Raw genomic sequence first — 46,605 nt, 5'->3', positions numbered from 1 at the left:
CGGTGTGTGCCAGCGCCCACCCGTTGCGTGCCAGACCTGAGAGGTCGACGTCGCGCTCGGCGATCCGGCGCAACTGGCTCTGCATCCCGTCCTCGTTCGCGGCCGGGACGAAGGTGCTGACGGTGGTGATCTGCTGCATGTTCTTCCTCTTCCTCATCGTTTTTTTGCCGTGATTCTCAATCAGATTTGTCAAGCCAGCGGGGGTGGTCTGGCTCGCCTGTTCTTCGTTCTCTCCCAGCGTTTTTTTGCCTGGAAGGCACGTAGTGCCGAGCAGGGTCGGAGGTGGGAGCGCAACCCGGAGGGAGGCGGAGGAGAGGTTGTCGGCGCGATGGGAGGGAGCGCAGCGACCGCGTGTCGAGAACCTCGGAGGAGCCGGCCGCGCAGCGGCTTGCGTGGACGCCGGAGGCCCGTACGCTGCCGAAGGCTTCCAGGCAAAATGCGCGCAGCGCACAGCACCGCGTCGACCGGAGGTCGGCGTCCATGTCGGTGCCCGCATCCGAGATCGTCTGCGCACCAGGAACGTGCTGCTCGATCGGGCCGCACGTGCTGCCTTTGTATGCAGTGCGTACCGCTGAGAAGCCGCATATCTCCGCGGAGTAGGCCGGTTCCGCCGCGCCACGGGTGCGAGCATGACCGTAGGAGGCCGGGATGCGTGACGCGGTGATGGTCGTCGAAGACGACGTCGAGATGGGCGAGCTCATCAAGCGGGGTCTTACCGGCGACGGCTACGACGTCGCCCTGTTCTCGAACGGGGTCGACGCGCTGAACGCGGCGCGCGACGCGGACTACGCCGCCGCAGTTCTCGACGTGATGCTCCCCGGAATGAGCGGCTTCGAAATCTGCCGGCACCTGCGCGCGACCGGCGCCACGCTCCCGGTGATCATGCTCACCGCCCGCGACGCCCTGCAGGACCGCGTGTTCGGCCTCGACGCAGGCGCCGACGACTACCTCGCCAAGCCGTTCCACTTCGAGGAGCTCTCCGCTCGCCTACGAGCCATGATTCGCAGAGAGCACCTCACGAACCGGGCACCGGTCGTGCTGGGAAATCTGCGCGTCGACCCCTACGCGCACGCCGCGACGGTCGACGGCGCCGTCCTGCCTCTGAGCCCCAAGGAGTTCGGCGTCCTCCGCGCGCTCGCGGCGCGCGCCGGGGACTTCGTGCCGCGGGAGGAGATCCTGCTCGAGGTGTGGGGGTCGGCGGAGTTCGTGGACCACAACATCGCGGAGCAGTACATCAGCTACCTCCGCCGCAAGCTGGCCGCGGCCGGGGCGTCGGTCGAGATCCTCACCCGACGGGGTGCGGGCTATCGCCTCGGGGTGACGCCGTGAGCTGGCGGTCCCTGTCGATCCGGGTGCGGATCACGGTGTCGAGCCTGCTGGTCGCGATGCTGTTCTTCGGGATCGTCGCGGTCGTCGTGCGCGAGCAGCTCGATCACATCCTCGATGCCTCCACGATCGAGCTGGTCCGCTCGGGAGCGTCGCAGGCGCTGATCGAGGAGAGCCGCGACACCGCCGAGGCCGTCGTCGGCGGCGTCAGCACGACGCTCCTGATCGCCCTCGCGATCCTGTTCGTCGCGTTCGCTGTGACGTCCTGGGTCCTGGTCGGCCTCGCGCTGCGCCCCGTCGGCAGGATGCGCGCGATCGCCGACCGGCTGCGCCAGGGACGCTCCACCGAGCTGCTCCCGGTCGGGCCCGCCCGCGACGAGCTCTCCGACCTCGCCTCGACCCTGAACGCGCTGATCGCGGACCTGCGGGAGTCGGCGGACGGGGAGCGGCGGCTCGTCGCCGACGCGAGCCACGAGCTGCGCACCCCGCTCGCCGCGCTGCGCACCCGGCTCGAGCTCGCTGAGCGGGTCCGCGACGATCCGGCGGCTCTCTACGCCGATGTCGTCGACGCGCGCCGCTCGATCGACCGCCTGCAGTCCCTGACGGACGGGCTGCTGATCCTGTCGAGGATCGACGCGGGCATCGCTACCGGCGACGCCTCCTCGGCGGCTCTGCGGGAGGAGGTAGCCGACAGCGTCGACCGCGCCCGGATGCTCGCCCGCGAGCGGGACCTCGCGATCGACTTCGTCGCCCCCGCCTCGATCGTCGCCGCCCGGTACCCGATCTCCCCGACCGATTTCGGCCGGATCCTGGACAACCTGCTCGCGAACGCCGTCACTGCGACGCCCGACGGCGGCAGCGTCAGCGCGACCCTCGTCGAGCGCGCCGAAGAGATCGTCCTCTCCGTCGACGACGACGGCCCGGGCGTTCCTGACGCGTTCCTCGCGGTCGCGACTGACCGTTTCACCCGCCCGGATGCCGCCCGCTCCCGCGACGGCGGCGCCGGCCTCGGGCTCGCGATCGTCGCCGGTCTCAGCCGCGCCGCCGGCGGCGAGCTCCGACTCCGCAACCTCGCCCCCCACGGCCTCGGTGTCGACGTCCGCATCCCCGCGACGCAGCCCCACCCGACCTCTCGCAAGGAGAACCGATGATCGACCCCCAATCCCTCCTCGACGGCGCCGGCCCCTGGGCGATCGCCCTGGTCTGCCTGATCGCCTTCGTCGAGACGGGCCTGCTGATCGGGTTCTTCCTCCCCGGTGACACCCTCCTCTTCTTCACCGGTGTCTTCGTCGCGACCGGCGTGATCTCCCTGCCGGTGCCGCTGGTGATCCTGATGGTCGCCGCCGCCGCGTTCCTGGGCGACCAGCTCGGGTTCGTCATCGGCCGCGCGAGCGGGCCGCGGATCTTCGAGCGCAAGGACAGCGGGCTCTTCAGCCGCTCGAGCGTCGCCCGCACCCAGTCGTTCTTCGACCGGTTCGGCGGCTGGGCGGTCACCATCGCCCGCTTCGTGCCGGTCGTGCGCACCTTCGCCCCCGTCGCCGCGGGCGTCGGGAAGATGCACTACGGCCACTTCGTCGGCTTCAACGCACTCGGCGCCGCCGTCTGGTCCACCGGCGTGATCCTCCTCGGCTTCTTCCTCGGGCAGATCCCCGGCGTCGCGGACTTCGTGGGGAAGTACATCGACATCGTCCTCGTCGGCATCGTCGTTCTCAGCCTCGCCGGCATCGCCCTCACCTACTGGCGGCAGAAGAACCGCGCCGGACGCGACGCCTGAGCCCAGCGCTCAGGGGGTCGCCGTGACGGCCGCGCGCGGTCGGCGGAGCGCGATCACCGCGACCAGCAGCAGGAACACCGCGAGGGCCGCGAGCGTGACCGGGCCGGTGCCCAGGCCCAGGCCCTTCTGGGCGACGGGATCCGCGAGCCAGTCGCAGACCGAGGCGCCGAGCGGTCGCGTGACGACGTAGGCGGCCCAGAACGCGAGGACCGCGTTCCGCCCCGTGAACCGGTGTGCGAGAGCGGGGATCGCGATGATCGCCGCGAACAGGACGGCGGAGGGCAGGTAGCCGAAGCCGAGGGTCGACGCGGTCAGGTCGCCCGCTGCGGTGCCGAGTGCGAACGTCCCCGAGACGGCGAGCCAGTAGAACGCGGCCCGGCGCGGCGTCGTGATCGAGTGGATCGACAGCGTCCGCTCCACCCGCCACCACACGGGGAAGACCGCCGCGAGAGCCACCGCGAACCCGAAGGTGGAGACGAGGTACGGGACACCGGCGACCACGTGCAGCACGTCGGCGGCCATCGTGCCGAAGACACTCACCATCAGCACCGCCAGCCAGTACACCCAGGGGACGTACCGGCGGGCTGCGAACTGCAGCGCCAGCGCGGCGAGGAACGCGAGCCCGGTCACTCCGACAACGATCACCGGGTCGAACGCGGTCGCGAGGAAGTCCGACGCCGTCTCGCCCATCCCCGTCGTCAGCACCTTGAGGACCCAGAACAGCGCCGTCGCCTCGGGCACCGTCGAGGCGGCGTAGCGGCCGGCGAGGAGGCGGGAGCGGATCCGAGGGAGCGGACGGCGGCGCTGATCGGTGAGATGCGTCATGCCGCCATGGTCGGGCAGTCTGCGGCACCCGGGGCTGGGGGCTTCGCCGGGTCCGTTGAACAAGCGCACAGCGACCCGCTCACCGGCAGCGCTGCCCGCTGCCTTCCGCCGTCATCTGGTCGGACGGTGCCCGGAGAAGCGCCGCCAACGGAACGACGGTGATGCAGCACGTTCGGTGTGCAGCCTGACCGCGAGCGGCGCCCAGACGATCAACGCCACCCCGGCGCCCAGGAGCAGCCCGCCGACGGTGTCGGAGATCCAGTGCGCACCGAGGTAGGTGCGGCTGAGCATCATCGCCACCGTGTAAAGGGCTCCGGCGATGCGGACCCACCACAGCGGGAAGACGATCGCGAGGACCATCGCGGTCGTGGCGGCGTTCGCGCTGTGGCCGGAGGGGAACGAGCCGAAGTCGGCGTTCACGAGGATCTCCAGCGGCCGCGGACGACCGACAGCGTTCTTGAGGATCTGCACCAGCAGCCCGCTCAGCGGCGCGGCGATCGCGAAGTACGTCGCCGCCCACCGACCCCGCCAGACCAGCAGCCCCACGAACACGACGAGCGGAATCACGATCGTGCCGACGATCCCGCCGCCGAGGCTGTTCATCACCAGCGACGGCACCAACCAGAACGTCGACCGGTGCTCGATGATCTCGTTCATCCACGCGGTGTCGAACCCGAACGGCTTGTCGTGCTCCCGGTAGAAGATCAGCGCGGCCAGAAGTCACGTGAGCAGCACCGCGAGGCCCGCCGAGATCAGCGGCCAGCGTCGCGCCGCCCGATAGGCGATCGCACCATCGGCCGGGGGTCCGCTGTTCGGCATCAGTGCCGTCCTCCTCGCTCGGCGCGCAGCACGCCGGAGGAGTCCACGCTACGAATGCGCGGGCTCCGGGTGCGGAGGATTCCCCCGCATCCGTTGTGAAAGCACAGAACCTGAGCCCATCGGCTCGGTACCGACCTGGTCGAACCGCGGAGCTTCGGGTCGTTGTGAGCAAACACAACGCAGCACGGCGCATCCCGAGCCGCCGCCCACGTCCCGGCTGGGACTCTGCGGGCATGGACATCTCAACGACGGCAGCACCGTCCCGCGGCCGGCGGCTGCTCAGCAAGGTCCCCGAGGTCACGATCTGGTTCTGGATAATCAAGATCCTCTGCACCACGGTCGGTGAGAGCTTCGCCGACTGGATCAACATGGTCCTCGGCGTCGGCCTCATCGCGACGGCTGTGATCTTCATCATCGTCACCGCGGTCGTGCTCGCCGTGCAGATGCGGCTGCGACGCTACGTGCCCGCCGCGTACTGGCTGACTGTCGTGGTGATGAGCGTCACCGGCACCCTGCTCACCGACATCCTCACCGACCAGCTCGGAGTGCCTCTCTGGGCCAGCTCCCTCGTCTTCTCGCTGCTGCTCGTGATCGTGTTCGGCGTCTGGTATTCGGAGGAGCGCACCCTCTCGATCCACAGCATCGACACCACCCCGCGGGAGGCGTTCTATTGGGTCACCGTCCTGGTCACCTTCGCGCTCGGCACCGCCCTCGGCGACTGGACTCTCGAGCTCACCGGCTGGGGCCCTGGCGTCTCGATCCTCCTGCCCCTCGCCCTGATCGCCATCGTCACGGGCCTCTGGCGCTACGGAGCGAACCCCGTCCTCGCGTTCTGGATCGCCTACATCCTCACTCGCCCCCTCGGCGCCAACATCGGCGACTGGCTCGGCCTCTCCCCCGACGAGCAGGGCCTCGGGCTCGGCACCTTCGTCACCAGCATCGTCTTCCTGCTCGCGATCCTCGCAACGGTCGTGTACCTCTCCCTCAGCAAGGCCGACGTCGACAAGGGCGCGGCCGAGCACCACACCCCGCCCGTCGCTCGGGAGCGACGCTCGCTCGTCGCGTTCGCGGTCCTCGCCGTCGCTGTCGTCGGTCTGCTCGCCTTCACGAACAGCCAGCCGCACACCACTCCGGCACCGGAAGGCGCAGCCCCGGCCTGCGATGCGTCGGGAACGCTGTCCGCAGCTGACGCGAAGGCATCCGTTCAGACCGACTTCCCCTCCGCCGACGTGCAGAACTTCCAGACGATCACCGCCGACACCCTCGCCCTCGTCACCAGCGGCGATCAGGCCGGCGCGAAAGCCCGCGCCACCGACCTCGAGACCGCCTGGGACGACGCGGAGCCCGCACTGAGCGCCGCGAACTGCCAGACGTGGACCTACGTCGACCAGCAGATCGACCCCGTTCTCTCCTCCGTCCGCGCCGGCAGCCCCGACCCGGCCGCCGAGACGACGAGCATCCGGACACTGCTGACCACCCTGACCGGGAAGTAGAGAGGTCGGAGCGAGAGACCTCCTCTTCCACGAACCGCCCCCGGTGCCCCGCTTCCCTCCCTGGGACGCTGGGACGCCGGGGGCGTTCTGCGTCCAGCCGGTCGACGCCCTTCCGCCTCGGACACCGAAGTGTCGAGGCCGGCTCTATCCCGTTACCCCGACGACGACCGGACGAGGAGCACTCCGGCGCAGTAGCTGCGCACCGAAGAGCGTCCCGACCACGACGAGGTACCCGAGCCAGGCGGCGAAGCGGGCGGCGCTGGGATCGGGCGCGACGTTGAAGATTCCTGCCAGGACGACCCCGTACCAGCTCGTCGGCGGGATGAGCGACGACATGTCGAACAGCGCATTCCCCTCTCCGGGGATGAGGCCGGCCTCCTGGAAATCGTGCACGGCGTAGCCGAGCACGCCCGCCGCGACGATCACCAGGAACCATCCAGTCCATGCGAAGAAGCGGCCCAGATCGATCCGGACGAAGCCGAGCGACAGGACGACGGCGAGGACCGCCGCCGTGAGCATACCGAGGACCGCGCCCCACGCCGCGGCTCCAGCGTCTTGATTCGAGGACACGGCCGCCCACAGGAAGAGTGCCGTCTCGACGCCCTCGCGCGCGACGCTCACGAAGCCGAGGACCGCGACCCCGAGAGCACCGCCCGCGATCGCTACTCGTCCCTCGAGATCGCCCTTCAGGGTGCGGGCGTTGCGCGCCATCCAGAAGATCATCCATGTCACCAAAGCCACCGACAGGACCGACAGCGTCCCACCGAGGATCTCCTTCGCCTGAAAACTGAGACCGTACGGACCCCACGTCAGCGCCGCGCCAACTCCGAGCGAGACGGCGATCGCGAAAGCGACGCCGAGCCACAATGCAGGGATCAGGTGCCGGCGGCCGGTTTTCGTCAGCGCGGCGATCAGGATGCCGGCAACGATGCCCGCTTCGAGGCCCTCCCGAAGAGCGATCAGATAATTCGAAAGCACGCAGCATCACCTTTCACCGGAAGTTTGGTGAGGCTTACCTTAGAAATTGACGCTGCCATTGAAGCTGGCTCGCCGCCGTGAACCGCTGTACATCCACACAACGGCTTTCGACCTGTTTTCGCCTCGAATTCCTTGCATCTCACCGATGTTCGCGTCGGTTTCGTGCATCGACGGCATAGCGCACCGCGCGTCGTTGCGGCGTCAGCGTGGAGAACCACCCGGCGCGACGACCGGGGGCTTGAGCGGAGGCAAGGCCCGCAGCTTCAGTGATGCGGAACCGGAGGGGTCTGTGGGTGGAGGGCTGTAACGGGTCTGGTCACGGAACATCGCCCAGATCACGTTGATTCGTCGCCGAGCGAGAGCGATCAGTGCTTGCTTGTGAGACTTGCCTTCCTGTCGCTTGCGTTCGTAGAACGAGCGAGAGACTGGGCAGTTTCTCGAGGCTATGAATGCCGCCTGGAAGCAGGCGTTCAGCAGACGTCGGTCGTAGCGGCGGGGCCGGTGGTGGTTGCCGGAGATCTTCCCGGAGTCACGAGGCACAGGAGCGAGGCCCGCGAAGCTGGCCAGGCGGTCGGGCGTCTCGAACGCGGCGAGGTCGGCGCCGGTCGCGGCGAGGAAGTCTGCTGCAAGCCTTCGGCCGAATCCAGGAGTCGAAACCAAGAGCTCCGCAGAAGGACTGCCCTGAAGCACGGCATCCATTTCCGCCTCGAGGTCGGCCAGCTCGTCCCGGATGCGCAGCAGGTCGTGCGCAGACCGGCTCACCAGCCGAGCCGCAGCCGCCTCCCCAGTCACGGTCGAGGTCTGCTCGCGCGCGGCATCGACCGCGACTTTGGCCACCGCCGTGGACTTCCAGCAGCCCTGCCCCTTCAACCATGCCGCCAACCTGCTCTCCCCCATCCGCCGGATCGCTCCAGGCGTCGCGTACCGGGTGAGCAGTACCAGCGGTCCCCTGGTCGTCGCGTAGTTGAATGCTCCCTCCAGCGACGGGAAGTAGTGGACCAGGATGGCGCGCAGCCGGTTCACGGCGCGGGTGCGGTCGGAATAGGATCCCCCGAAACCCTTCTATGAGTCAGAGTCAATTCAGGCGTAGCAGCGCCTGTCGCTGGCCGGACTAGCTCAAATTGTCCGGGCGCCCCGTAGCCGCCCATCGGGAGGCATTGGCCTGGTGGCGGTAGAGCGTCGCGCGACTCCACCCGACGAGCCGCGCGGCGTCCTCGGGGCAGTGCGGCCGCGAGCTCGCCCGTCGGCGGCGATCAACAGGCGACTCCGACACGATCCAGCACTCGGCACGCGCCGCACTGGAGCTGGTCGATGCTCCCCCTCGATTCCGGTTCCATCGGGACGTCGGCATCGTGCGCGCAGATCCCAAGACGCTGCGCCGCCTTCGTCGCTGGGCAAAGTAGGCCAAACCACTCGCACCAGCAGCAACAGCCCGTGGGACTCCCTTGAGCCGTACTCGCCTGGCCACGCCCATCCACGTTGACCAAAAAGAAAGAGGAGCGCTCGTGACTGACGACATCAGCTTGCTCTACGACGCCGAGACGGCTGACCGCGCCCTGCGAGCTTTCGTGGAGAAGATGGTCGGCTTCACGGGACTCGACATGTGGACCTTGTTCTGCAGTATGGAGCGCGACTCGAACGTCGAGGGCGTCCCCGACGACGTAGCGCTGTGGACCGACTGGATGTTCGAGCTGTGGACCGCGAGCGGCTTCACATACGACGCACCCGCAGCAGAATTCGTGAGCTTCGCGGCCCCACCGAGACGACAGGACGTCACGAACTCCTACTACCCCGTCACTGTGCAGGTTGGCGTCAGCGTGTACCCAGTCAAGATGATGCTCGGCACCGACTCGCTCTGGCCAGCCGAGGCGTCGTCTCGCTCCCGCCCCGGAGGGCGGACCGAGGGAGAGCACTTCGACCTCATCGTCCGAAATCTGCACCTCCTCCTGACCCGGAACCCCGACCTCGAGGACAAGCGCTCGATGCTCGGCCTCCTGTCCTCCTGGGACGTCCCCGGTGCCAGCACGCACCGCGGACCTACCCGGGTGAGGTAAGCCACTGGTGGGGAGTTCGGTTACGGGTCTCCCGACCCGGCCGCCGTGCTTACCCACAGACCTCTGGGGTGACACCAGCCCTCGGAACTGACCGGTTGACGATCGTGCACCGGACGGATTCGCTAGTGGTCCTCGCTCGCCGGTCCTTCTGTGTCAGCGAGGAAGGTGGCGGCGAGTCGAAGGACCTTCTGGCGGTATCGCTCGCCGGCTCCGATGCCTCGTGCGTCGAGCTCGTCATCGACCTCGACAAGGGGCTGCGCAGCTGCCGGTCCTTCGTGGCCAATGCGGTCGTGCACCCAGGAGGAGAAGGAGCGGAGATCCCAGTCCCCGTCGAGCAACCGGAGGCATGCGACGCGCAGCGCGAGAAGCGGGATCTCTTCCCCGTCCCGATCTAGCGGTCGCGCGCCCGCCTCGATGAGTGCCGCGAAGCTGAGGTCGAAGACGTCGGCGGGAGTGGCGCTGGAGTAGAGAGACGCGAGTGCGACGAGGGACACGCCGTCACTCCCCGCTGCGAGAAGATCTGCCGCCAGAGCGATCACATCTCTGGGCTGGACCAGCCCGAAGAAGAGAGCGGCTGTCGCTTCGCGCAGGGTCGCGATCGAAGAGGCGTCACGGTCTTCTTTTGCGACCCGAATCCGGCCTCCTCCGACCAATTGATCACTGCGGCCCTGCCCTGCCGCCGCCGCAGCGGCATCAGCGCGACTCAACACATCGATCGGAACCGGTCGGTGACAAATCGGTCCGCTACTGAACCCATGCTCGAGCTCGTAGACGCACTCCGAGCACACGGGGCTGCCGACCAGGCCGGCGTCCGCGAGGTGCTCCACCCAGGGGTGCGAGCACTCACCACAAACCTCAGCGAGCAGAACCCGGAACCGGGCGCGGCGCGAACGGCGAGCGTCAGCTCGCCGGCGCCACTGCGAGAGGCCGACCATCACGTGAGCGTAGCGAGCGCGCCACCAAGCAATCGCGCGCTTCGCCTCATCCGCATCGCCTCTGGCGTCCCGTTTGGGGATTCCCATACGGACGGTAACTAAGGATCTATCCGGCGGTGATCAGCTCGCCGGGCGCACCGAGAGACGCGAGGTCGACATCGCCCTGTGACGTCAGGAGCTCTCCGCTGATCCCGTCGTAGACGGCGGTGAAGACGTCCACCCGATGGAGGTCGAAGCCATAGGGCACGTCTGTTCTCTCCGCGGGCGCGTGCACGGTCAGCGCCCAGACCGGCTCGTCCTGTGCGACCCAGTAGTGGTCCGCGAGAGCGGGGTCATAAGCGGCGAGCTCCTCGTACGTGGTTCCGACCGCGTAGATCGGGTACTGCTTCTTCTCCTCCGCACTGAGCGTCGAGAGCTGGACTCCGGTGCCGTTGGCCAGGTCGAGCGCCGGGTTCGTCAGCTGCTGGACGTCGATGATCGGCCCCTCAGAGGCGGCGGTGGCGATGGGGGTGCCCGGTGGGCCCTCCGTCGGGACGGTGGGTGTCAGGGACTCCGTCATCTCTGTTGGTTCGGCAGGCGTCTCGGTGGAGATGGGGGTCGTGCTGGCGGTGGCGTCGATGGTGACGGGGCCGGAGCGGATGCGCATCGTCGTGGAGGTCTGGGTAAGGCTGACGTCCTCGGCGCCCAGCACGTCCATGAGCCACTGCTCTCGTTCGTCGGCGGCGTCGAGGCAGCCGACGTACGTCGTCGCGGGGCCTCCGGTGACCACCCATACGGAGGTCTGCAGGCCGGCGGACTGGAGGTCGTAGGTGAGCGTGTTGCAGGGACCGTCGACGCTGAGCTGCGACCGGCCGTCGGTGCCGGTGATGCGAAGGCTGACGGGGTGATCGAGCAGCCATCCGCCTGATCCTTGATCGCCGATGACAGCGGTGGTCTCGTAGACGGGCTTGGTCGCGTCTTCGGCGCTGAGCAGTTCACCCGGCAGCTGCGCCGTCGACGGCGACCCGGGGCTGCTGGCGCTCGTCGCGCATCCACTGGCGAGGAGCGCCGCGGAGAGGCAGAGGGTACTGAGGGCGAGGGTTCTCGTGCGTCTGAAGGTCACTGGTCGACTCCGGTCCGGGTCGTGGGCGGGTTGGTGCAGTCGACTTTGGTGGTCAGGTTCGTGAAGATGACGATTCGGGCGCCCTCCTCGCACACCTGAGTTCCTGCTAGGGAGAACAGGGCGGCGTCCGTTCCGTCTCCGTTGGTGCCCGCGAGCGCAGCGCACGCCGCGGCGAGCGACGCAGTGGAGTGTTCTGCGGGTGTCTGGATCTCGCCCGACAGGGCAACGCCCTGTCCGTCCGGTTCCCAGCAGGTGACGGGCGCTGCGACCGGAGTGCCGCGCTCGGTCGTCACCGCCGTGAGGACTGCCGCGCTGAGGACGGCGCCGGCGATGCCGGCGAGCGTCACCGCCGCGGCCTGGCCGAGACGTCGGCGGCGGCGGATGCGGTGCGCGAGGCGTGCGCTGATGCGCTCGAGCTGCTCGTCGCTCAGGTCAGGATCGTCCATGGTCTTCTGTCCGTTCCGTCAGGGTTCTCGCCAGTGATGTCCGCACCCGCGAGAGGCGGTTGCGGACAGTCCCGTGGGACAGGCCGAGGGAGCGAGCGGCATCGCTGTAGCTGAGGTCGTCCTCGATGCACGCCGTCCAGATCGCCCGGTCCGTCGCGCTCATCTGCTCGACCAGACGCCGCACGTCGAGCAGCCGGTCGCTCGTCTCCGCGTCGACGCCGCGAGAGGCGGTGTCGTCGGAGAGGGGCAGGTGGCGTCGGCGCTGCTCGCGGCGGTTGGTCGAGAAGCTGAGGTTGCGTACCGTGACCAGCAGCCAGGGCAGCACCGACTCCCCCACGATGCGCACGCCCGAGCGGCGCTGCCAGAGCAGGAAGAAGCTCTCCTGCACGACGTCCTCGGCATGACCGGCGTCCGCGAGGAAGCTTCCCGCGGCCCGGTAGACCGCGCGGCCGTGCATCCGGAAGAGAGCATCCAGCGCCGAAGGGTCACCGCCGCGAAGACGATTTACCAGCGTCACCTCAGCAGCACCGACCATCCGACATCACCCCCTCAGTAGTGAATGCCCTCAGAGCACGGTTTCGTCTCAAACTTCACGAACGAACATCGCCGGTCCCGCAATGCGTCTGTGAACGAACGCCTTGCGGACGCTCTCGGTCGCGAGCCGGTAGCTCCTCGTGGTGAGAGCCGCATCACGCCTACTCTTCTCCCGTGGGCGGACTCGAGCTGGGCAGCCGTCGAGGCCGTTTCTCGCCCATTGAGGGGAGACGCCGTGGGTGAAGGTCTGGACAGTTGGGATCCGAGCGGGCTCTCGCCGGACCGGCAGACGCCACCCCGCCAACGACGGTCGGTGAGACTGTCGATCGCGCTGGGCGCTCTAGCCGTAGTGGCGGCCGCGGTTCTGTGGGTAGGTGATCTGCTGTTCGGAGTGCATGGCCCTTCCCACTACGTCAGCATCACCAACGACACCGGAGCCTCACTCACCTGGTCCTGCTCCTGGTCCGATCTTCACCTCGCCGCCGGGGAGACGGGTCAGCTGCGCATCCTCGACCAGCCCGACCAGGACTACGGCTGCGTCCCACAAGCAGCGACCCCCTTCGTAGCGGCGGCGCACAACAACGACATCTGCCCGTCACTGAACTCCATGACCGAGGGAAGGCAGTTCACGGCAACCGACTTCGCGAAGACATACCGCTGCCCGTAGCTGATGCGCGCTTGCGGCGTCGTTCCGAGCTGGCTCGACAGCTGTTCGGGATCATCGCGTCGGGCGGGCGCACCGAGAGCAGCTGTCGGCACGTCCCCCTCGGTCCGGAGGACGGCTAGACCGGCGTCGTACACGGGAGCGCAGAGAACGGCTGCAGCCGCGATCGTCGCTCCCGCGACGACGAAAGGGCGTCCGCGCTCTCTGGGCTCATCCACGAGCCCGGCCACGAGCAATGCGCTGTGGCCCCTGAGGGAACCGCGGCCACTCCATCCGGTCGCCCCAACCTCACGAGAAAGGGAGGAGCGGGGATGACGGCGGATGACCTGCTCTCCCTCAACCCGTTCCGCTTCCCTTCGGACGAGATTCTGCGTGTCGGTGAAGTGTCGCTGCGCGATGACCTCCCTGCGGGGCGCTCGCAGCCGCCTCTGTTGTTCCGGTTCTTGATCGATCCCGTGAAGTGCAGTGCATGATGTCCCGATGACCGTTGGAGAGCCCCCGCGACCGAGTGCAGCGACGCCCGTCGTTCTCGCCTTGGTCTTCGGCGGTCTCGCAGCCGTCATGGGAGCGGTTGCCTCCATCTACATGTGGGACCCGAGCGAGACGTGCCGGACCCGCGGCGGAGGCAGCCTGACCGGAGAGGGGTTCCTCTGGAACCCGCTGTGCTCGGACGGTTCGACCGTTCAGCCGACATGGATGACGTTGACGACTGCTGCGGCGTTGATCGTGGCTGTGACATGCGTCGTCCTCGCGGCCATCCGACGAGCTGAACGCGACGGACAGGAAACGGCGTCGTCCGACGTTCTGCACGACTTCTCGCGCCAGACCCTGCCGGAGGACAACCGGCTCCGCAAGCTGGGCGACGAATGGTGAGAGACGGCGGCTCCCAGGGGTTCTATCGTCCCGCCGTCGCGATGCGGCGTGCGTCGGTCCAAGGCGTTTAGGTGATCGCTCGACGATCCCCATACGGGACGCGCACAAGGCGCTCGGGTTCGCGAGACTGAACTGATGTCGGGGTTGCTGGTCATCGATCTCGTGTCGCGCGTGATCAGAGCCCGCTGCGGCCGAGCCGCGGCGCACGAGAGGTGACGCGCCCGACGTCGGGAATCAGCACGCCTCATGATCCACGGCGACGGAGGACAGGACATCAACCGGCCGATCTGCGGCGTCGGCTCAGTGCCCAGACGAGCGCGCCCGCGAGGAGCACCGCGCAGGTCAGCCCGGCGACGTGCAGGACGAGCGAGAGCGTCCCGTTCTCGGGGAGCAGAAAGCCGTAGGGCACCCACCCGTCGGTCGCTCCGCGGACGAGCACGACGACGACCCAGACGATCGGGTAGGGCAGGACCACCCACAGCCGGCGCCAGGAGAGCGGTCCGCGGTCGGCGACGACGATCCAGTCGAGGAGGACGAGCGCGGGGAGCACCACGTGCAGGACGGCGCTGACCCAGGGCGGAGCCGTCCCGGTACCGGGTACGAGGGTGTTGTAGATCACGGCGACGACGATCGAGTAGGCCGTCGCCGCGCCGCGGACGTAGCTCAGCCACACCGGCGTCGGACGGCGGGCGAGCGCGACCGATCCGGCGACGATGAGCACCGCGCTCGCGAGGAGGCTGGTCTGGTTCGTGAAGTAGCCGAAGTAGTCGAACGGATTCGGGTCGCCGGCCGCGATGCTCAGCGCGTAGGTGTGGAGGATCACCGCGACCGCGGCTGCACCGACGGCGATGCGCTCTACACCCACGAAAGGGCGGGTCAGTGCCGGGGAACTCATCGGGTCAGCCTAGGAGCCGTCGGGCTTCCTGATGACCCGCAGCAGACCGGCTGACAGCGGTCAGCCCGCCGGCACCGTCCGCATCTCCTCGCCCACCGAGGTGTGCAGATCGCCGCTTCGACTGGGGCTCTGCACCATCGATGACTCTGTCCGAGTGCGAATGACGGGGGTCCGTGTCACCCTGACTGCATGGGTTAACTCCCGGCCGGCGCTGGGCTCTGCCTCTCCCCTTCGTCTCTTCCCAGCCGGTGCAGCACTGACGGGATCGGGCAGGCTCGCCTGGCTAGCGCTACCGAGGGGTGGGTGCTTGCATGGCCCTCATGTCGACCCCATTCACGCCTCAGCCCTCCTCGCCCCGCGCGGAACCGCACGACAGCGCGATTTCAGGGCGGCTGAACTGGTTGCGAGCGGGCGTGCTCGGCGCGAACGACGGCATCGTCTCGGTCGCCGCTCTCGTCGTGGGTGTCGCCGGAGCGACGACCGCCACGGCACCGATCCTGACGGCGGGCGTCGCAGGGGTCGTCGGCGGTGCGATCTCGATGGCGCTCGGCGAGTACGTGTCGGTGAGCAGCCAGAGCGACAGCCAGCGCGCACTGATCGCGAAGGAGCGGGTCGAGCTGGCCGAGGATCCCGACGGGGAGCTCGAAGAACTCGCCTGGCTCTATCGAGCGCGTGGCCTGACCCCGGAGACAGCGCATCAGGTCGCCCGCGAGCTGACCGAGAACGACGCTCTGACCGCACATCTGGAAGCGGAGCTCGGATTGAACGAGGAAGCGGTCGCCAGCCCGCTCGCCGCCGCCGGCGCCTCGGCGCTGGCGTTCCTCCTGGGAGCCGTGCTGCCGCTGCTGGCGATCCTGCTCCCTCCGCCGGACTGGAGGGTTCCGGTGACCTTCGCCGTGGTGCTGATCGCCCTCGCCGCGACCGGATACATCAGCGCACGGGTCGGCGGCAGCCCGGCTCTGCGCCCGATGATCCGCATCGTCGTCGGCGGCGCTCTGGCCCTCGCGGCGACGTTCCTGATCGGCCTGCTGCTCGGCACGTCCGGCGCAGTCTGATGTCCCGGATCCTCGTCGTCGAGGACGACCCGCAGATGGGTGCCCTCGTCGAGCGGGGACTGCGGGAGGACGGCTACGACGTGCAGCTCGTCGACAACGGCGTCGACGCGCTGATCGCCTTCACCGCGGGAGACGTCGATGTCGCCGTCGTCGACGTGATGCTGCCAGGGATGACCGGGTTCGAGGTCTGCCGACGGATGCGGGAGTCGGGCAGCACCGTCCCGGTCGTGCTGATCACGGCGCGGGACGCCGTCGAGGACCGGATCTTCGGGCTGGACTCGGGCGCCGACGACTATGTCACCAAGCCGTTCCACTTCGGCGAGCTGAGCGCCCGGATCCGCGCACAGATCCGGCGCCGAGCCAGCGGCCCGCAGCCAGTGGTCCAGATCGGAGCGCTGCGCCTGGATGCCCTGTCCGTGCGCGCGACGGTCCGAGAGCGTCCCTTCGCGCTGAGTGTCAAGGAGCTCACGCTGCTGCGCTTCTTCGCCGTGCATCTCGATGAGGTACTGACCCGGACGGAGATCCTCGCCGAAGTGTGGGGGTCTACGGAGACGTTCGAGCCGACCCTCGTGGATCAGTACGTCAGCTACCTCCGCAAGAAGCTCGCCCTCGCCGACACAGGCCTCCGGATCACGACCGTCCGCGGCGCCGGATACCGGCTGGAGCGCGCCGAGTGAGGCTGCTGCGCTCCCTGTCGATCCGCTCCCGGATCACCCTCGGCAGCCTCCTCGTCGCGCTGATCGGGGTCGGCGTGATCACCCTCGTGCTGCACGGGCAGTTCCGCAGCATCGTCGTCGCGTCCGAGGTGACCCTCGCCGAGGGCGACCTCGCCCCGTATCTCGCCGATCTGGGATCGGACCCGACCGAGACCCCCGACCCTCCGGCCGAGGGGATCCTGATCTTCGCGCGCGCTCCCGGCGGAGCGGTCCCCGTCGATACGATGCCGCACGACGTCCACGAGGTTCTGGAGCGCAGCACCGGCAGCGACGGCACCTCGACGGTGATGACCGACGAGGACGTCCGGTTCACGATCGTCTCCCGGACCCTGGACACGAGTGCGGGCACGTGGGAGCTGTGGGCGGCTCGCAGCGGCGCCGGCAGCGACCTGACCGTCGCGGCCCTGGACCGGACGCTGCTCGTCAGCGCCGCGGCCCTCGTGATCCTGTCCGCCCTCGCCGCATGGCTGCTCACCGGCGCCGCCCTGCGTCCGGTCGAGCGGATGCGCCGCACCGCCGCGTCGCTCGGCGACCGGCACGGCGGCGAGCTTCCCGTAGGCCCGGCGACTGATGAGCTGTCGGATCTGGCGGAGACGTTGAACGCGTTCATCGCTCGGACGCGGGACACCGCCGATCGGGAGCGGCAGATGGTGTCCGCGGCAAGCCACGAGATCCGCACGCCGCTGGCAGTCGTCATCACCCAGCTCGAACTCGCGCACCGGCACTTCGGCGACGCGGACGCCCTCGAAGAAGAGATTCGCGCCGCCGAGGGGTCCCTCGCCCGCCTGTCCCGCCTGGCGACGAACCTCCTGGAGCTCTCCCGGCTGGACGCCGCCCCGCCCGTCACCGCGCGCGCGACGGCGAGCGAGCTGGAGACCGAGCTGATGGACTCCGTCGACCGGCTGAGGACGATCACCGGCGGCACCGGCCCCGACATCGAGCTCGATACCGCGATCGAGCGCGCCGACGCGCCCTACCCGCTCTCGGTGAGCGCGTTCTCGCGGATCCTCGACAATCTCGGCGCGAATGCGATCGCCGCAACACCTCCTGCCGGACGCATCACCCTCCTCCTCGAGCAGCACGATTCCACCCTCGAGCTGAGCGTCCGGGACACTGGGCACGGCATCCCGGAGGAGTTCGTGCCGCACGCGTTCGAACGCTTCTCTCGACCCGACGAGGCGCGCACCAGCCGCGACGGCGGCAGCGGGCTCGGGCTCGCCCTCGTCGCAGCTCTCGTTGACACCGCGGACGGATCGGTCACCATCGAGAACTGTCGACCCGCCGGAGTGAGGGTGACGGTCGTGCTGCCCGAGCGGTGACATGTGAGACCTCGAACACGAATCGGGCTCCGGCGGGGAATCGGCACGCATCCCTCATAGTCGACACCAAGACTCCCCCGCGACGGTAGGAGCGCGCCCCCGGAAACCCGAGGTCGGCGCATGCGACACCGACCGGAGGGCGCCGCCGTGAGCACCACGATCCGACCGACCAACGCACCCGCACCCCACGCGCCGACCACGCTGCGGCGGTCGCAGGCCGACCGCGAGCGATCCCTGCGTCGGCGCCTGCGTTCCGCGGACGCGCTCGTCACCGCCAGCTGGGTCTCGGTCGCCCTCGCCATCGCGCTCTACCTCGCAGCCGGCGGGCCCGCGGAGGCCACCGATATCGCCGGAGCTCTCACGGCCGCAGGGATCGTCGCCGGCCTCGTCGGCACCGACCTGATCCTGGTCATGCTCGTCCTCGCCGCCCGGATCCCCTGGATCGATCGCACCTTCGGCCAGGACACCGCGATGGCGCTGCACCGTCGCCTCGGCAAGCCCGCCCTGTCTCTGATCCTCGGGCACGGTGCCCTGCTCACCGTCGGCTACGCCCTCACCGACGGGCTGACGCTGTGGAACGAGACACTCGCTCTGTACTCCGGCGCCGACATGCTCCTGGCGCTGCTCGGCAGCACCCTGCTGGTGCTCGTCGTCGTCACCTCCCTCGTCGCCGTGCGCCGCCGCTTCGCGTACGAGGCGTGGCACGCGATCCACCTCCTCAGCTACGCGGCGGTCCTCGTCGCCGTCCCCCACCAGCTCTCCGCCGGCCAGGTCCTCGCCGGGAGCACCCCGCAGCGCGTCTACTGGCTCGCCCTCTACGTCCTGGCGTTCGGAGCGATCGCCAGGTTCCGGTTCGCGGTGCCCGTACTCGCCACCCTGCGGCACCGGATCCAGGTCGAGGCCGTCGAGACGATCGCCCCCGGCGTCTTCTCCATCCACCTCTCCGGCCGCGACCTCTCCCGCCTCGGCGTGATCGGCGGGCAGTACGCGATCTGGCGGTTCTGGAGCCACGGCACCTGGTGGCACGCCCACCCGATCTCCTTCTCCGCCGTCCCGACCGACACTCGCGCGCGGATCACCGTCCGCGCACTCGGAGCCGGGACCGACCGGCTCGCACGACTGCGCTCCGGGACTGCGGTCTCGATCGAGGGCCCTTACGGGATCTTCACCGACGTCGCCCGCACCGCCCCGCGCCTCGCGATCATCGCCGCCGGCATCGGCATCACCCCCGCTCGAGCGCTCCTCGAGCACGGCGGCCTGCGCCCCGGCGAGGCCACCGTCCTGCTGCGCGCCACCGACGACTCCCAGACCTACCTCTGGGACGAGACACAGACACTGGTCCGCAGCAGCCACGGCGCACTGTTCGGGATGATCGGCCGGCGGCCCGCAGGGCTCGCGACGTGGATGTCCGCCGAGTCCGTCGCCCGCGGTGTGACGCTCGCCTCGGCGCTGCCGGGCCTGCTCGACTCCGACCTGTTCGTCTGCGGTCCCACCGCCTGGGCCGACCTCGTCGTCCGCGACGCGCGAGCGGCAGGCCTGCCCGACCGGCAGATCCACGTGGAGAGGTTCGACTGGTGAGAACACGAGCAGCAGTCGCCAGCGTCCTCGCCTCCCTCGCCGTCCTCGTCGGCGGCTGGCAGATGGGATCAGCCGGCGCCACCGGTTCCCCGCTCGCCACCGGGACGAGCGCCACCACAGCCACGGAAGGAGCGGCTCCCGCGGTGACCACGCCGACCCCGGCCGGCGCCCCCGCCTCGACGACGCCCTCCGCCGGCGCGCCCACCGACCCGTCGGCCGGTACGAGCTCGACGGCCACTGCGAGCCCGTCCGCCTCGGCCGACGGCACGTGGACCGGCTCATCTGTTCCGACTCGCTTCGGCGCTGTGCAGGTCGCGATCACCGTCGCCGGCGGGCAGATCACCGACGTCACGGCCGTGCACCTCACGGACAAGGACGGCCGGTCCGTGTCGATCTCGCACCGGGCCGCGCCGATCCTGCGTCAAGAAGTCCTCGCCGCCCAGTCCGCGAACGTGCAGGCGGTCAGCGGAGCGACCTACACCAGCGACGGGTACCTCACCTCCCTGCAATCGGCGATCGACCAGGCCGGACTCTGACCGTGCACACGTTCACGACGATGGGCACCGTCGTCAGCCTGCGCGCCGCCGACGACACCCCGGTCGGCGACGTCGAAGCCGTCTTCGCCGACGCCGACGCCCGCTTCAGCCTGTACCGGCCGGAGTCGGAGGCGTCCCGGATCGCCCGCGGCGAGCTCGCGCTGACGGCCGCGTCCGAGCAGATGCGGACCGCCTACACCGAATCGCTGCACTGGCGAACGGCGACGGACGGCGCCTTCACCCCGCACCGGCCCGACGGGGTCATCGACCTCGCCGGAACCGTCAAAGCGACCACCATGGCGCACGCGGCCCGGCTGCTCGGCGACGGCGAATGGCTCCTCGATGTCGGGGGAGACGTCCTCACCTCGCCCGCCGACAGCTGGACGATCGGGATCGTGGATCCCGGCGACCGGCAGGCGCTGCTCTGCATCGTCCCCCTCGGCGACGGTCGCCGCGCGATCGCCACCTCCGGGGCCGCCGAACGCGGAGAGCACGTCTGGCGCCGACCTGCCGAGCCCGGTGACGTCCCCTTCGTGCAGGTGTCCGTGATCGCCGAGGACATCGTCACCGCCGACGTCCTCGCGACCGCGATCCTCGCCGGCGGCGTCGGGACGCTCGACACCGTCACCGACCGCTTCGACGTCGACGTCCTCACCATCGACGCCGCCGGTGCCCTTCTCGTGACCGACCGGCTCCGCCGCCTGATCGCACCGGCGAGCCGGCACACGTCCTGACTCCGCTCGGTCGGCTCCTCGCATATCGGCGGTGAAGCGGGGAGTCGGCTCGGAGGACGGGCGAGTGATCGTTCGAGGGCTCACACGAACACGTCCAACGGCAGAGCGCGCAGGGCGGGGCGCGTTAGCGTCACGAGGACAGCCCCCCTCTCGACCGAAGGCGCCCCCGATGAACGACTGGCAGATCAACGGCCTCCCCCTCCACCCGCTCCTCGTGCACGCCGTCGTGGTTCTGCTCCCCCTCGCCGCACTGATGCTCATCCTCGGCAGCCTCTGGCCGGCCGCCCGCCGCAAGTTCGGGATCCTCACCCCGATCATCGCCCTCGCCGCGCTGATCGCCGTCCCGCTCACCACGCAGGCCGGTGAAGCGCTCGAACGACAGACGGAGCCGTCCGCGATCCTCGAGAAGCACACCGAGCTCGGCGACCACCTGCTCCCCTGGGCTGCCGGCCTGTTCCTCGTCGCCCTGGTCCAGTGGCTCTGGTTCCGCCGCACGCGACGAACCGAGGACCGAGCCGCCACCACCCGCCGCCCCCTCGTCGGAATCGTGCTCGCCGTCGCAGCGATCGCCATCTCCGTCGGAGCGACCATCGACGTCATCCGCATCGGCGACTCCGGCGCACAAGCCGTCTGGTCCGACTCCACCTCGAGCACCAGCACCGATCAGGCACCCGCGCCCGACAGCGACGACGACTGACCCACCCGCTCTCGGGCGCTGCCCTCTCCGGCTGACACCGCCCCCTCTTCGCAGGAGGATGGTGTGAGTGCCTCAGCACTCGACGCCATCTGCGAGGTCCTCGGCTGCCAGGTGGGCGACATCCTGACTCACGTGCCGGACGACGTCGGGAGCAGTACGGATCGGCTCGGTGACCGAGCGGCCCGCTGACACGTCGCACCTCGGTGGTCGACTGGTCACCGCGGGCGTCGTCCAGCTGGTGGCCGTCGTCGCGCTCAATGTGCTGGGGCCGATCGTGCCCGTCTGAAGGATCTCCGGCCCGAGCGCTCAGGGTCCACTGCGGTCCCCGATCTGTCGCCTCTGCTCTGCTGGGCGATCGCCGCGGCGGTGTTCCTCGTCTGGGCCTGGTCGACGGCGTGGCCGGCCGGCCCGGAACGCACCCGCGACCTCGCCCGCCACGAGGACCGGTCCCGGAAGCTGGTCGACTCGCTCATCATCGCCGCCACCTTCTTCAGCCTCGTCCTCGTGGTCGTCGCACTCCTCCGCAGCCAGCAGAAGGACCCCGTCGGATCCGCGGCCGCGATCCTCGCGGTCGTCGGGGTCGTCGCGCCCCGGGCGCTCATCAACACCGTCTACGCCTTCAAGTACGCGCGCATGGACTACCTCGACGACCGCCACCGCTTCGACTTCGACCAGGACGAGGAACCGTCCTACAGCGACTTCGCCTACACCGCGTTCTCGATCGGGATGGCCTACAGCGCGAGCAGCATCACCCAGTCCTCCACCCCCTCACGCCGCGTAGCCCTGGCCCACGCCCTGCTGTCCTACTTCTTCGGCACCTTCGTCGTCGCCGTCGCCATCAACCGGATCACCGGCCTCACCCAGGGAGGGTGAGGAGCGCCGCACATCCTCAGGCAGGCGTGTCGGAGCTCGATACTGATGTCATGGCATCACCCCTCGTCTCCGACGTCGCTCACTCCGGTCTCACCGTGGCCGACCTCGACGACGCGCTGGTGCTGTGGTGCTCCGGTCTCGGGTTCGTGCTCGAGCGCACCTTCACGCTCGACGTCGACGTCACGGCGGCGACCACGGGCGTCCGTGGAGCCGTGATCCGCGCAGCGACGGTGACCCTCGGCCCCCACCGGGTGGAGCTGCTGCAGTACGACCCGCCCCGACAGCTCGAGTCCGCCGGCTCGCCCGCACAGGTCGGCACGGTGCACATCGCGCTCACGGTCTCGGACCTCGATCGTGTCCTCGAGCTCTGCGCTGGACACGGTTGGAGACCGGTCGGGACACCTCACCGGATGACCGCTGGCGCCCGAGCCGGCACGCGCATCATCTACCTCGAAGGTGCCCTCGGCGGATTCCTCGAACTGATCGCGCCCCCGCAGCTCCCGTAGGCCGCGTCGGCCGATCGCGTCGAGGGCCCGATCTCTCAGCCCGCCAACCTCGCCATCCACTCCTCCACCGCGTCGGGCGTGCGCGGCATCGCCGCCGAGAGCAGGATCGACGACGTCTCCGTGACCACGAGGTCGTCCTCGATCCGGATGCCCAGGCCCCGCAGCTCGGCGGGGACCGTCAGGTCGCCCGGCTGGAAGTAGAGGCCCGGCTCCACGGTGAGGGTGTGGCCGGCCGCGAGCACTCCGCCGAGGTAGGTCTCGTGCGGAGCGTGGTTGCAGTCGTGCACGTCCATCCCGAGCATGTGCCCGGCGCGGGAGATGCTCCACCGGCGGTGGTACGACGCGGACGGGGCCATGGCCTCGTCGACGGAGCAGCGGATCAGGCCGAGGTCGATCAATCCCTCGGTGAGGGCTCGCCCGCACGCGTCCTGGTCGAGGGACAGGGGCCGGCCTACGGATCGGTCGTCGCCTCGGGAGCGCACGCCACGACCCTCCACTACACGCGGAACACCGGGCCCCTCGCCGACGGCGACCTCGTCCTGATGGACATGGGCGTCGAGCTGCCCTCGCTCTACGCCGCCGACATCACCCGCACCTTCCCGGTCAGCGGGGAGTTCACTCCGCTGCAGCGGGACGTGTACTCGATCGTGCTGCGCGCGCAGCAGGCCGGCATCGACTCCCTGCGCGCGGGAGTGCGCTTCCAGGACTACCAGGACGCGTGCGGGCGAGCCCTCACCGAGGGATTGATCGACCTCGGCCTGATCCGCTGCTCCGTCGACGAGGCCATGGCCCCGTCCGCGTCGTACCACCGCCGGTGGAGCATCTCCCGCGCCGGGCACATGCTCGGGATGGACGTGCACGACTGCAACCACGCTCCGCACGAGACCTACCTCGGCGGAGTGCTCGCGGCCGGCCACACCCTCACCGTGGAGCCGGGCCTCTACTTCCAGCCGGGCGACCTGACGGTCCCCGCCGAGCTGCGGGGCCTGGGCATCCGGATCGAGGACGACCTCGTGGTCACGGAGACGTCGTCGATCCTGCTCTCGGCGGCGATGCCGCGCACGCCCGACGCGGTGGAGGAGTGGATGGCGAGGTTGGCGGGCTGAGAGATCGGGCCCTCGACGCGATCGGCCGACGCGGCCTACGGGAGCTGCGGGGGCGCGATCAGTTCGAGGAATCCGCCGAGGGCACCTTCGAGGTAGATGATGCGCGTGCCGGCTCGGGCGCCAGCGGTCATCCGGTGAGGTGTCCCGACCGGTCTCCAACCGTGTCCAGCGCAGAGCTCGAGTACACGATCGAGGTTCGAGACGGTGAGCGCGATGTGCACCGTGCCGACCTGTGCGGGCGAGCCGGCGGACTCGAGCTGTCGGGGCGGGTCGTACTGCAGCAGCTCCACCCGGTGGGGGCCGAGGGTCACCGTCGCTGCGCGGATCACGGCTCCACGGACGCCCGTGGTCGCCGCCGTGACGTCGACGTCGAGCGTGAAGGTGCGCTCGAGCACGAACCCGAGACCGGAGCACCACAGCACCAGCGCGTCGTCGAGGTCGGCCACGGTGAGACCGGAGTGAGCGACGTCGGAGACGAGGGGTGATGCCATGACATCAGTATCGAGCTCCGACACGCCTGCCTGAGGATGTGCGGCGCTCCTCACCCTCCCTGGGTGAGGCCGGTGATCCGGTTGATGGCGACGGCGACGACGAAGGTGCCGAAGAAGTAGGACAGCAGGGCGTGGGCCAGGGCTACGCGGCGTGAGGGGGTGGAGGACTGGGTGATGCTGCTCGCGCTGTAGGCCATCCCGATCGAGAACGCGGTGTAGGCGAAGTCGCTGTAGGACGGTTCCTCGTCCTGGTCGAAGTCGAAGCGGTGGCGGTCGTCGAGGTAGTACATGCGCGCGTACTTGAAGGCGTAGACGGTGTTGATGAGCGCCCAGGCCGCGACGACCCCGACGACCGCGAGGATCGCGGCCGCGGATCCGACGGGGTCCTTCTGCTGGCTGCGGAGGAGTGCGACGACCACGAGGACGAGGCTGAAGAAGGTGGCGGCGATGATGAGCGAGTCGACCAGCTTCCGGGACCGGTCCTCGTGGCGGGCGAGGTCGCGGGTGCGTTCCGGGCCGGCCGGCCACGCCGTCGACCAGGCCCAGACGAGGAACACCGCCGCGGCGATCGCCCAGCAGAGCAGAGGCGACAGATCGGGGACCGCAGTGGACCCTGAGCGCTCGGGCCGGAGATCCTTCAGACGGGCACGATCGGCCCCAGCACATTGAGCGCGACGACGGCCACCAGCTGGACGACGCCCGCGGTGACCAGTCGACCACCGAGGTGCGACGTGTCAGCGGGCCGCTCGGTCACCGAGCCGATCCGTACTGCTCCCGACGTCGTCCGGCACGTGAGTCAGGATGTCGCCCACCTGGCAGCCGAGGACCTCGCAGATGGCGTCGAGTGCTGAGGCACTCACACCATCCTCCTGCGAAGAGGGGGCGGTGTCAGCCGGAGAGGGCAGCGCCCGAGAGCGGGTGGGTCAGTCGTCGTCGCTGTCGGGCGCGGGTGCCTGATCGGTGCTGGTGCTCGAGGTGGAGTCGGACCAGACGGCTTGTGCGCCGGAGTCGCCGATGCGGATGACGTCGATGGTCGCTCCGACGGAGATGGCGATCGCTGCGACGGCGAGCACGATTCCGACGAGGGGGCGGCGGGTGGTGGCGGCTCGGTCCTCGGTTCGTCGCGTGCGGCGGAACCAGAGCCACTGGACCAGGGCGACGAGGAACAGGCCGGCAGCCCAGGGGAGCAGGTGGTCGCCGAGCTCGGTGTGCTTCTCGAGGATCGCGGACGGCTCCGTCTGTCGTTCGAGCGCTTCACCGGCCTGCGTGGTGAGCGGGACGGCGATCAGCGCGGCGAGGGCGATGATCGGGGTGAGGATCCCGAACTTGCGGCGGGCGGCCGGCCAGAGGCTGCCGAGGATGAGCATCAGTGCGGCGAGGGGGAGCAGAACCACGACGGCGTGCACGAGGAGCGGGTGGAGGGGGAGGCCGTTGATCTGCCAGTCGTTCATCGGGGGCGCCTTCGGTCGAGAGGGGGGCTGTCCTCGTGACGCTAACGCGCCCCGCCCTGCGCGCTCTGCCGTTGGACGTGTTCGTGTGAGCCCTCGAACGATCACTCGCCCGTCCTCCGAGCCGACTCCCCGCTTCACCGCCGATATGCGAGGAGCCGACCGAGCGGAGTCAGGACGTGTGCCGGCTCGCCGGTGCGATCAGGCGGCGGAGCCGGTCGGTCACGAGAAGGGCACCGGCGGCGTCGATGGTGAGGACGTCGACGTCGAAGCGGTCGGTGACGGTGTCGAGCGTCCCGACGCCGCCGGCGAGGATCGCGGTCGCGAGGACGTCGGCGGTGACGATGTCCTCGGCGATCACGGACACCTGCACGAAGGGGACGTCACCGGGCTCGGCAGGTCGGCGCCAGACGTGCTCTCCGCGTTCGGCGGCCCCGGAGGTGGCGATCGCGCGGCGACCGTCGCCGAGGGGGACGATGCAGAGCAGCGCCTGCCGGTCGCCGGGATCCACGATCCCGATCGTCCAGCTGTCGGCGGGCGAGGTGAGGACGTCTCCCCCGACATCGAGGAGCCATTCGCCGTCGCCGAGCAGCCGGGCCGCGTGCGCCATGGTGGTCGCTTTGACGGTTCCGGCGAGGTCGATGACCCCGTCGGGCCGGTGCGGGGTGAAGGCGCCGTCCGTCGCCGTTCGCCAGTGCAGCGATTCGGTGTAGGCGGTCCGCATCTGCTCGGACGCGGCCGTCAGCGCGAGCTCGCCGCGGGCGATCCGGGACGCCTCCGACTCCGGCCGGTACAGGCTGAAGCGGGCGTCGGCGTCGGCGAAGACGGCTTCGACGTCGCCGACCGGGGTGTCGTCGGCGGCGCGCAGGCTGACGACGGTGCCCATCGTCGTGAACGTGTGCACGGTCAGAGTCCGGCCTGGTCGATCGCCGATTGCAGGGAGGTGAGGTACCCGTCGCTGGTGTAGGTCGCTCCGCTGACCGCCTGCACGTTCGCGGACTGGGCGGCGAGGACTTCTTGACGCAGGATCGGCGCGGCCCGGTGCGAGATCGACACGGACCGGCCGTCCTTGTCCGTGAGGTGCACGGCCGTGACGTCGGTGATCTGCCCGCCGGCGACGGTGATCGCGACCTGCACAGCGCCGAAGCGAGTCGGAACAGATGAGCCGGTCCACGTGCCGTCGGCCGAGGCGGACGGGCGCGCAGGGGCCGTCGAGCGCGTACCGGCCGGCGGGTAGGTGGGCGCGCCGGCGGAGGGCGTCGTCGAGGCGGGGGCGCCGGCCGGGGTCGGCGTGGTCACCGCGGGAGCCGCTCCTTCCGTGGCTGTGGTGGCGCTCGTCCCGGTGGCGAGCGGGGAACCGGTGGCGCCGGCTGATCCCATCTGCCAGCCGCCGACGAGGACGGCGAGGGAGGCGAGGACGCTGGCGACTGCTGCTCGTGTTCTCACCAGTCGAACCTCTCCACGTGGATCTGCCGGTCGGGCAGGCCTGCCGCTCGCGCGTCGCGGACGACGAGGTCGGCCCAGGCGGTGGGACCGCAGACGAACAGGTCGGAGTCGAGCAGGCCCGGCAGCGCCGAGGCGAGCGTCACACCGCGGGCGACGGACTCGGCGGACATCCACGTCGCGAGCCCTGCGGGCCGCCGGCCGATCATCCCGAACAGTGCGCCGTGGCTGCTGCGGACCAGTGTCTGTGCCTCGGCCCAGAGGGAGGGCGGGGAGTCGTCGGTGGCGCGCAGCAGGAGGGTGGCCTCGCCGGGGCGCAGGCCGCCGTGCTCGAGGAGCGCTCGAGCGGGGGTGATGCCGATGCCGGCGGCGATGATCGCGAGGCGCGGGGCGGTGCGGGCGACGTCGGTGAAGATCCCGTAAGGGCCCTCGATCGAGACCGCAGTCCCGGAGCGCAGTCGTGCGAGCCGGTCGGTCCCGGCTCCGAGTGCGCGGACGGTGATCCGCGCGCGAGTGTCGGTCGGGACGGCGGAGAAGGAGATCGGGTGGGCGTGCCACCAGGTGCCGTGGCTCCAGAACCGCCAGATCGCGTACTGCCCGCCGATCACGCCGAGGCGGGAGAGGTCGCGGCCGGAGAGGTGGATGGAGAAGACGCCGGGGGCGATCGTCTCGACGGCCTCGACCTGGATCCGGTGCCGCAGGGTGGCGAGTACGGGCACCGCGAACCGGAACCTGGCGATCGCTCCGAACGCCAGGACGTAGAGGGCGAGCCAGTAGACGCGCTGCGGGGTGCTCCCGGCGAGGACCTGGCCGGCGGAGAGCTGGTGGGGGACGGCGACGAGGACCGCCGCGTAGCTGAGGAGGTGGATCGCGTGCCACGCCTCGTACGCGAAGCGGCGGCGCACGGCGACGAGGGAGGTGACGACGACGAGCACCAGCAGGGTGCTGCCGAGCAGCGCCAGGAGCATGTCGGCGCCGGAGTACAGAGCGAGTGTCTCGTTCCACAGCGTCAGCCCGTCGGTGAGGGCGTAGCCGACGGTGAGCAGGGCACCGTGCCCGAGGATCAGAGACAGGGCGGGCTTGCCGAGGCGACGGTGCAGCGCCATCGCGGTGTCCTGGCCGAAGGTGCGATCGATCCAGGGGATCCGGGCGGCGAGGACGAGCATGACCAGGATCAGGTCGGTGCCGACGAGGCCGGCGACGATCCCTGCGGCCGTGAGAGCTCCGGCGATATCGGTGGCCTCCGCGGGCCCGCCGGCTGCGAGGTAGAGCGCGATGGCGAGGGCGACCGAGACCCAGCTGGCGGTGACGAGCGCGTCCGCGGAACGCAGGCGCCGACGCAGGGATCGCTCGCGGTCGGCCTGCGACCGCCGCAGCGTGGTCGGCGCGTGGGGTGCGGGTGCGTTGGTCGGTCGGATCGTGGTGCTCACGGCGGCGCCCTCCGGTCGGTGTCGCATGCGCCGACCTCGGGTTTCCGGGGGCGCGCTCCTACCGTCGCGGGGGAGTCTTGGTGTCGACTATGAGGGATGCGTGCCGATTCCCCGCCGGAGCCCGATTCGTGTTCGAGGTCTCACATGTCACCGCTCGGGCAGCACGACCGTCACCCTCACTCCGGCGGGTCGACAGTTCTCGATGGTGACCGATCCGTCCGCGGTGTCAACGAGAGCTGCGACGAGGGCGAGCCCGAGCCCGCTGCCGCCGTCGCGGCTGGTGCGCGCCTCGTCGGGTCGAGAGAAGCGTTCGAACGCGTGCGGCACGAACTCCTCCGGGATGCCGTGCCCAGTGTCCCGGACGCTCAGCTCGAGGGTGGAATCGTGCTGCTCGAGGAGGAGGGTGATGCGTCCGGCAGGAGGTGTTGCGGCGATCGCATTCGCGCCGAGATTGTCGAGGATCCGCGAGAACGCGCTCACCGAGAGCGGGTAGGGCGCGTCGGCGCGCTCGATCGCGGTATCGAGCTCGATGTCGGGGCCGGTGCCGCCGGTGATCGTCCTCAGCCGGTCGACGGAGTCCATCAGCTCGGTCTCCAGCTCGCTCGCCGTCGCGCGCGCGGTGACGGGCGGGGCGGCGTCCAGCCGGGAGAGCTCCAGGAGGTTCGTCGCCAGGCGGGACAGGCGGGCGAGGGACCCCTCGGCGGCGCGAATCTCTTCTTCGAGGGCGTCCGCGTCGCCGAAGTGCCGGTGCGCGAGTTCGAGCTGGGTGTTGACGACTGCCAGCGGCGTGCGGATGTCGTGGCTTGCCGCGGACACCATCTGCCGCTCCCGATCGGCGGTGTCCCGCGTCCGAGCGATGAACGCGTTCAACGTCTCCGCCAGATCCGACAGCTCATCAGTCGCCGGGCCTACGGGAAGCTCGCCGCCGTGCCGGTCGCCGAGCGACGCGGCGGTGCGGCGCATCCGCTCGACCGGACGCAGGGCGGCGCCGGTGAGCAGCCATGCGGCGAGGGCGGACAGGATCACGAGGGCCGCGGCGCTGACGAGCAGCGTCCGGTCCAGGGCCGCGACGGTCAGGTCGCTGCCGGCGCCGCTGCGAGCCGCCCACAGCTCCCACGTGCCCGCACTCGTGTCCAGGGTCCGGGAGACGATCGTGAACCGGACGTCCTCGTCGGTCATCACCGTCGAGGTGCCGTCGCTGCCGGTGCTGCGCTCCAGAACCTCGTGGACGTCGTGCGGCATCGTATCGACGGGGACCGCTCCGCCGGGAGCGCGCGCGAAGATCAGGATCCCCTCGGCCGGAGGGTCGGGGGTCTCGGTCGGGTCCGATCCCAGATCGGCGAGATACGGGGCGAGGTCGCCCTCGGCGAGGGTCACCTCGGACGCGACGACGATGCTGCGGAACTGCCCGTGCAGCACGAGGGTGATCACGCCGACCCCGATCAGCGCGACGAGGAGGCTGCCGAGGGTGATCCGGGAGCGGATCGACAGGGAGCGCAGCAGCCTCACTCGGCGCGCTCCAGCCGGTATCCGGCGCCGCGGACGGTCGTGATCCGGAGGCCTGTGTCGGCGAGGGCGAGCTTCTTGCGGAGGTAGCTGACGTACTGATCCACGAGGGTCGGCTCGAACGTCTCCGTAGACCCCCACACTTCGGCGAGGATCTCCGTCCGGGTCAGTACCTCATCGAGATGCACGGCGAAGAAGCGCAGCAGCGTGAGCTCCTTGACACTCAGCGCGAAGGGACGCTCTCGGACCGTCGCGCGCACGGACAGGGCATCCAGGCGCAGCGCTCCGATCTGGACCACTGGGTGCGGGCCGCTGGCGCGGCGCCGGATCTGTGCGCGGATCCGGGGGCTCAGCTCGCCGAAGTGGAACGGCTTGGTGACATAGTCGTCGGCGCCCGAGTCCAGCCCGAAGATCCGGTCCTCGACGGCGTCCCGCGCCGTGATCAGCACGACCGGGACGGTGCTGCCCGACTCCCGCATCCGTCGGCAGACCTCGAACCCGGTCATCCCTGGCAGCATCACGTCGACGACGGCGACATCGACGTCTCCCGCGGTGAAGGCGATCAGCGCGTCGACGCCGTTGTCGACGAGCTGCACGTCGTAGCCGTCCTCCCGCAGTCCCCGCTCGACGAGGGCACCCATCTGCGGGTCGTCCTCGACGACGAGGATCCGGGACATCAGACTGCGCCGGACGTGCCGAGCAGCAGGCCGATCAGGAACGTCGCCGCGAGGGCCAGAGCGCCGCCGACGACGATGCGGATCATCGGGCGCAGAGCCGGGCTGCCGCCGACCCGTGCGCTGATGTATCCGGTCGCGGCGAGGGCGATCAGCACCACGGCGAAGGTCACCGGAACCCTCCAGTCCGGCGGAGGGAGCAGGATCGCCAGCAGCGGCAGCACGGCTCCCAGGAGGAACGCCAGCGCCGAGGCGCCGGCGGCGGCGAGCGGGCTGGCGACCGCTTCCTCGTTCAATCCGAGCTCCGCTTCCAGATGTGCGGTCAGAGCGTCGTTCTCGGTCAGCTCGCGGGCGACCTGATGCGCTGTCTCCGGGGTCAGGCCACGCGCTCGATAGAGCCAGGCGAGTTCTTCGAGCTCCCCGTCGGGATCCTCGGCCAGCTCGACCCGCTCCTTCGCGATCAGTGCGCGCTGGCTGTCGCGCTGGCGGCTCACGGACACGTACTCGCCGAGCGCCATCGAGATCGCACCGCCGACGACCCCTGCGACGCCCGCCGTCAGGATCGGTGCCGTGGCGGTCGTCGCTCCGGCGACACCCACGACGAGAGCGGCGACCGAGACGATGCCGTCGTTCGCGCCGAGCACGCCCGCTCGCAACCAGTTCAGCCGCCCTGAAATCGCGCTGTCGTGCGGTTCCGCGCGGGGCGAGGAGGGCTGAGGCGTGAATGGGGTCGACATGAGGGCCATGCAAGCACCCACCCCTCGGTAGCGCTAGCCAGGCGAGCCTGCCCGATCCCGTCAGTGCTGCACCGGCTGGGAAGAGACGAAGGGGAGAGGCAGAGCCCAGCGCCGGCCGGGAGTTAACCCATGGAGTCAGGGTGACACGGAAGCCCGTCATTCGCACTCGGACAGAGTCAGCGATGGTGCAGAGCCCCAGTCGAAGCGGCGATCTGCACACCTGGGTGGGCGAGGAGATGCGGACTGTGCGGGCGGGCTCACCGCTGTCAGCCGGTCTGCTGCGGGTCATCAGGAAGCCCGACGGCTCCTAGGCTGACCCGATGAGTTCCCCGGCACTGACCCGCCCTTTCGTGGGTGTAGCGCGCATCGCCGTCGGTGCAGCCGCGGTCGCGGTGATCCTCCACACCTACGCGCTGAGCATCGCGGCCGGCGACCCGAATCCGTTCGACTACTTCGGCTACTTCACGAACCAGACCAGCCTCCTCGCGAGCGCGGTGCTCATCGTCGCCGGATCGGTCGCGCTCGCCCGCCGTCCGACGCCGGTGTGGCTGAGCTACGTCCGCGGCGCGGCGACGGCCTACTCGATCGTCGTCGCCGTGATCTACAACACCCTCGTACCCGGTACCGGGACGGCTCCGCCCTGGGTCAGCGCCGTCCTGCACGTGGTGCTCCCCGCGCTCGTCCTCCTCGACTGGATCGTCGTCGCCGACCGCGGACCGCTCTCCTGGCGCCGGCTGTGGGTGGTCCTGCCCTACCCGATCGTCTGGGTCGTCGTCGTGCTCGTCCGCGGAGCGACCGACGGGTGGGTGCCCTACGGCTTTCTGCTCCCCGAGAACGGGACGCTCTCGCTCGTCCTGCACGTCGCCGGGCTGACCTGCGCGGTGCTCCTCGCGGGCGCGCTCGTCTGGGCACTGAGCCGACGCCGCAGATCGGCCGGTTGATGTCCTGTCCTCCGTCGCCGTGGATCATGAGGCGTGCTGATTCCCGACGTCGGGCGCGTCACCTCTCGTGCGCCGCGGCTCGGCCGCAGCGGGCTCTGATCACGCGCGACACGAGATCGATGACCAGCAACCCCGACATCAGTTCAGTCTCGCGAACCCGAGCGCCTTGTGCGCGTCCCGTATGGGGATCGTCGAGCGATCACCTAAACGCCTTGGACCGACGCACGCCGCATCGCGACGGCGGGACGATAGAACCCCTGGGAGCCGCCGTCTCTCACCATTCGTCGCCCAGCTTGCGGAGCCGGTTGTCCTCCGGCAGGGTCTGGCGCGAGAAGTCGTGCAGAACGTCGGACGACGCCGTTTCCTGTCCGTCGCGTTCAGCTCGTCGGATGGCCGCGAGGACGACGCATGTCACAGCCACGATCAACGCCGCAGCAGTCGTCAACGTCATCCATGTCGGCTGAACGGTCGAACCGTCCGAGCACAGCGGGTTCCAGAGGAACCCCTCTCCGGTCAGGCTGCCTCCGCCGCGGGTCCGGCACGTCTCGCTCGGGTCCCACATGTAGATGGAGGCAACCGCTCCCATGACGGCTGCGAGACCGCCGAAGACCAAGGCGAGAACGACGGGCGTCGCTGCACTCGGTCGCGGGGGCTCTCCAACGGTCATCGGGACATCATGCACTGCACTTCACGGGATCGATCAAGAACCGGAACAACAGAGGCGGCTGCGAGCGCCCCGCAGGGAGGTCATCGCGCAGCGACACTTCACCGACACGCAGAATCTCGTCCGAAGGGAAGCGGAACGGGTTGAGGGAGAGCAGGTCATCCGCCGTCATCCCCGCTCCTCCCTTTCTCGTGAGGTTGGGGCGACCGGATGGAGTGGCCGCGGTTCCCTCAGGGGCCACAGCGCATTGCTCGTGGCCGGGCTCGTGGATGAGCCCAGAGAGCGCGGACGCCCTTTCGTCGTCGCGGGAGCGACGATCGCGGCTGCAGCCGTTCTCTGCGCTCCCGTGTACGACGCCGGTCTAGCCGTCCTCCGGACCGAGGGGGACGTGCCGACAGCTGCTCTCGGTGCGCCCGCCCGACGCGATGATCCCGAACAGCTGTCGAGCCAGCTCGGAACGACGCCGCAAGCGCGCATCAGCTACGGGCAGCGGTATGTCTTCGCGAAGTCGGTTGCCGTGAACTGCCTTCCCTCGGTCATGGAGTTCAGTGACGGGCAGGTGTCGTTGTTGTGCGCCGCCGCTACGAAGGGGGTCGCTGCTTGTGGGACGCAGCCGTAGTCCTGGTCGGGCTGGTCGAGGATGCGCAGCTGACCCGTCTCCCCGGCGGCGAGGTGAAGATCGGACCAGGAGCAGGACCAGGTGAGTGAGGCTCCGGTGTCGTTGGTGATGCTGACGTAGTGGGAAGGGCCATGCACTCCGAACAGCAGATCACCTACCCACAGAACCGCGGCCGCCACTACGGCTAGAGCGCCCAGCGCGATCGACAGTCTCACCGACCGTCGTTGGCGGGGTGGCGTCTGCCGGTCCGGCGAGAGCCCGCTCGGATCCCAACTGTCCAGACCTTCAACCACGGCGTCTCCCCTCAATGGGCGAGAAACGGCCTCGACGGCTGCCCAGCTCGAGTCCGCCCACGGGAGAAGAGTAGGCGTGATGCGGCTCTCACCACGAGGAGCTACCGGCTCGCGACCGAGAGCGTCCGCAAGGCGTTCGTTCACAGACGCATTGCGGGACCGGCGATGTTCGTTCGTGAAGTTTGAGACGAAACCGTGCTCTGAGGGCATTCACTACTGAGGGGGTGATGTCGGATGGTCGGTGCTGCTGAGGTGACGCTGGTAAATCGTCTTCGCGGCGGTGACCCTTCGGCGCTGGATGCTCTCTTCCGGATGCACGGCCGCGCGGTCTACCGGGCCGCGGGAAGCTTCCTCGCGGACGCCGGTCATGCCGAGGACGTCGTGCAGGAGAGCTTCTTCCTGCTCTGGCAGCGCCGCTCGGGCGTGCGCATCGTGGGGGAGTCGGTGCTGCCCTGGCTGCTGGTCACGGTACGCAACCTCAGCTTCTCGACCAACCGCCGCGAGCAGCGCCGACGCGACCTGCCCCTCTCCGACGACACCGCCTCTCGCGGCGTCGACGCGGAGACGAGCGACCGGCTGCTCGACGTGCGGCGTCTGGTCGAGCAGATGAGCGCGACGGACCGGGCGATCTGGACGGCGTGCATCGAGGACGACCTCAGCTACAGCGATGCCGCTCGCTCCCTCGGCCTGTCCCACGGGACTGTCCGCAACCGCCTCTCGCGGGTGCGGACATCACTGGCGAGAACCCTGACGGAACGGACAGAAGACCATGGACGATCCTGACCTGAGCGACGAGCAGCTCGAGCGCATCAGCGCACGCCTCGCGCACCGCATCCGCCGCCGCCGACGTCTCGGCCAGGCCGCGGCGGTGACGCTCGCCGGCATCGCCGGCGCCGTCCTCAGCGCGGCAGTCCTCACGGCGGTGACGACCGAGCGCGGCACTCCGGTCGCAGCGCCCGTCACCTGCTGGGAACCGGACGGACAGGGCGTTGCCCTGTCGGGCGAGATCCAGACACCCGCAGAACACTCCACTGCGTCGCTCGCCGCGGCGTGCGCTGCGCTCGCGGGCACCAACGGAGACGGAACGGACGCCGCCCTGTTCTCCCTCGCAGGAACTCAGGTGTGCCAGGAGGGCGGCCGAATCGACATCTTCACGGACCTGACCACCACAGTCGACTGCACCAACCCGCCCACGACCCGGACCGGAGTCGACCAGTGACCTTCAGACGCACGAGAACCCTCGCCCTCAGTACCCTCTGCCTCTCCGCGGCGCTCCTCGCCAGTGGATGCGCGACGAGCGCCAGCAGCCCCGGGTCGCCGTCGACGGCGCAGCTGCCGGGTGAACTGCTCAGCGCCGAAGACGCGACCAAGCCCGTCTACGAGACCACCGCTGTCATCGGCGATCAAGGATCAGGCGGATGGCTGCTCGATCACCCCGTCAGCCTTCGCATCACCGGCACCGACGGCCGGTCGCAGCTCAGCGTCGACGGTCCCTGCAACACGCTCACCTACGACCTCCAGTCCGCCGGCCTGCAGACCTCCGTATGGGTGGTCACCGGAGGCCCCGCGACGACGTACGTCGGCTGCCTCGACGCCGCCGACGAACGAGAGCAGTGGCTCATGGACGTGCTGGGCGCCGAGGACGTCAGCCTTACCCAGACCTCCACGACGATGCGCATCCGCTCCGGCCCCGTCACCATCGACGCCACCGCCAGCACGTCCCCCATCTCCACCGAGACGCCTGCCGAACCAACAGAGATGACGGAGTCCCTGACACCCACCGTCCCGACGGAGGGCCCACCGGGCACCCCCATCGCCACCGCCGCCTCTGAGGGGCCGATCATCGACGTCCAGCAGCTGACGAACCCGGCGCTCGACCTGGCCAACGGCACCGGAGTCCAGCTCTCGACGCTCAGTGCGGAGGAGAAGAAGCAGTACCCGATCTACGCGGTCGGAACCACGTACGAGGAGCTCGCCGCTTATGACCCCGCTCTCGCGGACCACTACTGGGTCGCACAGGACGAGCCGGTCTGGGCGCTGACCGTGCACGCGCCCGCGGAGAGAACAGACGTGCCCTATGGCTTCGACCTCCATCGGGTGGACGTCTTCACCGCCGTCTACGACGGGATCAGCGGAGAGCTCCTGACGTCACAGGGCGATGTCGACCTCGCGTCTCTCGGTGCGCCCGGCGAGCTGATCACCGCCGGATAGATCCTTAGTTACCGTCCGTATGGGAATCCCCAAACGGGACGCCAGAGGCGATGCGGATGAGGCGAAGCGCGCGATTGCTTGGTGGCGCGCTCGCTACGCTCACGTGATGGTCGGCCTCTCGCAGTGGCGCCGGCGAGCTGACGCTCGCCGTTCGCGCCGCGCCCGGTTCCGGGTTCTGCTCGCTGAGGTTTGTGGTGAGTGCTCGCACCCCTGGGTGGAGCACCTCGCGGACGCCGGCCTGGTCGGCAGCCCCGTGTGCTCGGAGTGCGTCTACGAGCTCGAGCATGGGTTCAGTAGCGGACCGATTTGTCACCGACCGGTTCCGATCGATGTGTTGAGTCGCGCTGATGCCGCTGCGGCGGCGGCAGGGCAGGGCCGCAGTGATCAATTGGTCGGAGGAGGCCGGATTCGGGTCGCAAAAGAAGACCGTGACGCCTCTTCGATCGCGACCCTGCGCGAAGCGACAGCCGCTCTCTTCTTCGGGCTGGTCCAGCCCAGAGATGTGATCGCTCTGGCGGCAGATCTTCTCGCAGCGGGGAGTGACGGCGTGTCCCTCGTCGCACTCGCGTCTCTCTACTCCAGCGCCACTCCCGCCGACGTCTTCGACCTCAGCTTCGCGGCACTCATCGAGGCGGGCGCGCGACCGCTAGATCGGGACGGGGAAGAGATCCCGCTTCTCGCGCTGCGCGTCGCATGCCTCCGGTTGCTCGACGGGGACTGGGATCTCCGCTCCTTCTCCTCCTGGGTGCACGACCGCATTGGCCACGAAGGACCGGCAGCTGCGCAGCCCCTTGTCGAGGTCGATGACGAGCTCGACGCACGAGGCATCGGAGCCGGCGAGCGATACCGCCAGAAGGTCCTTCGACTCGCCGCCACCTTCCTCGCTGACACAGAAGGACCGGCGAGCGAGGATCACTAGCGAATCCGTCCGGTGCACGATCGTCAACCGGTCAGTTCCGAGGGCTGGTGTCACCCCAGAGGTCTGTGGGTAAGCACGGCGGCCGGGTCGGGAGACCCGTAACCGAACTCCCCACCAGTGGCTTACCTCACCCGGGTAGGTCCGCGGTGCGTGCTGGCACCGGGGACGTCCCAGGAGGACAGGAGGCCGAGCATCGAGCGCTTGTCCTCGAGGTCGGGGTTCCGGGTCAGGAGGAGGTGCAGATTTCGGACGATGAGGTCGAAGTGCTCTCCCTCGGTCCGCCCTCCGGGGCGGGAGCGAGACGACGCCTCGGCTGGCCAGAGCGAGTCGGTGCCGAGCATCATCTTGACTGGGTACACGCTGACGCCAACCTGCACAGTGACGGGGTAGTAGGAGTTCGTGACGTCCTGTCGTCTCGGTGGGGCCGCGAAGCTCACGAATTCTGCTGCGGGTGCGTCGTATGTGAAGCCGCTCGCGGTCCACAGCTCGAACATCCAGTCGGTCCACAGCGCTACGTCGTCGGGGACGCCCTCGACGTTCGAGTCGCGCTCCATACTGCAGAACAAGGTCCACATGTCGAGTCCCGTGAAGCCGACCATCTTCTCCACGAAAGCTCGCAGGGCGCGGTCAGCCGTCTCGGCGTCGTAGAGCAAGCTGATGTCGTCAGTCACGAGCGCTCCTCTTTCTTTTTGGTCAACGTGGATGGGCGTGGCCAGGCGAGTACGGCTCAAGGGAGTCCCACGGGCTGTTGCTGCTGGTGCGAGTGGTTTGGCCTACTTTGCCCAGCGACGAAGGCGGCGCAGCGTCTTGGGATCTGCGCGCACGATGCCGACGTCCCGATGGAACCGGAATCGAGGGGGAGCATCGACCAGCTCCAGTGCGGCGCGTGCCGAGTGCTGGATCGTGTCGGAGTCGCCTGTTGATCGCCGCCGACGGGCGAGCTCGCGGCCGCACTGCCCCGAGGACGCCGCGCGGCTCGTCGGGTGGAGTCGCGCGACGCTCTACCGCCACCAGGCCAATGCCTCCCGATGGGCGGCTACGGGGCGCCCGGACAATTTGAGCTAGTCCGGCCAGCGACAGGCGCTGCTACGCCTGAATTGACTCTGACTCATAGAAGGGTTTCGGGGGATCCTATTCCGACCGCACCCGCGCCGTGAACCGGCTGCGCGCCATCCTGGTCCACTACTTCCCGTCGCTGGAGGGAGCATTCAACTACGCGACGACCAGGGGACCGCTGGTACTGCTCACCCGGTACGCGACGCCTGGAGCGATCCGGCGGATGGGGGAGAGCAGGTTGGCGGCATGGTTGAAGGGGCAGGGCTGCTGGAAGTCCACGGCGGTGGCCAAAGTCGCGGTCGATGCCGCGCGCGAGCAGACCTCGACCGTGACTGGGGAGGCGGCTGCGGCTCGGCTGGTGAGCCGGTCTGCGCACGACCTGCTGCGCATCCGGGACGAGCTGGCCGACCTCGAGGCGGAAATGGATGCCGTGCTTCAGGGCAGTCCTTCTGCGGAGCTCTTGGTTTCGACTCCTGGATTCGGCCGAAGGCTTGCAGCAGACTTCCTCGCCGCGACCGGCGCCGACCTCGCCGCGTTCGAGACGCCCGACCGCCTGGCCAGCTTCGCGGGCCTCGCTCCTGTGCCTCGTGACTCCGGGAAGATCTCCGGCAACCACCACCGGCCCCGCCGCTACGACCGACGTCTGCTGAACGCCTGCTTCCAGGCGGCATTCATAGCCTCGAGAAACTGCCCAGTCTCTCGCTCGTTCTACGAACGCAAGCGACAGGAAGGCAAGTCTCACAAGCAAGCACTGATCGCTCTCGCTCGGCGACGAATCAACGTGATCTGGGCGATGTTCCGTGACCAGACCCGTTACAGCCCTCCACCCACAGACCCCTCCGGTTCCGCATCACTGAAGCTGCGGGCCTTGCCTCCGCTCAAGCCCCCGGTCGTCGCGCCGGGTGGTTCTCCACGCTGACGCCGCAACGACGCGCGGTGCGCTATGCCGTCGATGCACGAAACCGACGCGAACATCGGTGAGATGCAAGGAATTCGAGGCGAAAACAGGTCGAAAGCCGTTGTGTGGATGTACAGCGGTTCACGGCGGCGAGCCAGCTTCAATGGCAGCGTCAATTTCTAAGGTAAGCCTCACCAAACTTCCGGTGAAAGGTGATGCTGCGTGCTTTCGAATTATCTGATCGCTCTTCGGGAGGGCCTCGAAGCGGGCATCGTTGCCGGCATCCTGATCGCCGCGCTGACGAAAACCGGCCGCCGGCACCTGATCCCTGCATTGTGGCTCGGCGTCGCTTTCGCGATCGCCGTCTCGCTCGGAGTTGGCGCGGCGCTGACGTGGGGTCCGTACGGTCTCAGTTTTCAGGCGAAGGAGATCCTCGGTGGGACGCTGTCGGTCCTGTCGGTGGCTTTGGTGACATGGATGATCTTCTGGATGGCGCGCAACGCCCGCACCCTGAAGGGCGATCTCGAGGGACGAGTAGCGATCGCGGGCGGTGCTCTCGGGGTCGCGGTCCTCGGCTTCGTGAGCGTCGCGCGCGAGGGCGTCGAGACGGCACTCTTCCTGTGGGCGGCCGTGTCCTCGAATCAAGACGCTGGAGCCGCGGCGTGGGGCGCGGTCCTCGGTATGCTCACGGCGGCGGTCCTCGCCGTCGTCCTGTCGCTCGGCTTCGTCCGGATCGATCTGGGCCGCTTCTTCGCATGGACTGGATGGTTCCTGGTGATCGTCGCGGCGGGCGTGCTCGGCTACGCCGTGCACGATTTCCAGGAGGCCGGCCTCATCCCCGGAGAGGGGAATGCGCTGTTCGACATGTCGTCGCTCATCCCGCCGACGAGCTGGTACGGGGTCGTCCTGGCAGGAATCTTCAACGTCGCGCCCGATCCCAGCGCCGCCCGCTTCGCCGCCTGGCTCGGGTACCTCGTCGTGGTCGGGACGCTCTTCGGTGCGCAGCTACTGCGCCGGAGTGCTCCTCGTCCGGTCGTTGTCGTGGTAACGGTATAGAGCCGGCCTCGACACTTCGGTGTCCGAGGAGGAAGGGCGTCGACCGGCTGGACGCAGAACGCCCACGGCGTTCCAGCGTCCCAGGGAGGGAAGCGGGGCACCGGGGGCGGTTCGTGGAAGAGGAGGTCTCTCGCTCCGACCTCTCTACTTCCCGGTCAGGGTGGTCAGCAGTGTCCGGATGCTCGTCGTCTCGGCGGCCGGGTCGGGGCTGCCGGCGCGGACGGAGGAGAGAACGGGGTCGATCTGCTGGTCGACGTAGGTCCACGTCTGGCAGTTCGCGGCGCTCAGTGCGGGCTCCGCGTCGTCCCAGGCGGTCTCGAGGTCGGTGGCGCGGGCTTTCGCGCCGGCCTGATCGCCGCTGGTGACGAGGGCGAGGGTGTCGGCGGTGATCGTCTGGAAGTTCTGCACGTCGGCGGAGGGGAAGTCGGTCTGAACGGATGCCTTCGCGTCAGCTGCGGACAGCGTTCCCGACGCATCGCAGGCCGGGGCTGCGCCTTCCGGTGCCGGAGTGGTGTGCGGCTGGCTGTTCGTGAAGGCGAGCAGACCGACGACAGCGACGGCGAGGACCGCGAACGCGACGAGCGAGCGTCGCTCCCTAGCGACGGGCGGGGTGTGGTGCTCGGCCGCGCCCTTGTCGACGTCGGCCTTGCTGAGGGAGAGGTACACGACCGTTGCGAGGATCGCGAGCAGGAAGACGATGCTGGTGACGAAGGTGCCGAGCCCGAGGCCCTGCTCGTCGGGGGAGAGGCCGAGCCAGTCGCCGATGTTGGCGCCGAGGGGGCGAGTGAGGATGTAGGCGATCCAGAACGCGAGGACGGGGTTCGCCCCGTAGCGCCAGAGGCCCGTGACGATGGCGATCAGGGCGAGGGGCAGGAGGATCGAGACGCCAGGGCCCCAGCCGGTGAGCTCGAGAGTCCAGTCGCCGAGGGCGGTGCCGAGCGCGAAGGTGACCAGGACGGTGACCCAATAGAACGCCTCCCGCGGGGTGGTGTCGATGCTGTGGATCGAGAGGGTGCGCGCCTTCGAATACCAGACGCCGAACACGATCACGAGCAGCAGCGAGAAGACGAGGGAGCTGGCCCAGAGAGGCACTCCGAGCTGGTCGGTGAGGATGTCGGTGAGCAGGGTGCCGGTGACGCTCATCACCACGACAGTCAGCCAGTACGCGGCGGGCACGTAGCGTCGCAGCCGCATCTGCACGGCGAGCACGACCGCGGTGACGATGATGAAGATCACAGCCGTCGCGATGAGGCCGACGCCGAGGACCATGTTGATCCAGTCGGCGAAGCTCTCACCGACCGTGGTGCAGAGGATCTTGATTATCCAGAACCAGATCGTGACCTCGGGGACCTTGCTGAGCAGCCGCCGGCCGCGGGACGGTGCTGCCGTCGTTGAGATGTCCATGCCCGCAGAGTCCCAGCCGGGACGTGGGCGGCGGCTCGGGATGCGCCGTGCTGCGTTGTGTTTGCTCACAACGACCCGAAGCTCCGCGGTTCGACCAGGTCGGTACCGAGCCGATGGGCTCAGGTTCTGTGCTTTCACAACGGATGCGGGGGAATCCTCCGCACCCGGAGCCCGCGCATTCGTAGCGTGGACTCCTCCGGCGTGCTGCGCGCCGAGCGAGGAGGACGGCACTGATGCCGAACAGCGGACCCCCGGCCGATGGTGCGATCGCCTATCGGGCGGCGCGACGCTGGCCGCTGATCTCGGCGGGCCTCGCGGTGCTGCTCACGTGACTTCTGGCCGCGCTGATCTTCTACCGGGAGCACGACAAGCCGTTCGGGTTCGACACCGCGTGGATGAACGAGATCATCGAGCACCGGTCGACGTTCTGGTTGGTGCCGTCGCTGGTGATGAACAGCCTCGGCGGCGGGATCGTCGGCACGATCGTGATTCCGCTCGTCGTGTTCGTGGGGCTGCTGGTCTGGCGGGGTCGGTGGGCGGCGACGTACTTCGCGATCGCCGCGCCGCTGAGCGGGCTGCTGGTGCAGATCCTCAAGAACGCTGTCGGTCGTCCGCGGCCGCTGGAGATCCTCGTGAACGCCGACTTCGGCTCGTTCCCCTCCGGCCACAGCGCGAACGCCGCCACGACCGCGATGGTCCTCGCGATCGTCTTCCCGCTGTGGTGGGTCCGCATCGCCGGAGCCCTTTACACGGTGGCGATGATGCTCAGCCGCACCTACCTCGGTGCGCACTGGATCTCCGACACCGTCGGCGGGCTGCTCCTGGGCGCCGGGGTGGCGTTGATCGTCTGGGCGCCGCTCGCGGTCAGGCTGCACACCGAACGTGCTGCATCACCGTCGTTCCGTTGGCGGCGCTTCTCCGTGCACCGTGCTACCAGATGTGGGCGGAAGGCAGCGGGCGGCGCTGTCGGTGAGCGGGTCGCTGTGCGATTGTTCAACGGACCGGGCGAAGCCCCCAGCCCCGGGTGCCGCAGACTGCCCGACCATGGCGGCATGACGCATCTCACCGATCAGCGCCGCCGTCCGCTCCCTCGGATCCGCTCCCGCCTCCTCGCCGGCCGCTACGCCGCCTCGACGGTGCCCGAGGCGACGGCGCTGTTCTGGGTCCTCAAGGTGCTGACGACGGGGATGGGCGAGACGGCGTCGGACTTCCTCGCGACCGCGGTCGACCCGGTGATCGTTGTCGGAGTGACCGGGCTCGCGTTCCTCGCCGCGCTGGCGCTGCAGTTCGCAGCCCGCCGGTACGTCCCCTGGGTGTACTGGCTGGCGGTGCTGATGGTGAGTGTCTTCGGCACGATGGCCGCCGACGTGCTGCACGTGGTCGCCGGTGTCCCGTACCTCGTCTCCACCCTCGGGTTCGCGGTGGCTCTCGCGGCGGTCTTCCCCGTGTGGTGGCGGGTGGAGCGGACGCTGTCGATCCACTCGATCACGACGCCGCGCCGGGCCGCGTTCTACTGGCTCGCCGTCTCGGGGACGTTCGCACTCGGCACCGCAGCGGGCGACCTGACCGCGTCGACCCTCGGCTTCGGCTACCTGCCCTCCGCCGTCCTGTTCGCGGCGATCATCGCGATCCCCGCTCTCGCACACCGGTTCACGGGGCGGAACGCGGTCCTCGCGTTCTGGATCGCCTACGTCGTCACTCGCCCCCTCGGCGCCTCGGTCTGCGACTGGCTCGCGGATCCCGTCGCCCAGAAGGGCCTGGGCCTGGGCACCGGCCCGGTCACGCTCGCGGCCCTCGCGGTGTTCCTGCTGCTGGTCGCGGTGATCGCGCTCCGCCGACCGCGCGCGGCCGTCACGGCGACCCCCTGAGCGCTGGGCTCAGGCGTCGCGTCCGGCGCGGTTCTTCTGCCGCCAGTAGGTGAGGGCGATGCCGGCGAGGCTGAGAACGACGATGCCGACGAGGACGATGTCGATGTACTTCCCCACGAAGTCCGCGACGCCGGGGATCTGCCCGAGGAAGAAGCCGAGGAGGATCACGCCGGTGGACCAGACGGCGGCGCCGAGTGCGTTGAAGCCGACGAAGTGGCCGTAGTGCATCTTCCCGACGCCCGCGGCGACGGGGGCGAAGGTGCGCACGACCGGCACGAAGCGGGCGATGGTGACCGCCCAGCCGCCGAACCGGTCGAAGAACGACTGGGTGCGGGGGGCGCGCGAGCGGCTGAAGAGCCCGCTGTCCTTGCGCGCGAAGGTCCGCGGCCCGCTCGGGCGGCCGATGACGAACCCGAGCTGGTCGCCCAGGAACGCGGCGGCGGCGACCATCAGGATCACCAGCGGCACCGGCAGGGAGATCACGCCGGTCGCGACGAAGACACCGGTGAAGAAGAGGAGGGTGTCACCGGGGAGGAAGAACCCGATCAGCAGGCCCGTCTCGACGAAGGCGATCAGGCAGACCAGGGCGATCGCCCAGGGGCCGGCGCCGTCGAGGAGGGATTGGGGGTCGATCATCGGTTCTCCTTGCGAGAGGTCGGGTGGGGCTGCGTCGCGGGGATGCGGACGTCGACACCGAGGCCGTGGGGGGCGAGGTTGCGGAGTCGGAGCTCGCCGCCGGCGGCGCGGCTGAGACCGGCGACGATCGCGAGCCTGAGGCCGGCGCAGCCGTCGCGGGAGCGGGCGGAATCCGGGCGGGTGAAACGGTCAGTCGCGACCGCGAGGAACTAGTCAGGAACGCCCGGGCCGTCGTCGTCGACGGAGAGGACGATCTCTTCGGCGCGCTCGACGAGGGTCGCGCTGACGCTGCCGCCGTCGGGCGTCGCAGTGACGCCGTTCGCGAGCAGGTTGTCCAGGATCCGGCCGAAATCGGTCGGGGAGATCGGGTACCGGGCGGCGACGATCGAGGCGGGGGCGACGAAGTCGATCGCGAGGTCCCGCTCGCGGGCGAGCATCCGGGCGCGGTCGACGCTGTCGGCTACCTCCTCCCGCAGAGCCGCCGAGGAGGCGTCGCCGGTAGCGATGCCCGCGTCGATCCTCGACAGGATCAGCAGCCCGTCCGTCAGGGACTGCAGGCGGTCGATCGAGCGGCGCGCGTCGACGACATCGGCGTAGAGAGCCGCCGGATCGTCGCGGACCCGCTCAGCGAGCTCGAGCCGGGTGCGCAGCGCGGCGAGCGGGGTGCGCAGCTCGTGGCTCGCGTCGGCGACGAGCCGCCGCTCCCGGTCCGCCGACTCCCGCAGGTCCGCGATCAGCGCGTTCAGGGTCGAGGCGAGGTCGGAGAGCTCGTCGCGGGCGGGCCCGACCGGGAGCAGCTCGGTGGAGCGTCCCTGGCGCAGCCGGTCGGCGATCGCGCGCATCCTGCCGACGGGGCGCAGCGCGAGGCCGACCAGGACCCAGGACGTCACAGCGAACGCGACGAACAGGATCGCGAGGGCGATCAGGAGCGTCGTGCTGACGCCGCCGACGACGGCCTCGGCGGTGTCGCGGCTCTCCTCGATCAGCGCCTGCGACGCTCCCGAGCGGACCAGCTCGATCGTGGAGGCATCGAGGATGTGATCGAGCTGCTCGCGCACGACGACCGCGACGATCCCGAAGAACAGCATCGCGACCAGCAGGCTCGACACCGTGATCCGCACCCGGATCGACAGGGACCGCCAGCTCACGGCGTCACCCCGAGGCGATAGCCCGCACCCCGTCGGGTGAGGATCTCGACCGACGCCCCGGCCGCGGCCAGCTTGCGGCGGAGGTAGCTGATGTACTGCTCCGCGATGTTGTGGTCCACGAACTCCGCCGACCCCCACACCTCGAGCAGGATCTCCTCCCGCGGCACGAAGTCCCCGGCGCGCGCCGCGAGCGCGCGGAGGACGCCGAACTCCTTGGGGCTCAGAGGCAGGACGGCGCCGTCGACCGTCGCGGCGTGCGCGTAGGGGTCGACGCGCAGATTTCCCAGCACGACCGGTGCCCGGTTCGTGAGGTGCTCTCTGCGAATCATGGCTCGTAGGCGAGCGGAGAGCTCCTCGAAGTGGAACGGCTTGGCGAGGTAGTCGTCGGCGCCTGCGTCGAGGCCGAACACGCGGTCCTGCAGGGCGTCGCGGGCGGTGAGCATGATCACCGGGAGCGTGGCGCCGGTCGCGCGCAGGTGCCGGCAGATTTCGAAGCCGCTCATTCCGGGGAGCATCACGTCGAGAACTGCGGCGGCGTAGTCCGCGTCGCGCGCCGCGTTCAGCGCGTCGACCCCGTTCGAGAACAGGGCGACGTCGTAGCCGTCGCCGGTAAGACCCCGCTTGATGAGCTCGCCCATCTCGACGTCGTCTTCGACGACCATCACCGCGTCACGCATCCCGGCCTCCTACGGTCATGCTCGCACCCGTGGCGCGGCGGAACCGGCCTACTCCGCGGAGATATGCGGCTTCTCAGCGGTACGCACTGCATACAAAGGCAGCACGTGCGGCCCGATCGAGCAGCACGTTCCTGGTGCGCAGACGATCTCGGATGCGGGCACCGACATGGACGCCGACCTCCGGTCGACGCGGTGCTGTGCGCTGCGCGCATTTTGCCTGGAAGCCTTCGGCAGCGTACGGGCCTCCGGCGTCCACGCAAGCCGCTGCGCGGCCGGCTCCTCCGAGGTTCTCGACACGCGGTCGCTGCGCTCCCTCCCATCGCGCCGACAACCTCTCCTCCGCCTCCCTCCGGGTTGCGCTCCCACCTCCGACCCTGCTCGGCACTACGTGCCTTCCAGGCAAAAAAACGCTGGGAGAGAACGAAGAACAGGCGAGCCAGACCACCCCCGCTGGCTTGACAAATCTGATTGAGAATCACGGCAAAAAAACGATGAGGAAGAGGAAGAACATGCAGCAGATCACCACCGTCAGCACCTTCGTCCCGGCCGCGAACGAGGACGGGATGCAGAGCCAGTTGCGCCGGATCGCCGAGCGCGACGTCGACCTCTCAGGTCTGGCACGCAACGGGTGGGCGCTGGCACACACCG

At 69.4% G+C, this 46,605-nt stretch carries 55 protein-coding genes; 27 read left to right on the top strand and 28 right to left on the bottom strand.

Annotated elements, in window-relative coordinates; all coding sequences use genetic code 11:
• The first annotated feature begins 648 nt into the window (after positions 1–648).
• From C5C82_RS11145 to C5C82_RS11135, 3 genes are read left to right on the top strand one after another with little or no spacing between them, the layout of a single operon-like run.
• Positions 649–1,329 carry a response regulator transcription factor gene (locus C5C82_RS11145; protein ID WP_104355061.1) on the top strand — a complete coding sequence of 227 codons (681 nt, stop codon included), beginning with the start codon at positions 649–651 and terminating at the stop codon, positions 1,327–1,329.
• A complete protein-coding gene (locus tag C5C82_RS11140) occupies positions 1,326–2,477 on the top strand; it encodes a HAMP domain-containing sensor histidine kinase (RefSeq protein WP_104355089.1) in 1,152 nt (383 codons plus the stop codon). The genes C5C82_RS11145 and C5C82_RS11140 overlap by 4 nt, the downstream gene beginning before the upstream one ends.
• On the top strand, positions 2,474–3,100 hold the full coding sequence (locus C5C82_RS11135) for a DedA family protein (RefSeq protein ID WP_104226507.1): 627 nt from the start codon (positions 2,474–2,476) through the stop codon (positions 3,098–3,100). The genes C5C82_RS11140 and C5C82_RS11135 overlap by 4 nt, the downstream gene beginning before the upstream one ends.
• Positions 3,101–3,109: 9 nt before the next feature.
• Here the strand turns inward: C5C82_RS11135 and C5C82_RS11130 are convergent, their stop codons facing one another.
• Both C5C82_RS11130 and C5C82_RS11125 read right to left on the bottom strand, forming a co-directional pair.
• Positions 3,110–3,925, bottom strand: a complete 816-nt coding sequence (locus tag C5C82_RS11130) for a hypothetical protein (protein ID WP_104355088.1) — start codon at positions 3,923–3,925, stop codon at positions 3,110–3,112.
• A gap of 111 nt (positions 3,926–4,036) precedes the next feature.
• Positions 4,037–4,582, bottom strand: coding sequence for a phosphatase PAP2 family protein (locus C5C82_RS11125; protein WP_219814838.1), 546 nt, complete (start codon positions 4,580–4,582; stop codon positions 4,037–4,039).
• A 395-nt stretch (positions 4,583–4,977) separates the two neighbouring features.
• Between C5C82_RS11125 and C5C82_RS11120 the strand changes: the two genes are divergently transcribed.
• Positions 4,978–6,237: a hypothetical protein gene (locus tag C5C82_RS11120; RefSeq protein WP_104355087.1), complete on the top strand. Its 1,260-nt coding sequence runs from the start codon at positions 4,978–4,980 to the stop codon at positions 6,235–6,237.
• A gap of 144 nt (positions 6,238–6,381) precedes the next feature.
• Here the strand turns inward: C5C82_RS11120 and efeU (C5C82_RS11115) are convergent, their stop codons facing one another.
• Positions 6,382–7,215, bottom strand: coding sequence for an iron uptake transporter permease EfeU (efeU, locus tag C5C82_RS11115; RefSeq protein WP_104355086.1), 834 nt, complete (start codon positions 7,213–7,215; stop codon positions 6,382–6,384).
• 201 nt (positions 7,216–7,416) lie between these two features.
• On the bottom strand, positions 7,417–8,238 hold the full coding sequence (locus C5C82_RS11110; RefSeq protein ID WP_104355067.1) for a transposase: 822 nt from the start codon (positions 8,236–8,238) through the stop codon (positions 7,417–7,419).
• Positions 8,239–8,720: 482 nt separating this feature from the next.
• Here C5C82_RS11110 and C5C82_RS11105 point away from each other — a divergent pair, with 482 nt between their 5' ends.
• Positions 8,721–9,269, top strand: coding sequence for a hypothetical protein (locus tag C5C82_RS11105; protein WP_104355068.1), 549 nt, complete (start codon positions 8,721–8,723; stop codon positions 9,267–9,269).
• A gap of 122 nt (positions 9,270–9,391) precedes the next feature.
• On the opposite strand, the gene C5C82_RS11100 is transcribed toward C5C82_RS11105, so the two are convergent.
• The 4 genes from C5C82_RS11100 to C5C82_RS11085 all read right to left on the bottom strand — a co-directional run bounded on the left by C5C82_RS11100 (position 9,392) and on the right by C5C82_RS11085 (position 12,287).
• Positions 9,392–10,204, bottom strand: coding sequence for a hypothetical protein (locus tag C5C82_RS11100; protein WP_146082074.1), 813 nt, complete (start codon positions 10,202–10,204; stop codon positions 9,392–9,394).
• A gap of 106 nt (positions 10,205–10,310) precedes the next feature.
• Complete coding sequence (locus C5C82_RS11095; protein WP_104226510.1) at positions 10,311–11,306, bottom strand: hypothetical protein; 996 nt, start codon at positions 11,304–11,306, stop codon at positions 10,311–10,313.
• Positions 11,303–11,752 carry a hypothetical protein gene (locus C5C82_RS11090; RefSeq protein ID WP_104355085.1) on the bottom strand — a complete coding sequence of 150 codons (450 nt, stop codon included), beginning with the start codon at positions 11,750–11,752 and terminating at the stop codon, positions 11,303–11,305. Before C5C82_RS11090 ends, C5C82_RS11095 begins: the two co-directional genes overlap by 4 nt.
• Entirely contained in the window at positions 11,739–12,287 is a 549-nt protein-coding gene (locus C5C82_RS11085; RefSeq protein ID WP_104308041.1) for an RNA polymerase sigma factor, read from the bottom strand. The genes C5C82_RS11090 and C5C82_RS11085 overlap by 14 nt, the downstream gene beginning before the upstream one ends.
• Positions 12,288–12,677: 390 nt before the next feature.
• Between C5C82_RS11085 and C5C82_RS11080 the strand changes: the two genes are divergently transcribed.
• The 3 genes from C5C82_RS11080 to C5C82_RS11075 all read left to right on the top strand — a co-directional run bounded on the left by C5C82_RS11080 (position 12,678) and on the right by C5C82_RS11075 (position 13,823).
• On the top strand, positions 12,678–12,953 hold the full coding sequence (locus C5C82_RS11080; RefSeq protein WP_146076568.1) for a hypothetical protein: 276 nt from the start codon (positions 12,678–12,680) through the stop codon (positions 12,951–12,953).
• 308 nt (positions 12,954–13,261) lie between these two features.
• Complete coding sequence (locus C5C82_RS17595; protein WP_181068051.1) at positions 13,262–13,423, top strand: hypothetical protein; 162 nt, start codon at positions 13,262–13,264, stop codon at positions 13,421–13,423.
• Positions 13,424–13,430: 7 nt separating this feature from the next.
• On the top strand, positions 13,431–13,823 hold the full coding sequence (locus C5C82_RS11075; RefSeq protein WP_104250836.1) for a hypothetical protein: 393 nt from the start codon (positions 13,431–13,433) through the stop codon (positions 13,821–13,823).
• A gap of 274 nt (positions 13,824–14,097) precedes the next feature.
• Here C5C82_RS11075 and C5C82_RS11070 read toward each other — a convergent pair whose 3' ends face one another.
• The gene (locus tag C5C82_RS11070) at positions 14,098–14,718 is read right to left on the bottom strand and encodes a Pr6Pr family membrane protein (RefSeq protein WP_104355084.1); all 621 of its coding nucleotides are present in this window, start codon (positions 14,716–14,718) and stop codon (positions 14,098–14,100) included.
• Between the two features lie 320 nt (positions 14,719–15,038).
• Between C5C82_RS11070 and C5C82_RS11065 the strand changes: the two genes are divergently transcribed.
• From C5C82_RS11065 to C5C82_RS11020, 10 genes are all read left to right on the top strand, one after another.
• Complete coding sequence (locus C5C82_RS11065) at positions 15,039–15,773, top strand: VIT1/CCC1 transporter family protein (protein WP_258063407.1); 735 nt, start codon at positions 15,039–15,041, stop codon at positions 15,771–15,773.
• A complete protein-coding gene (locus C5C82_RS11060; protein WP_104226516.1) occupies positions 15,773–16,450 on the top strand; it encodes a response regulator transcription factor in 678 nt (225 codons plus the stop codon). Before C5C82_RS11065 ends, C5C82_RS11060 begins: the two co-directional genes overlap by 1 nt.
• Positions 16,447–17,808: a cell wall metabolism sensor histidine kinase WalK gene (locus C5C82_RS11055; protein ID WP_104226517.1), complete on the top strand. Its 1,362-nt coding sequence runs from the start codon at positions 16,447–16,449 to the stop codon at positions 17,806–17,808. Before C5C82_RS11060 ends, C5C82_RS11055 begins: the two co-directional genes overlap by 4 nt.
• Positions 17,809–17,955: 147 nt before the next feature.
• The gene (locus C5C82_RS11050) at positions 17,956–19,386 is read left to right on the top strand and encodes a ferredoxin reductase family protein (RefSeq protein ID WP_258066082.1); all 1,431 of its coding nucleotides are present in this window, start codon (positions 17,956–17,958) and stop codon (positions 19,384–19,386) included.
• Positions 19,383–19,922 carry an FMN-binding protein gene (locus C5C82_RS11045; protein ID WP_258059424.1) on the top strand — a complete coding sequence of 180 codons (540 nt, stop codon included), beginning with the start codon at positions 19,383–19,385 and terminating at the stop codon, positions 19,920–19,922. The genes C5C82_RS11050 and C5C82_RS11045 overlap by 4 nt, the downstream gene beginning before the upstream one ends.
• Positions 19,923–19,924: 2 nt before the next feature.
• Positions 19,925–20,656: an FAD:protein FMN transferase gene (locus C5C82_RS11040; RefSeq protein WP_258066080.1), complete on the top strand. Its 732-nt coding sequence runs from the start codon at positions 19,925–19,927 to the stop codon at positions 20,654–20,656.
• 169 nt (positions 20,657–20,825) lie between these two features.
• On the top strand, positions 20,826–21,353 hold the full coding sequence (locus C5C82_RS11035; protein WP_104226519.1) for a DUF2231 domain-containing protein: 528 nt from the start codon (positions 20,826–20,828) through the stop codon (positions 21,351–21,353).
• Between the two features lie 63 nt (positions 21,354–21,416).
• A complete protein-coding gene (locus C5C82_RS18260; RefSeq protein WP_181065426.1) occupies positions 21,417–21,542 on the top strand; it encodes a helix-turn-helix transcriptional regulator in 126 nt (41 codons plus the stop codon).
• A 93-nt stretch (positions 21,543–21,635) separates the two neighbouring features.
• Positions 21,636–22,226, top strand: a complete 591-nt coding sequence (locus tag C5C82_RS11025) for a DUF1345 domain-containing protein (RefSeq protein WP_104355082.1) — start codon at positions 21,636–21,638, stop codon at positions 22,224–22,226.
• Positions 22,227–22,276: 50 nt separating this feature from the next.
• Entirely contained in the window at positions 22,277–22,732 is a 456-nt protein-coding gene (locus C5C82_RS11020; protein WP_104308035.1) for a VOC family protein, read from the top strand.
• Positions 22,733–22,767: 35 nt separating this feature from the next.
• Here C5C82_RS11020 and C5C82_RS11015 read toward each other — a convergent pair whose 3' ends face one another.
• Positions 22,768–23,088, bottom strand: coding sequence for a M24 family metallopeptidase (locus C5C82_RS11015; protein WP_104355081.1), 321 nt, complete (start codon positions 23,086–23,088; stop codon positions 22,768–22,770).
• Here C5C82_RS11015 and C5C82_RS11010 point away from each other — a divergent pair.
• Entirely contained in the window at positions 23,065–23,838 is a 774-nt protein-coding gene (locus C5C82_RS11010; protein ID WP_104355080.1) for a M24 family metallopeptidase, read from the top strand. The two genes, C5C82_RS11015 and C5C82_RS11010, sit on opposite strands and share 24 nt — an antisense overlap.
• A 35-nt stretch (positions 23,839–23,873) precedes the next feature.
• On the opposite strand, the gene C5C82_RS11005 is transcribed toward C5C82_RS11010, so the two are convergent.
• The 10 genes from C5C82_RS11005 to C5C82_RS10960 all read right to left on the bottom strand — a co-directional run bounded on the left by C5C82_RS11005 (position 23,874) and on the right by C5C82_RS10960 (position 31,567).
• Positions 23,874–24,329 (bottom strand): VOC family protein, encoded by a 456-nt coding sequence (locus C5C82_RS11005; protein WP_104355079.1) that lies wholly within the window; start codon positions 24,327–24,329, stop codon positions 23,874–23,876.
• 50 nt (positions 24,330–24,379) lie between these two features.
• Complete coding sequence (locus C5C82_RS11000) at positions 24,380–24,913, bottom strand: DUF1345 domain-containing protein (protein WP_258066084.1); 534 nt, start codon at positions 24,911–24,913, stop codon at positions 24,380–24,382.
• 150 nt (positions 24,914–25,063) lie between these two features.
• Entirely contained in the window at positions 25,064–25,189 is a 126-nt protein-coding gene (locus C5C82_RS18255) for a helix-turn-helix transcriptional regulator (protein WP_181065426.1), read from the bottom strand.
• A 63-nt stretch (positions 25,190–25,252) separates the two neighbouring features.
• Positions 25,253–25,780, bottom strand: a complete 528-nt coding sequence (locus C5C82_RS10990) for a DUF2231 domain-containing protein (protein WP_104226519.1) — start codon at positions 25,778–25,780, stop codon at positions 25,253–25,255.
• Positions 25,781–25,949: 169 nt separating this feature from the next.
• Entirely contained in the window at positions 25,950–26,681 is a 732-nt protein-coding gene (locus tag C5C82_RS10985) for an FAD:protein FMN transferase (protein WP_258066080.1), read from the bottom strand.
• A 2-nt stretch (positions 26,682–26,683) separates the two neighbouring features.
• A complete protein-coding gene (locus tag C5C82_RS10980; RefSeq protein ID WP_258066079.1) occupies positions 26,684–27,223 on the bottom strand; it encodes an FMN-binding protein in 540 nt (179 codons plus the stop codon).
• A complete protein-coding gene (locus C5C82_RS10975) occupies positions 27,220–28,650 on the bottom strand; it encodes a ferredoxin reductase family protein (protein ID WP_258066078.1) in 1,431 nt (476 codons plus the stop codon). The genes C5C82_RS10980 and C5C82_RS10975 overlap by 4 nt, the downstream gene beginning before the upstream one ends.
• A gap of 147 nt (positions 28,651–28,797) precedes the next feature.
• Complete coding sequence (locus C5C82_RS10970; protein WP_104355077.1) at positions 28,798–30,159, bottom strand: cell wall metabolism sensor histidine kinase WalK; 1,362 nt, start codon at positions 30,157–30,159, stop codon at positions 28,798–28,800.
• Positions 30,156–30,833: a response regulator transcription factor gene (locus C5C82_RS10965; RefSeq protein WP_104355076.1), complete on the bottom strand. Its 678-nt coding sequence runs from the start codon at positions 30,831–30,833 to the stop codon at positions 30,156–30,158. Before C5C82_RS10965 ends, C5C82_RS10970 begins: the two co-directional genes overlap by 4 nt.
• Positions 30,833–31,567, bottom strand: a complete 735-nt coding sequence (locus C5C82_RS10960) for a VIT family protein (RefSeq protein ID WP_258066076.1) — start codon at positions 31,565–31,567, stop codon at positions 30,833–30,835. The genes C5C82_RS10965 and C5C82_RS10960 overlap by 1 nt, the downstream gene beginning before the upstream one ends.
• Positions 31,568–31,887: 320 nt before the next feature.
• Here C5C82_RS10960 and C5C82_RS10955 point away from each other — a divergent pair, with 320 nt between their 5' ends.
• Entirely contained in the window at positions 31,888–32,508 is a 621-nt protein-coding gene (locus C5C82_RS10955; protein WP_104355074.1) for a Pr6Pr family membrane protein, read from the top strand.
• 274 nt (positions 32,509–32,782) lie between these two features.
• On the opposite strand, the gene C5C82_RS10950 is transcribed toward C5C82_RS10955, so the two are convergent.
• From C5C82_RS10950 to C5C82_RS10945, 3 genes are all read right to left on the bottom strand, one after another.
• Entirely contained in the window at positions 32,783–33,175 is a 393-nt protein-coding gene (locus C5C82_RS10950; RefSeq protein ID WP_104250836.1) for a hypothetical protein, read from the bottom strand.
• A gap of 7 nt (positions 33,176–33,182) precedes the next feature.
• Positions 33,183–33,344: a hypothetical protein gene (locus tag C5C82_RS17590; protein WP_181068051.1), complete on the bottom strand. Its 162-nt coding sequence runs from the start codon at positions 33,342–33,344 to the stop codon at positions 33,183–33,185.
• A 308-nt stretch (positions 33,345–33,652) separates the two neighbouring features.
• The gene (locus tag C5C82_RS10945) at positions 33,653–33,928 is read right to left on the bottom strand and encodes a hypothetical protein (protein WP_146085982.1); all 276 of its coding nucleotides are present in this window, start codon (positions 33,926–33,928) and stop codon (positions 33,653–33,655) included.
• Positions 33,929–34,318: 390 nt separating this feature from the next.
• Between C5C82_RS10945 and C5C82_RS10940 the strand changes: the two genes are divergently transcribed.
• From C5C82_RS10940 to C5C82_RS10925, 4 genes are all read left to right on the top strand, one after another.
• Positions 34,319–34,867 carry an RNA polymerase sigma factor gene (locus tag C5C82_RS10940; protein ID WP_104355072.1) on the top strand — a complete coding sequence of 183 codons (549 nt, stop codon included), beginning with the start codon at positions 34,319–34,321 and terminating at the stop codon, positions 34,865–34,867.
• Positions 34,854–35,303, top strand: coding sequence for a hypothetical protein (locus tag C5C82_RS10935; RefSeq protein ID WP_104355071.1), 450 nt, complete (start codon positions 34,854–34,856; stop codon positions 35,301–35,303). The genes C5C82_RS10940 and C5C82_RS10935 overlap by 14 nt, the downstream gene beginning before the upstream one ends.
• Positions 35,300–36,295 carry a hypothetical protein gene (locus C5C82_RS10930; protein ID WP_104355070.1) on the top strand — a complete coding sequence of 332 codons (996 nt, stop codon included), beginning with the start codon at positions 35,300–35,302 and terminating at the stop codon, positions 36,293–36,295. The genes C5C82_RS10935 and C5C82_RS10930 overlap by 4 nt, the downstream gene beginning before the upstream one ends.
• A 106-nt stretch (positions 36,296–36,401) precedes the next feature.
• Positions 36,402–37,214 (top strand): hypothetical protein, encoded by an 813-nt coding sequence (locus tag C5C82_RS10925; RefSeq protein WP_146082074.1) that lies wholly within the window; start codon positions 36,402–36,404, stop codon positions 37,212–37,214.
• Between the two features lie 122 nt (positions 37,215–37,336).
• Here C5C82_RS10925 and C5C82_RS10920 read toward each other — a convergent pair whose 3' ends face one another.
• Positions 37,337–37,885, bottom strand: a complete 549-nt coding sequence (locus tag C5C82_RS10920; protein ID WP_104355068.1) for a hypothetical protein — start codon at positions 37,883–37,885, stop codon at positions 37,337–37,339.
• Between the two features lie 482 nt (positions 37,886–38,367).
• Here C5C82_RS10920 and C5C82_RS10915 point away from each other — a divergent pair, with 482 nt between their 5' ends.
• The gene (locus tag C5C82_RS10915; RefSeq protein WP_104355067.1) at positions 38,368–39,189 is read left to right on the top strand and encodes a transposase; all 822 of its coding nucleotides are present in this window, start codon (positions 38,368–38,370) and stop codon (positions 39,187–39,189) included.
• A 201-nt stretch (positions 39,190–39,390) separates the two neighbouring features.
• Positions 39,391–40,224 carry an iron uptake transporter permease EfeU gene (gene efeU, locus C5C82_RS10910; RefSeq protein ID WP_104355066.1) on the top strand — a complete coding sequence of 278 codons (834 nt, stop codon included), beginning with the start codon at positions 39,391–39,393 and terminating at the stop codon, positions 40,222–40,224.
• 144 nt (positions 40,225–40,368) lie between these two features.
• On the opposite strand, the gene C5C82_RS10905 is transcribed toward efeU (C5C82_RS10910), so the two are convergent.
• Positions 40,369–41,628, bottom strand: coding sequence for a hypothetical protein (locus tag C5C82_RS10905; RefSeq protein ID WP_104355065.1), 1,260 nt, complete (start codon positions 41,626–41,628; stop codon positions 40,369–40,371).
• A gap of 395 nt (positions 41,629–42,023) precedes the next feature.
• On the opposite strand from C5C82_RS10905, the gene C5C82_RS18065 reads away from it, so the two are divergent.
• Entirely contained in the window at positions 42,024–43,496 is a 1,473-nt protein-coding gene (locus tag C5C82_RS18065) for a phosphatase PAP2 family protein (RefSeq protein WP_104355064.1), read from the top strand.
• A 9-nt stretch (positions 43,497–43,505) separates the two neighbouring features.
• Here C5C82_RS18065 and C5C82_RS10895 read toward each other — a convergent pair whose 3' ends face one another.
• The 3 genes from C5C82_RS10895 to C5C82_RS10885 all read right to left on the bottom strand — a co-directional run bounded on the left by C5C82_RS10895 (position 43,506) and on the right by C5C82_RS10885 (position 45,957).
• Positions 43,506–44,132 carry a DedA family protein gene (locus tag C5C82_RS10895; protein WP_104355063.1) on the bottom strand — a complete coding sequence of 209 codons (627 nt, stop codon included), beginning with the start codon at positions 44,130–44,132 and terminating at the stop codon, positions 43,506–43,508.
• A 209-nt stretch (positions 44,133–44,341) separates the two neighbouring features.
• Entirely contained in the window at positions 44,342–45,280 is a 939-nt protein-coding gene (locus C5C82_RS10890) for a HAMP domain-containing sensor histidine kinase (RefSeq protein ID WP_104355062.1), read from the bottom strand.
• Positions 45,277–45,957 carry a response regulator transcription factor gene (locus C5C82_RS10885; RefSeq protein WP_104355061.1) on the bottom strand — a complete coding sequence of 227 codons (681 nt, stop codon included), beginning with the start codon at positions 45,955–45,957 and terminating at the stop codon, positions 45,277–45,279. Before C5C82_RS10885 ends, C5C82_RS10890 begins: the two co-directional genes overlap by 4 nt.
• Positions 45,958–46,605: the final 648 nt, after the last annotated feature.

It is taken from the genome of Rathayibacter sp. AY1D5, assembly GCF_002932515.1.
Taxonomy (GTDB): Bacteria; Actinomycetota; Actinomycetes; order Actinomycetales; family Microbacteriaceae; genus Rathayibacter.
The sequence above is the reverse complement of the archived record's forward strand: the minus strand, read 5'-3'. Positions and strand labels throughout refer to the sequence as shown.

Bases quoted from the DNA above. Each gene is read 5' to 3' on its own strand.
- C5C82_RS11145 (WP_104355061.1), top strand. From the start codon at position 649: ATGCGTGACGCGGTGATGGTCGTCGAAGACGACGTCGAGATGGGCGAG.
- C5C82_RS11135 (WP_104226507.1), top strand. From the start codon at position 2,474: ATGATCGACCCCCAATCCCTCCTCGACGGCGCCGGCCCCTGGGCGATC.
- C5C82_RS11130 (WP_104355088.1), bottom strand. From the start codon at position 3,925: ATGACGCATCTCACCGATCAGCGCCGCCGTCCGCTCCCTCGGATCCGC.
- C5C82_RS11125 (WP_219814838.1), bottom strand. From the start codon at position 4,582: ATGAACGAGATCATCGAGCACCGGTCGACGTTCTGGTTGGTGCCGTCG.
- C5C82_RS11120 (WP_104355087.1), top strand. From the start codon at position 4,978: ATGGACATCTCAACGACGGCAGCACCGTCCCGCGGCCGGCGGCTGCTC.
- C5C82_RS11100 (WP_146082074.1), bottom strand. From the start codon at position 10,204: ATGGTCGGCCTCTCGCAGTGGCGCCGGCGAGCTGACGCTCGCCGTTCG.
- C5C82_RS11090 (WP_104355085.1), bottom strand. From the start codon at position 11,752: ATGGACGATCCTGACCTGAGCGACGAGCAGCTCGAGCGCATCAGCGCA.
- C5C82_RS11085 (WP_104308041.1), bottom strand. From the start codon at position 12,287: ATGGTCGGTGCTGCTGAGGTGACGCTGGTAAATCGTCTTCGCGGCGGT.
- C5C82_RS17595 (WP_181068051.1), top strand. From the start codon at position 13,262: ATGACGGCGGATGACCTGCTCTCCCTCAACCCGTTCCGCTTCCCTTCG.
- C5C82_RS11075 (WP_104250836.1), top strand. From the start codon at position 13,431: ATGACCGTTGGAGAGCCCCCGCGACCGAGTGCAGCGACGCCCGTCGTT.
- C5C82_RS11070 (WP_104355084.1), bottom strand. From the start codon at position 14,718: ATGAGTTCCCCGGCACTGACCCGCCCTTTCGTGGGTGTAGAGCGCATC.
- C5C82_RS11065 (WP_258063407.1), top strand. From the start codon at position 15,039: ATGTCGACCCCATTCACGCCTCAGCCCTCCTCGCCCCGCGCGGAACCG.
- C5C82_RS11060 (WP_104226516.1), top strand. From the start codon at position 15,773: ATGTCCCGGATCCTCGTCGTCGAGGACGACCCGCAGATGGGTGCCCTC.
- C5C82_RS11035 (WP_104226519.1), top strand. From the start codon at position 20,826: ATGAACGACTGGCAGATCAACGGCCTCCCCCTCCACCCGCTCCTCGTG.
- C5C82_RS11020 (WP_104308035.1), top strand. From the start codon at position 22,277: ATGGCATCACCCCTCGTCTCCGACGTCGCTCACTCCGGTCTCACCGTG.
- C5C82_RS11015 (WP_104355081.1), bottom strand. From the start codon at position 23,088: ATGGCCCCGTCCGCGTCGTACCACCGCCGGTGGAGCATCTCCCGCGCC.
- C5C82_RS11005 (WP_104355079.1), bottom strand. From the start codon at position 24,329: ATGGCATCACCCCTCGTCTCCGACGTCGCTCACTCCGGTCTCACCGTG.
- C5C82_RS10990 (WP_104226519.1), bottom strand. From the start codon at position 25,780: ATGAACGACTGGCAGATCAACGGCCTCCCCCTCCACCCGCTCCTCGTG.
- C5C82_RS10965 (WP_104355076.1), bottom strand. From the start codon at position 30,833: ATGTCCCGGATCCTCGTCGTCGAGGACGACCCGCAGATGGGTGCCCTC.
- C5C82_RS10960 (WP_258066076.1), bottom strand. From the start codon at position 31,567: ATGTCGACCCCATTCACGCCTCAGCCCTCCTCGCCCCGCGCGGAACCG.
- C5C82_RS10955 (WP_104355074.1), top strand. From the start codon at position 31,888: ATGAGTTCCCCGGCACTGACCCGCCCTTTCGTGGGTGTAGCGCGCATC.
- C5C82_RS10950 (WP_104250836.1), bottom strand. From the start codon at position 33,175: ATGACCGTTGGAGAGCCCCCGCGACCGAGTGCAGCGACGCCCGTCGTT.
- C5C82_RS17590 (WP_181068051.1), bottom strand. From the start codon at position 33,344: ATGACGGCGGATGACCTGCTCTCCCTCAACCCGTTCCGCTTCCCTTCG.
- C5C82_RS10940 (WP_104355072.1), top strand. From the start codon at position 34,319: ATGGTCGGTGCTGCTGAGGTGACGCTGGTAAATCGTCTTCGCGGCGGT.
- C5C82_RS10935 (WP_104355071.1), top strand. From the start codon at position 34,854: ATGGACGATCCTGACCTGAGCGACGAGCAGCTCGAGCGCATCAGCGCA.
- C5C82_RS10925 (WP_146082074.1), top strand. From the start codon at position 36,402: ATGGTCGGCCTCTCGCAGTGGCGCCGGCGAGCTGACGCTCGCCGTTCG.
- C5C82_RS10905 (WP_104355065.1), bottom strand. From the start codon at position 41,628: ATGGACATCTCAACGACGGCAGCACCGTCCCGCGGCCGGCGGCTGCTC.
- C5C82_RS18065 (WP_104355064.1), top strand. From the start codon at position 42,024: ATGAACGAGATCATCGAGCACCGGTCGACGTTCTGGTTGGTGCCGTCG.
- C5C82_RS10895 (WP_104355063.1), bottom strand. From the start codon at position 44,132: ATGATCGACCCCCAATCCCTCCTCGACGGCGCCGGCCCCTGGGCGATC.
- C5C82_RS10885 (WP_104355061.1), bottom strand. From the start codon at position 45,957: ATGCGTGACGCGGTGATGGTCGTCGAAGACGACGTCGAGATGGGCGAG.